Origin of the sequence: Micromonospora sp. NPDC047738 (assembly GCF_040642675.1) — a bacterium.
Taxonomy (GTDB): Bacteria; Actinomycetota; Actinomycetes; order Mycobacteriales; family Micromonosporaceae; genus Micromonospora.
Map to the genome: position 1 here is coordinate 112,885 of NZ_JBEYSO010000013.1, position 55,740 is coordinate 168,624.

The window sequence follows — 55,740 nt, forward strand, 5'->3', positions numbered from 1 at the left end:
GACCAAGCCGGCCCTCGCGGTGCTCGGCATCGACGCCCCGGCCACCGGGGAGGCGCCGAACGCGCTGGTCCCGGCCGCCAAGGCCAAGCTGAGCGTACGGCTGGCGCCGGGCGACGACCCGAAGCAGGCGTACGCGGCGCTGATCGCCCACCTGGAGAAGCACGCGCCGTGGGGCGCGCAGGTGACGGTGACCTTCGAGCACGACGGCGCCCCCTGCGTCATCGACGCCACCGGGCCGATGTTCGAGGCGGCGCGGGCGGCCTTCCGGGGCGCCTGGGACGGCGTCGACCCGGTCGACATCGGCGTCGGCGGTTCGATCCCGTTCATCGCCACCTTCCAGGAGATGTTCCCCGAGGCGGCGATCCTGGTGACCGGCGTCGAGGACCCGCACGCCCGGGCCCACGGGCCGAACGAGAGCCTGCACCTGGGCGAGTTCGCCCGGGTCTGCCTGGCCGAGGCGATGCTGCTGGCGAAGGTCGCCGAGGCGGGCGCGAACCGGGGCTAGTTTCCGGCCCCGCCCGGTGTCGGAAGCGTAACTTCGCAGCCGATGTCGCAGTTTGCCGTGTGTCGGGCGCGGGGGTGTTATAGCCTCTCGAACATGCGTACGAACGACGAGATGGCGCGGCTCCAGGCCGCCGTGAGTGCTCTGGGGGACGTCGACGTCTCCGCGTGGCCCGAGGACACGCTCAAGGAACAGCTCGGCGAGCTCTCCGCCGCGCTGGTCGCGCTCGACACGCTGCTCACCCGGATCGCCGACGAGGTCCGCGCGCGTGGCCTGCGGATCGAGGAGCCGGTCTCGGCCTGACCGGGACCGGCTCCGCCGCGGCCGCCGCTTCCCGGCCGACCATCGATCGCCCGCCGCCCGATGAGGGCACTTTTACCGAAAGAGTGCCTATCCGACGCGGAATGGCCACACTTTCGGTGAACCTGCGCAGACAGGGTGCCGGGGCGGGGGGTGGTGTTGGGCGTCCCGGCCGGGTGGCGCGCGGGACCCGTCGCCCGGCCGGGATGCGCCATCCCGTCGGAGGTGGCTGGCAGGATGGGACACGTGCGGTTCCTCGACCTGGCGGCCACCTCCGCCGCGGTGGGCGCCACCAGCGGCCGGCGGGCCAAGGTGGAGCTGCTCGCCGCCGCGCTGCGGTCGCTCGACCCGGCCGAGGTCCCGGCGGGCGCCGGCTATCTCGCCGGTGAGCTGCGCCAACGGCAGACCGGCGTGGGCTGGGCCAGCCTGCGCGACCTGCCGCCGCCGGCCGCCGAGCCGACCCTGACCGTGGCCGGCGTCGACGCGGCGATCGACGAGCTCGCGGCGGTCCGCGGTGCCGGCTCGCAGGCCCGCCGGCGCGAGCTGCTCGGCCGGCTCTTCGCCGCGGCCACCGCCGACGAGCAGCGGCTGCTGGTCGGCCTGTTCAGCGGTGAGCTGCGCCAGGGCGCCCAGGCCGGCCTGCTCGCCGACGCGGTGGCGCGGGCCGCCGAGGTGCCGCTGGCGGCCGTCCGGCGGGCCCTGCTGCTCGCCGGCGACCTGCGCGAGGTGGCGGTCGCGGCGCTCTCCGGCGGCGCGGCGGCGCTGGCCGGCTTCGGGCTCCAGGTGGGCCGTCCGCTGGCCCCGATGCTGGCGCAGAGCGCCCCCTCGGTGGACGAGGCGCTCGCCGCCACCGGCACCCCGGCGGTGGTCGACGTGAAGCTCGACGGCATCCGGATCCAGGTGCACCGCTCCGGGCAGGACATCGCGGTCTTCACCCGCAGCCTGGACGACATCACCGCCCGGCTGCCCGAGGTGGTGGCCGCCGTCCGCGCCCTCCCGGCGCGGGAGTTGGTGCTCGACGGCGAGGCGATCGGGCTGGACGCCACCGGCCGCCCCGTGCCCTTCCAGGAGACCTCCAGCCGGGCCGCCCGGCGCACCACGCCCAGCACCACCGGCGGTACGGCGGTGGCCCCGGCCGTGCTCGCCGCCGCCGAGCGCACCGGCGACACGGTGCTTACCCCGTACTTCTTCGACCTGCTGCACCTCGACGGGGTGGACCTGATCGACCTGCCCGGCCGGGAACGCTGGGCCGCGCTGGCCGGTGCGGTCGACCCGTCACTGCTGGTCGGGCGGATGGAGGTGGACGGCCCGGAGCAGGCCGGTGCCGCCTTCGCGGCCGCGGTCGACGCCGGTCAGGAGGGGGTGGTGGTCAAGGACCCGGCCGCCCCCTACGATGCCGGCCGGCGCGGCTCGGCGTGGGTCAAGGTCAAGCCCCGGCACACCCTCGACCTCGTGGTGCTGGCTGTGGAGTGGGGCAGCGGGCGCCGGCAGGGCTGGCTCTCCAACCTGCACCTCGGCGCCCGGGACCCGCACACCGGCGAGTTCGTCATGCTCGGCAAGACGTTCAAGGGGCTCAGCGACGAGTTGCTGCGCTGGCAGACGGAGCGCTTCCTCGACCTGGCCGTGGAGAAGGGCGACTGGGTGGTCCGGGTCCGCCCCGAGCAGGTGGTCGAGATCGCGTTCGACGGGGTGCAGACCAGCAGCCGCTACCCGGGTGGCGTGGCGCTGCGGTTCGCCCGGGTGGTGCGCTACCGGGACGACAAGACCGCCGCCGAGGCCGACACCATCGACGCGGTCCGGGCCATCCACGCCGGGCGCCCCACCGGGTGAGTCGGCGCCGCCGGAGGCGGTACGCGGGCCGCCCGGCGCCGCGGTGTGCCCGCCGGCGGACCGCCCCGATCAGTGCGCGTCGGTCACGTGGCGGCGGGCTCGGCGGCCCGGTCGACCGGCTTACGCGGCTTGTCCAGGCCGGCCGCGTGCCGCGCCTCCCGGCGCGCCACCCAGCCGTAGCCGAAGAGGCTCATGGCGGCGAAGAGCCACCACTGCACCACGTATCCGAAGTTCTGCCAGTTGTTGGTGTGCCCGATCGGGACGGCCTGGAAGGCCGGGTCGGCGGCCGGCGTCTGCTGGTCGAGCAGGACGTAGCCGCCAGCCACCGGGTAGGGCAGCTGCCTGGCGAGGCGGGGGAGGCTGATCCGCCGGGTCTCCAGCTTGCCGTTGCGCCGGTCGACCGCGCCGCCACCGCTCTCACTGGCCACCACCCGGCCGGTGACCGTCACGTCGCCGCTGGGCGCGGCCGGCACCTGCGGCTGGGCGGTGGCGTCGCCGCCCGGGGCGGGCGGGATCCAGCCCCGGTTGACCAGCACGGCGGTGCCGTCTTCGAGGACGAGCGGGGTGAGCACCTCGAAGCCGACCTCCCGACCGATCGTGCGGCCGCGGACCAGGACCAGGTTCGTGGTGTCGTACCGGCCGGTGACGGTGACCTTGGACCAGGTGAGCTGGTCGGCCGGGGCCGGGCCGGTGGTGCCGGGCCCACCGGTCGGGGCGGGCAGGGCGTCGCGCAGCGGCGCGGGGGCCATGGTGGAGCCGGCGTCGATCCGCTCGTTGATCGCCGTACGGCCCCGGTAGCGGTCCAGCTGCCAGTTGCCGAGGAACACCATCACCGCGGCGGCGACCAGGGTGAGCGCGAGATAGCCCAGCCAGCGCGGGGTCAGCAGGAACCGGTACACGTCACAGAAGGCTACCCGTATGAGCCGGGCCACTGACCCGGACCGGGCCGGAACCGGTCGGCCGGCGGCCGTCGCCGGTCGGTCCAGGCGGGTATGGTCACGCGGGCGGAAATCACCGCGCACCGCCCACCGCGTACGTCCCGTCGCCTACGAGGAGTCGATGATGACCGTCGTGCCGCGCGTCGTGCTGAGCGCGCCCTCCTCGGGTCACGGCACCGGTGCCCTCTCCCTCGGTCTGCTGGCCGCCCTGGCCGAGCGGGGGCTGGACGTGGCGGGCTTCAAGATCGGGCCGGACCAGGTGGACGCGGCGTACCTGGGGTTGGCCGCCGGGCGGCCGGGGCGGAACCTGGACCCGCGGCTGGTCGGGCCGGAGCGGATCGCGCCGCTCTTCGCACACGGCAGCGCCGGGGCGGGCTTCGCGCTGGTGCAGGGCACCCTGGGGCTCTACGACTCGATCACCGGCCGGCCGGAGGCCGAGTCCACCGCCGCCGTCGCCACCGCCCTGCGCAGCCCGGTGGTGCTGGTGGTGGACGTGGCCGCGATGGGCCAGTCGGTGGCCGCCCTGGTGCACGGCTTCCGCGCCTACGACGAGCAGCTCTGGCTGGGCGGCGTGATCCTCAATCGGGTGGCGTCGCCCCGGCACGAGGCGATGCTGCGCCTGGCGCTCGACGACGTCGGGGTGCCGGTCTACGGGGCGCTGCGCCGCCACGAGCTGCCCCCGGTGCTCCCGGCCCGCCGGCACGGCATGGTCCCGGTGGTCCAGCGGGACGGCGAGGCGCTGCGGGCGGTGGGCCGACTGGGCGAGGCGGTGGCCACCATGGTCGACCTGGACCGGCTGCTGGTGCTGGCCCGCTCCGCGCCGGAGTTGGCGGTCGAGCCCTGGTCGCCCACGTCGGTGGGTGGCGCGCCGGCCGGGGAGCGGCCGGTGGTGGCGCTGGCCGGCGGCCCGGGCGGCAGCTACAGCCATCCGGAGACGGCCGAGTTGCTGTGCGCCGCCGGGGCCGAGGTGGTCACCGTCGACCCGCTGCGGGACGAGGCGCTGCCCGCCGGGACCCGCGCGCTGGTCGTCGGCGGCGGGCTCCCCGAGTCGTACGCGGAGCAGCTCTCCGCCAACCGCCGGCTCTGCATCGCCGTGGCCGAGCTGGCCCGCACCGGTCGACCGGTGATCGCCGAGGGCGCCGGGCTGCTCTGGCTGGCCCGGGAGCTGGACGGACTGCCCATGTGCGGAGTGCTCGACACGATCGGGTCGAGCCGGGACGGTCTGGTGATCGGCTACCGGGAGGCGACCGCCAGCACCGACAGCGTGCTGGCCCCGGCCGGCACCAAGGTGGTCGGGCACAAGCAGCACGCCGCCGTGCTCACCCCGCGGGCCGGCGAGCGGGCGGCGTGGAGCTGGCCGGCTGGTGCCCCGGAGGGCTTCGTCTGGCGGGGCGTGCACGCCTCACAGCTCGTGCCGCACTGGGCCGCGTACCCGGAGATCGCGGCCCGGCTGGTCGCGGCGGCCGTGGCGCCGGCGGAGGCCCCGGCGTGATCGGGCAGGTGGCGGTGCGCCGCTTCCCGGCGCTGACCGTCTCCACCCCGCGCACCGAGGTGCGCCCGCTCGTGGCGGCCGACGCCGAGGCGGCGGACGAGGTGTTCGGGGACCGGCAGACTCAGCGCTGGCTGCCGCTGGCCGAGTCGTCGGGGCGGATCGACGGGCGCGCCTGGTGCACCGAGCTGGCCCGGCAGCGCCGGGACAGCGGCGACGGCGACCACTACGGGGTGGTCCGGCGGGAGGACCAGCGGGTGGTCGGCTGCCTCTGGACCCGGCGCACCGACTGGGGCGCCCGACTGACCGAGGTGTCGTACGCGATCGCGCCGCACGCCCGGGGCTACGGCCTGGCGGCCGAGGCGGTGGACGCGGTGGCCATCGCGCTGATCCTGGAGCACGGCTTCCAGCGGGTCGAGCTGCGGGTGGCGCCGGGAAACGTGGCGTCCCGGCGGGTGGCCGAGAAGGCCGGTTTCAGCTACGAGGGCCTGCTCCGCAACGCCGGGTTCGTCCGCGGCGCCCGCGTCGACCTCGAAATCTGGTCCTTCGTCGCCGCCGACCTCCGCTGACCCTCCCAGCCCGGCAGGGCCCCCGGCCCCGGCACAGCGATCAAGAGGTTCGCGTCAAGATCCGGGCGATCCTGGACGCAAACCTCTTGATCAACTAACCCGGGCGCACCCCCGGGTCGTCGTCAGCCGACGATCTGGTCGGACGGTGGGGTGAACTGGCGGGTGGGCTGGCCCTTGAGCGCGTCGCGCAGCGTCATCGCCACCGCATCGACGGGCACCTGGGACAGCCCGTCACCCACCGCGTTGAACGGGTTGTCCGGGTCGGCGATGAAGCTCGCCGCGGCCAGCTCCGGGGTGTAGCCGGCGAACCAGGCGGACCGGGTGCTGTCGGTGGTACCGGTCTTGCCGGCGACCGGGCGGCCGACCGTGCCCCGGACGCTGTCGGCGGTGGACCAGCCGCCGCAGCCGCCCTTGGCCGGGGTGTCACCGGTCGGGCAGCGGGCGGCGTCGGTGGCGGCCCGGGCCGCGTCCGCGCTGACCACCTGCCGGCAGCGCGGCTTGGCGACCTCCCGCTCCACCCCGCCCGCAGTGGTGTACATGGCCGGCGTGCCGTCCCGGTTCAGGATCGAGTTGACCGGGATGGCCTCGCAGTACCGGCCGTCGGCGGCCACCGCGGCGTACGCGTTCGCCATCTCCAGCGGGGTGGCGTCGGAGACGCCCAGGGTGAACGCGCCCCACTTGTTTGCCTTGTCCGGCGAGGCGTGGTCACGGTCCACGTCGGTACGCCAGCGCAGCCCGAGCTGCTCGGCCAGGCGCACCCCCTTCTCCGCGCCGATCTTCTCCTCCAGCTGCACGAAGAAGGTGTTCACCGATTTGCCGAAGCCGGACCACATGGTCTGTACGCCGGTCATCGCGCCGCTGGCGTTGACCGGGGCCCACCCGTCGTAGATGGCCGACTGGTACTTGAACGGCGAGTTGATGGTGTCGGAGAGCTTCGTCCCGGAGTTGAGCGCGGCGAGCATCGTGAACATCTTGAACGTCGATCCGGCCTGGTAGCCGGGGAGTGTTCCCCCGCCGAGCAGCGGCGCGACGGTGTTCGGATAGTTCGCCTTGACGTTCGGGCCGGCCTCCGGGTTGGAGCTGTTCGGGTTCTCGCTCAGGTCGAGCGAGTAGGTCCGGTTCACCGCCATCGCCTTGATCCGTCCGGTGCCCGGCTCGGCGACCACGATTCCGTTGGCGAACGGGCTGCCGGTGCCGTCCTTGGCCCCCACGTTCTTCTCCGCCGCCTCCTGGATCTTCGGGTCGAGGGCGAGCACGATCCGATAGCCGCCGCGGCGCAGCTTGTCCATCCGTTCCAGGCGGTTGGCCCCGAACGCCGGCTGCGAACTCCACCAGTTCTTCAGGTAGTCGCAGTAGAAGCCCCAGGTCGCCCGGTACTTCTCGAGGAGCGCGGCGCAGTCGTTCGGCGGGTTGGTGAGCCGCAGCCGGATCGGCTCGGCCTTGGCCCGGGCGGCGGCGTCGGGCGACAGGTAGCCGAGGCGGGACATGTTGTCGAGCACGTAGTTGCGCCGGCCGGTGGCGTCCTTCTGGTCGGAGGTGATCGGGTCGTACTCCGACGGGGACTTCACCAGGCCGGCCAGGGTGGCCGCCTCGGTCGGGGTGAGGGTGGCCGGGGTCTTGGAGAAGAAGATCTGTGCGGCCGCGTAGATCCCGTACGCCCGGTGACCGAAGTAGGCCGAGTTGAGGTAGCGCTCGAGGATCTGTTCCTTGCTGAGGTGCTTCTCGATGTCGAGCGCCATGCGCATCTCCTTGACCTTGCGCAGGCTGGTCTGCTGGGTGGCTTCCTGGACCTCCTTCGGGGTCTTCGCGCTGTCCCGCAGGGCCATCCGGACGTACTGCATGGTCAGGGTCGAGGCGCCCTGGGAGACGCCGCCGGAGCGGGAGTTGGCGACGAAGGCGCGGGCCACGCCCTTCGGGTCGACGCCGCGGTGCTGGTAGAAGCGGTTGTCCTCGGCGGCGACGATCGCCTGCTGCACGTTCGGCGAGATGTCCTGGATCTTGGTGTACTGCCGGTACTCCTCGTAGAACATCGTCAGCACGGTCTTGCCGTCCGGCGCGTAGAGGTACGAGGTCTCGGCGGGTAGCGCGGTCTTGAGGATGTTCGTCTTCTGCTCCACTGCGTGTGCGGTGGCCTTGGCGCCGATGCCACTGAGGGCGGCCAGTGGAAACATCGCGGCGGAGACCACGATGCCGGCGATGAGCCCGGCGCGGAGGAGGAGAACGGCACGACCAGCGGAGGCACGGGGTCGGTTGCTCACGAGGTCAAGCTATGACATTTCCGATTCGGAAATGAGAAGAATTCATAAACGGGCGAGTGGGTCGAGCGGTGGTGACGCGTCCCACGCCGGGATCCGCTGTCCCGGGCGGCGGCTTCCCGGCAGGATCGCGGACATGCGTGCTCAGCTGACCGGGACGCCGGCCGCCGGCGGGCCGGGAGCGGACCGGCAGGACGAGCCCGACCTCGGGCACCACGGCGACGCCGAGGCGACCCCGGGGCTGGTCGACCTGGCCGTCAACGTCCGCCGCGCCCCGATGCCCGACTGGCTGGCCGACCCGCTCGTCGCGGCGCTGGGCGAGCTGGCCGCGTACCCCGATCCCGGTCCGGCCCGGGCCGCCGTCGCCGCCCGGCACGGGCGTACCCCGGAGGAGGTACTGCTCACCGCCGGCGCGGCGGAGGGCTTCGTGCTGATCGCCCGGGCGCTGCGCGACGCCCGGCGACCGGTCGTGGTGCACCCGCAGTTCACCGAGCCGGAGGCCGCGCTGCGGGCTGCCGGGCACGCCGTCGAGCGGGTCCTGCTCGACCCGGCCAACGGCTTCCGGCTCGACCCGGCCCGGGTACCCGCCGACGCCGACCTGGTGCTGGTCGGCAACCCCACCAACCCCACCTCGGTGCTGCACCCCGCCGCGCAGGTCGCCGCGCTCGCCCGCCCCGGCCGGGTGCTCGTGGTCGACGAGGCGTTCGCCGACACCACCGTCGCCCCTGGCGTGGCCGGCGAACCCGAGTCCCTGGCCGACCGCCGCGACCTGCCCGGCCTGGTGGTGGTCCGCAGCCTCACCAAGACCTGGGGGCTGGCCGGCCTGCGGATCGGCTACCTGCTCGGCGAGCCGGCGCTGCTCGCCCGGTTCGCCGCCGCCCAGCCGCTGTGGGCGGTCTCCACCCCCGCGCTCGCCGCCGCCATCGCCTGCGCGTCCCCGGCCGCCGTGGCGGCCGAGCGCGCCATCGCCGCCGGGCTCGCCGCCGACCGCGAGCACCTGGTGGCCCGCCTGTCCGGCCTCCCCGGGGTACGCGTCGCGGGCCGCCCGGCCAGCGCGTTCGTCCTGGTGCACCTGCCCGGCGCCGCCGGGGTGCGGGAGCGGCTGCGCGAGCGCGGCTGGGCGGTACGCCGGGGCGACACCTTCCCCGGGCTCGGCCCGGACTGGCTGCGGATCGCGGTGCGCGATCCGGCGACGACCGACGCGTTCACCGACGTGCTGGCGGAGATCCTGGAGGCATGATGCTGGAGTCCACCGTGGCGGCGATCCGGCCGCTCGACGAGACCGCCATGGCGGCGGCCCGCGAGCTGCAGGGCCGGCTGACCAAGCCCGCCGGCTCCCTCGGTGCGCTGGAGCCCCTCTCCGTACGGCTCGCCGGGCTGGCCGGGGCCTGCCCGCCGCCGCTGCCCGAGCCGGCCGCGGTGGCCATCTTCGCCGGCGACCACGGCGTGCACGCCCAGGGCGTGACCCCGTGGCCGCAGGAGGTCACCGCACAGATGATCGGCAACTTCCTGGCCGGCGGCGCGGTGGTCAACGCGTTCGCCCGGCAGGCCGGCGCCTCCGTCACCGTGGTCGACGTCGGCGTCGCCACCCCGCTCCCGGTCGACCCGGCGGACGCCGCCGACCCGGCCGGGCCCCGGCTGGTCGCCGCGGCCGTCCGCCCCGGCACCCGGGACATGACCGTGACCGCCGCGCTCACCAGGGACGAGGCGCGGGCGGCGGTGGAGACCGGCATCCGGATCGCCGGGGAACTGGTCGACGCCGGGGCGGGCATCCTGCTGACCGGTGACATGGGCATCGGCAACACCACCCCGGCCGCCGCGCTGGTCGCCGCGTTCACCGGGGCCGACCCGGCCGAGGTGACCGGGCGCGGCACCGGGGTGGACGACGGGACGTACGCGCGGAAGGTCGGCGTGGTGCGGGCGGCGCTCGACCGGCACGCGCCGGACCCGGCCGACCCGCTGGGCGTGCTGGCCGCGGTCGGCGGGCTGGAGCACGCCGCGCTGACCGGGCTGGTCCTGGGGGCCGTCGCGCGCCGGGTGCCCGTGCTGCTGGACGGGGTGATCGCGGTCAGCGCCGCGCTGGCGGCCGCCGCGTTCGCACCCGACGCGGTCGGGGCGATGGTCGCCGGGCACCGCTCCGCCGAGCCGGGCGCCACCGCCGCCCTGCGGCACCTCGGCCTCGACCCGCTGATCGACCTCGGGCTGCGCCTCGGTGAGGGCACCGGCGCGCTGCTCGCGCTCCCGGTCGTCACCGGCGCGGTCCGGGTGCTGCACGAGGTGGCCACCTTCGACTCGGCGGGCGTGGCGGAGAAGTGACTAGTCCTTACCCTCTTGGGCTGCGGCTGGCCGGCCGGCGGGTCGTCGTGGTGGGTGGGGGAGCGGTGGCCACCCGGCGGGTGCCCGCGCTGCTCGACGCCGGCGCGGACGTCCTGCTGGTCGCGCCGGAGCTCACCCCGGCGCTGCGGGCGCACGCCGACGCGGGCCGGCTGCACTGGGTGCCGCGCCGCTTCGCCCCCGCCGACCTGGACGGTGCCTGGCTGGTCCAGGTGGCCGTCGACGACCGGGCCGCCGCGGCCGCGGTCAGCGCTGTCGCCGCCGAGCGCCGGATCTTCTGTGTCCGCGCCGACGACCGGGCGGCGGCCACCGCGTGGACCCCGGCGGTGACCCGGCACGGCCCGGTCACCGTCGCCGTGCTCGGCGGCGGCGACCCGCGCCGCGCGATGGCCGTCCGGGACGCCGTCCGCGACCTGCTGAGCGTGCGTCCCCAACCGTCCGGTAGGACCGGCGGCGCACCCGGACGGGTGGCGCTGGTGGGCGCGGGGCCGGGTGATCCGGAGCTGATCACCGTGAAGGGTTGGCGGTTGCTCACCGGGGCGGACGTGGTGGTCGCCGACCGCCTCGTCCCCGGGCTGCTCCTCGACGAGCTGCGCCCCGACGTGGAGCTGGTCGACGCCTCGAAGATCCCGTACGGGCCGTCGCGCGCGCAGGAGGAGATCAACCGGATCCTGGTGGACCGGGCCCGGGCCGGGAAGTTCGTGGTCCGGCTCAAGGGCGGCGATCCGTACGTCTTCGGCCGGGGCGGGGAGGAGCTGCTGGCATGCGCCGAGGCGGGGGTACCGGTGACCGTGGTGCCCGGGGTGACCAGCGCCGTCGCCGTACCCGCGGTGGCCGGTGTGCCGGTCACCCACCGGGCGGTGGCGCACGAGTTCACCGTGGTCTCCGGCCACCTGGCCCCCGACTCGCCGGCGTCCCTCGTCCGCTGGGAGGCCCTCGCCGGCCTGCGCGGCACCCTGGTCGTCCTGATGGGCCTGAAGAACCTCGCCGCGATCAGCGCCACCCTGGTCGCCCACGGCCGCCCGGCGGAAACCCCGGTGGCCGTGGTCCAGGAGGGCACGACCAGCGGCCAGCGGACCCTCCGCTCGACGCTCGGCGCGGTGGCGGTCGACGTGCTCGAGGCAGGTGTCCGCCCGCCCGCCATCGTCGTCATCGGCGACGTGGTGGGGGTGCTCGACGTCTGACCCCTGGTCCGGGGCGTCGGGGTTTCCGGGGAGCCCGCTCGCTCCGGGCGGTCAGGCTTGATCCCTCCGCGAGCGGGCTCCCCGGAAACCCGGTCGTGGGTGGGGCCATCCGTCGCTGTGGAGGAACAGTAAGACGGCGGCCGGAGACTCCTCGTCTCCGGCCGCCGACCTCGCTGGTCAGGTCACTGCTTGAGCATGTTGTCCAGCAGCAGGGCGCAGCGGATCAGGCCGAGGTGGCTGTACGCCTGCGGGTGGTTGCCCAGGCCGCGCTCGGCGAGCGGGTCGTACTGCTCCGGGAGCAGCCCGGTCGGGCCCGCCGTGTCGATCATCTGGACGAACAGCTCCTCCGCGTCGGTGCGCCGGCCGGTGCGCAGGTACGCCTCGACCAACCACGCCGTGCAGATGTGGAAGCCGCCCTCCCGGCCGGGCAGGCCGTCGTCCCAGTGGTACCGGTAGACGACCGGGCCGCTGCGCAGGTCCGCCTCGATCTTGAGCACGGTGGACAGGAAGCGCGGGTCGTCGCCCGGGAGCAGCCCGGACAGGCCGATCCACAGTGACGAGGCGTCCATGTCCTCGTGCCCGTACGCGACGCTGTACGCCTCGGCCACCTCGTGCCAGCCGTACTCCAGCACGTTCGCGGCGATCCGGTCGCGCAGCTCCACCCACTCCGGCCGGTCCTCGTGGCCGTGCTGCCGGACCACGTGCAGTGCCCGATCGACGGTCATCCAGCACATGACCTTGGAGAAGATGTGGTGCCGCGGCGGGAGGCGGGCCTCCCAGATGCCGTGGTCGGGTTCGTGCCAGCGGCGGCGGACCGCCTCGACCATGTTGTCCAGCACCCGCCACTCGTCCTCGCGGACCGAGCCCCGCGCGTCGGCCACCGCGGCGATCAGGTCGGCGATCGGGCCGAAGACGTCGAGCTGCAGCTGGTGGTTGGCGAGGTTGCCGACCCGGACCGGTCGGGAGCCGGCATACCCGGGCAGGGTGTCGATGACCGCCTCGGCGCCCAGTTCGTACCCGTCGACGGTGTAGAGCGGGTGCAGTCGCTCCGGGTGCCCGCCGGTGCGCTCGACCACGCCGTCGATCCAGCGCAGCAGCGCCTCGGCCTCCTCGGTCGAGCCGAGGTCGACCAGGGCCCGCGCGGTCATCGACGCGTCCCGCAGCCAGCAGTAGCGGTAGTCCCAGTTCCGGACGCCGCCCAGCTCCTCGGGGAGCGAGGTGGTCGCCGCGGCGAGGATCGAGCCGCTGGGCTCGTGGCAGAGCGCGCGCAGGGTGAGCGCGCTGCGGGCGACCAGGTCCCGGGCGGTGCCGGGCAGCCGCAGCCCGGCCACCCAGTCCTTCCAGGGCTGCTCGGCGGCGGCCTGCCGCTCGTGGATCGGCACCGTGTGGTGTTCCAGGCTCTGCGTGCCGAAGCGCAGCTCCAGCACGACCTGCCCGCCGAGCGCGGACAGGTCGACCACGGCCTTTGCCGTCTCGTTCACCCCGTCGCTGGTGACGTCCCAGTTCAACCCGGGCGAGTAGAGCGCCATCGGCTCGTTGGAACCGAGCACCAGCAGGCCGTCGTCGATCGGCTGCAACTGCACCGCCACCTGGCCGAACTCGGGCCGAGGGGCGAAGTCCACCCGGGCCCGGCCGGTGCCGGTGAGCACCCGGACCAGCGTCGAGTCGCCGGTGACGACGGCCGGACCGTCCGGGGTGGTCTCCGCCGCCGGCACGTCCAGCCAGTCGGTGACGGTCAGCCCGGACCAGCGGGTCTCCACCGTCATGGTGCCGCTGCGGTAGCGCTGACCGAGCGGGATGCCGCCGCGTTCCGGCGAGATGCTGAAGTGCCCGGCCGGGCTGCCGCCGACCAGGTCGGCGAAGATTGCCGCCGAGTCCGGCTTCGGGTGGCACAGCCAGGTGATCTTGGCGTCCGGGGTGAGCAGCGCGACGGTCCGGCCGTTAGCCAGCATCGAGTGCCGCTCGATCGGCACCGCGCGTTCGCCGAAGAGCCAGTGCCGCCGGGTCTCCAGCAGCAGGCCCAGCGCCCGGGCCGCCTCGATCGGCTCGGCCACCCGGTAGTCGGCCTGGGTGTCGCCGGGGCCGATCTTGATGCCGACGTCCGGGCCGTGCAGGTTGCCGAAGGCGTTCTCGTCGGTGACGTCGTCGCCGATGAAGAGCACCGCGCTCGCCGCGAGCTGGGTGCGGAGCTGGTCGACGGCGGTGCCCTTGTGGGTGGCCACCACGGACAGCTCGATGACCTCCTTGCCCTGCGTGACGGTCACCTCGTCCCAGGTGGCCGGGCCGCTGCGCACCGCCTCGACGGCGGAGGCGGCCACCTGCGGGTCCACCCCGCGGGTGTGCATCGCGACGCTGGCCGGCTTGCGTTCCAGCCGTACGCCGGGGTGGTCGGCGGCGATCTGGCGCAGCGCGTCCCGCAGCCGGGTCCGCACCGCGATCAGCTCGGGGGAGAGCCGCTCGACGAAGCCGATGTCGAACTCCGAGCCGTGGCTGCCGACCAGGTGCACCTCGCTGGGCAGCCGGGAGAGCGTGGCCAGGTCGCGCAGCGCGCGCCCGGAGACCACCGCGACGGTGGTCTGCGGCAGCGAGGCCAGCGCGCGGACCGCGGCCACCGACTCGGGCAGCGGGACGGCCTTGCTCGGGTCCTCGACGATCGGCGCGAGCGTGCCGTCGTAGTCGCAGGCGACCAGGAGCTGCGGAACCCGGGCGATCCGGCCGATGGCGGCACGCAGCTCGGGATCCATGACGGGGTGGGTGGCGGTGCTGGGGGAGTTCACGCCGCCTCCGCATCGGGCACGCCGAGTTCGGTCAGGAACGACTTGGCCCAGTGCCCCACGTCGTGGGTGCGCAGGTGGCGTTGCATTATCCGCATCCGGCGGCGGGCCTCGGGTTTCTCGACGTGCACGGCGCGCAGCAGCGCGTCCTTGACCGCGTCGGGGTCGTGGGGGTTACACAGGAAGGCCTGGCGCAGCTCAGTGGCGGCGCCGGCGAACTCACTGAGCACGAGCGCGCCGCCCTGGTCGGCGCGCGATGCGACGTACTCCTTGGCCACCAGATTCATTCCGTCTCGCAGCGGGGTCACCATCATCACGTCTGCCGCGACGTACATCGCGGCAAGTTCGGAGCGACTGTACGACTGATGCAGATAATGCACCGCCGGCACGCCGACCCGTCCGAATTCACCATTAATCCGGCCGACCTCCCGCTCGACCTTCACTCGAAGTGCCTGGTAGTGCTCCACCCGTTCCCGGCTCGGCGTGGCCACCTGCACCATGACGGCGTCCGGAACTGTCAACTTTCCGTCAGCCAGGAGTTCGCGGAAGGCCTTGAGCCGCAGCTCGATGCCCTTGGTGTAGTCCAGCCGGTCGACGCCAAGGACGATCGTCTTCGGGTTGCCCAACTCCTCGCGGATCTGCTTGGCCCGGGCCTGGATCGCCGGGTCCTCGGCCAGCCGCTCCATCTCCCGGGTGTCGATGGAGATCGGGAAGGCGCCGGCCTTCACCTGCCGGCCGTCGACCTGGATCATCTGCCCCTCGTAGCGCAGCCCGAGCAGGTGCCGGGCGAGTCGGACGAAGTTCTGCGCGGCCAGCCGCTGCTGGAAGCCGACCAGGTCGGAGCCGAGCAGGCCGCGCAGGATCTCGGTCCGGAACGGCATCTGCATGAACAGCTCGATCGGCGGGAACGGGATGTGCAGGAAGAACCCGATCCGCAGGTCCGGCCGCAGCTCGCGGAGCATCGCCGGGACCAGCTGGAGCTGGTAGTCCTGCACCCAGACCGTCGCGCCCTCGGCCGCGACGTCCGCCGCGGCCTCCGCGAACCGGGCGTTGACCAGCCGGTACGTCTCGCGCCAGCGGCGCTTGTAGACCGGGGTCTCCACGGCGTCGTGGTAGAGCGGCCAGATCGTCGCGTTGGACTGGCCCTCGTAGTAGCGCTCCAACTCCTCGGCGCTCAGCGGCACCGGATGCAGCCGGATCCCCTCAAGGTCGAACGGCTCCGGCGCGGCCCCGGTGCCGCCGGCCCAGCCGACCCAGGTGCCCTGGTGGTCGGCGAGTACCGGATGCAGCGCGGTGACCAGCCCGCCCGGGCTCCGCCGCCACTGCCGTCCTTCGGGTGTGCTCACCTCGTCGACCGGCAGTCGGTTCGCCACTACGACAAAGGAGCTACGGACGGTCACGATCGGCCACCTCCGGGTGCTGACGGGTCCACCGCGATGAGCGTACTGAGCGTATCTGCGGCGTCTGTTCCCCCGTGCGGAGTCAGGTACCCGTCCCACCCCCACCGAACCACAGACGTGATCTTGTAGACAACCCCGACGAGCACCTCGACCAGTCGCTCGGGGCGGGGTGATGTGGGCGGAGCGGGCCGTACCTGTCAGGATTGACGGTGGCGTGCGCGTGGCCGGCCCCGGCCGGCGGCGGCGGGCGGAGATGCCGACCCGCGCCCGTGCCCGCGACCCAGACGCAACCGACGGAGGTAGCCCGCACCGTGGCCCAGTTCATCTACGTCCTGGAAAAGGCGCGCAAGGCGCACGGCGACAAGGTCGTGCTCGACAACGTGACGCTGAACTTCCTGCCGGGGGCCAAGATCGGTGTGGTCGGCCCGAACGGCGCCGGCAAGTCCAGCCTCCTCAAGATCATGGCAGGCTGGGACCAGCCGAGCAACGGCGAGGCCCGGCTGATGCCCGGCTACACCGTCGGCATGCTGGCACAGGAGCCGCCGCTGAACGACGCCAAGACCGTCCTCGGCAACGTCGAGGAGGCGGTCGCCGAGACCAAGGCCAAGCTGGAGCGGTTCAACAAGATCGCCGAGCAGATGGCCACGGACTACTCCGACGAGCTGATGGAGGAGATGGGCCGGCTCCAGGAGGAGTTGGACAACGCCGACGCCTGGGACATCGACTCCAAGCTCGAGCTGGCGATGGACGCGCTGCGCTGCCCGCCGCCGGACGCCGACGTGACCAAGCTGTCCGGCGGTGAGCGCCGCCGGGTGGCGCTGTGCAAGCTGCTGCTGGAGGCGCCCGACCTTTTGCTGCTCGACGAGCCCACCAACCACCTGGACGCGGAGAGCGTGCAGTGGCTGGAGCAGCACCTGGCCAAGTACGCCGGCACGGTCATCGCGATCACCCACGACCGGTACTTCCTCGACAACGTGGCCGGCTGGATCCTGGAGCTGGACCGCGGCCGGGCCATCGGCTACGAGGGCAACTACTCCACCTACCTGGAGAAGAAGGCCGCCCGGATGGCCGTCGAGGGGCGCCGCGACGCCAAGATGAAGAAGCGCCTCGACGAGGAGCTGGAGTGGGTCCGCTCCAACGCCAAGGCCCGGCAGACCAAGTCCAAGGCCCGGCTCGACCGGTACGAGGAGATGGCCACCGCGGCGGAGCAGACCCGCAAGCTGGACTTCGAGGAGATCCAGATCCCGCCGGGCCCGCGGCTGGGCAGCACGGTCATCGAGGTCAACAACCTCACCAAGGCGTTCGGCGACCGGGTGCTGATCGACGGCCTCAGCTTCTCGCTGCCGCGCAACGGCATCGTCGGCGTGATCGGCCCCAACGGCGTCGGCAAGACCACCCTGTTCAAGACCATTGTCGGGCTGGAGGAGCCGACCACCGGCTCGGTCAAGGTCGGCGACACGGTCTCGCTGTCGTACGTCGACCAGAGCCGGGCGGGTCTGGCCGGCGACAAGACGGTCTGGGAGACGGTCTCCGACGGGCTGGACCACCTCCTGGTCGGCAAGGTCGAGATGCCGTCGCGGGCGTACATCGCCGCGTTCGGGTTCAAGGGGCCGGACCAGCAGAAGCCGACCAAGGTGCTGTCCGGTGGCGAGCGGAACCGGCTCAACCTGGCGCTGACCCTGAAGATCGGTGGCAACGTCATCCTGCTCGACGAGCCGACCAACGACCTGGACGTGGAGACCCTCGGCAGCCTGGAGAACGCGCTGCTGGAGTTCCCGGGCTGCGCCGTGGTCATCTCCCACGACCGGATGTTCCTGGACCGGGTCGCCACGCACATCCTGGCCTGGGAGGGCGACGACCAGAACCCGGCCAAGTGGTTCTGGTTCGAGGGCAACTTCGAGGCGTACGAGAAGAACAAGATCGACCGGCTCGGCGCCGAGGCTGCCCGTCCGCACCGGGTGACCTACCGCAAGCTCACCCGTGACTGACCGCTTCGTCTACCACTGCACGCTGCGCTGGTCCGACCTGGACGCGTACGGGCACGTCAACAACTCGCGCTTCCTCACCCTCTACGAGGAGGCGCGGGTGGCGTTGATGTTCGCCGGCGGCCGGGCGTGGGGGGTGGGCTCGTTCGCCGACGGGGTGGTCATCCGCCGGCACGAGGTCGACTACCTGCGCCCGGTCGACTACGCGCTGGGCCGGGCCACCGCGGAGGCGGCGCCGACGGTCCGCATCGAGCTCTGGGTGGAGGAGCTGCGGGCCGCCTCGTTCACCGTCGCCTACGAGCTGTACGACGGCGAGGTGCTGGCCAGCCGAGCCCGGTCCGTCCTCGTCCCGTTCGACCTGGCGGCACAGCGGCCCCGCCGGATCTCCCCGGAGGAGCGGGCCTTCCTGCTCGGGTACGCGCCGGGGGTGGCGGAGTGAGCGCGCGGAGCGGCTCCGCGCGCCCCGCGGCCGGGAGCCGAGGGGGCGGCGTGAGCGTGCGGCGCGGGCCGGTCCGGGGAACGCCGGGAACCGAGGAGCTTGGGTGACCGGCCCGACGGCGGGGCACGGGCTCGACGGGGTGGCCGACGCGGGCGCCTTCCTGGCCCGGCTGGTCCGGCTGGACCCGGCCACCCTGGTCCGGCTCCGGCCGGTGCCCGGCGTCGGCCGTACCGCCCTCTGGGCCCGGTTGCCGTGGGGCGTCCTGGTGGTCCGCACGGTCACCGGAACGGCCCCGGGTGACGTCACCGTCGCCGCCGGGGAGCTGCTGGCCGAGCTGTCGGCCGGGGGTGCCGCGCTGCCCCGGCGTCGCGACGACGGCTGGCGCTGGCCGCTGCCGCCGCCGGCCAGTCGGGCGGTGGAGTCCCTGCCCGCCGAGGACGTACGCCGGATCGCCGCCGCAGCGGCCGGGACACTGCGCGAGGCGGCCAGGCACGGCGTGGCGGGCCGCGCGGTGGGGCAGCGCGCGCTGCGGGACGCGCTGCTGGACCACGTCGCCGTGGTGGTGACTCCGGACGACGCGCCGGACGCCCCGGTGGAGGTGCCGCAGCGGTTGGTGCAGGGGCTGGTCCGGATGGGCTTCGTCGGCACCGGCGACATCCGGGTACGCGTCGCCGGCCGATGGGTCGGTCTGGTCGGACCGTACGGAGCGGCCTGGTCGCGGAAGGTGGCGGAACTGAGCCTTACGCCCACAATCACTCATCCGAACGGATGACCCCGGATCATCCTTCCGGTTTGGTGCGCCCGTTGGGGGGATGCCTCAGCCCGGCTGTACGGGTACCGTCCATGCTCGGATCCAACGCACCGTAGGCGGCTGGATCCGCTGGGGAGTGAGGTGCGCGAGCGATGCCGTGGTGGTCATGGCGCCCAGGTCCCGCCAGTGGCGGCGATCCGGAAACTCGAACCGGGATCACAGTGGAGGAAACCGTCCGGGTCGGACCGCCGACCCCCCGCCAGCCGGGGGACGACACCCCGGCCGCCGAGCGGCCCGTGATCGCGGACATGCCGGCAACCGTCGCCCCGGTCACCCTCCGCCGGGTCTGCGACGCGCTCGACCTGCTCGACGTGCGTTACCTGGCCGACGGCGACGGCAACCTGCTGGCCATGTGGGAGCGGCACGCGGTGCTGGTCACGCTGGAGGGGCCGGACGACGAGATCCTGGTGATGCGGGCCCGTCCACACGCGACGGTGCCGCCGGACTGGGCCGACCGCGCCTACCGCGTGGTTAACGAGTGGAACCACACTCGACGGTTCTGCAAGGCGTACATCGGCGACCCGACCGAGCGCGGCCAGCTCCCGATCTACGCGGAGCTCCAGGTCCCGCTCGGCGCCGGCACCCACGACGCGCTGCTGGTCGAGATGCTCGACTGTGGCGCCGCGGTGGCCACCACCTTCGTGGACTGGCTGCACGACGAGGGCGCCCTGCTCTGACCGGTCGGCCGGGGCCCCCGGGCCCCGGCGCCGCGCGATCCGCTGCCGTCAGGCCCCGGCGGCCGGGTCCTCCATCACGTTGACCATGAAGTACGCGGCCCGCTCCAGGTAGTCCCAGAGCGCGTCGGCGATCTCCGGCGGCAGGTCCAGCCGGTCCACGGCGCGCCGCATGTGGCGCAGCCAGGCGTCCCGCTCGGCCGCCCCGATCCGGAACGGCGCGTGCCGCATCCGCAGCCGCGGGTGGCCACGCTGCTCCGAGTAGGTGTGCGGGCCGCCCCAGTACTGCATGAGGAACAGGGTCAGCCGGTCGGCCGCCGGGCCGAGGTCCTCCTCCGGGTACATTGGCCGCAGCAGCGGGTCATCGGCCACACCCGCGTAGAACTCGTCCACCAGCTTGCGGAAGGTGGGTTCGCCGCCGACCGCCTCGAAGAGGGTCATCGACTCGCCTGGGGAATTCACCCTTCCATCCTGCCAGGTGCCGATTGCGCAACCGCCGTGCCCACCGGCCGGCGGGAGTCAGGTCACCCCACCGCGTGCCGGCGCCGGCCCCGCTCACCGGAGCGGTTGCCGATCACGCCGGACGCGCCCGTCATGGCCGGGGTGTGCGGGTCTGGGCCGGCGGCGTCCCGGGCGACCGAGTCGGCCTCGGCCGCCGCGACGGTCGCGGCCACCGTCTCCGGGCGCGGCCAGGTGAGCACCGCCAGGAGCATCAGCCCCACCCCGGCGGCGCTCCACACGCCCACCACCGTGGGGATGCTGAACCGTTCGGCGAGCGCCCCGGTGACCAGCACGGCTCCACCCTGGGTGATCTGCGTCCCACTGGCCATCACGCCGAACGCCCGGGCCCGGTAGCCATCGGGCAGGGCGCGGACGAACAGGCCGTTGGCCACCGGCAGCAGCCCGCCCACCGCGAAGCCGCAGCCGGCGGCGAGGAGCGCCACCAGGAGCGGCGGCGGGTCGAGCAGGGCGGGAACGAGCGCCGCCGGGGCGAGGATCGCCAGCGGGCGGATCAACGCCACCCGGCGGCCCGGGGCGACGAGCCGGCTGATCAGCAGCCCGCCGAGGATGTAGCCGACCGGGTTGGCCGCCATGATCACCGCCTGGGCGGTGCCAGCGTCCATCGCGCCGTCGGTCCGGTCGGCGGCCCATGGGGCGGCCAGCCCCTCCGGCACGATCGAGAAGACCACCGCGCTGAACACCACCACGGCGATGGCCCGCAGGACCTGCTGACCGAAGACGATGCGGAAGCCCTCACCGGTCTCCCGCAGCAGGTGGCTGCGGTGCGCGGCGGTCATCGCGGGCGGCCGGTCCCGGAGGCCGAACCGGCACAGGGCGGCCGACAGGCCGAAGGTGGCCGCGTTGATCAGCAGGGCGACGTTGGGGTCGATCGCGGCGATCGCCGCGCCGAGCAGGTAGCCGACGACCTGGGCGGCCTGGGCGGTGCTCGCGGTGACCGACAGGCCCAGCACCAGCCGGTCGCCAGTGAGGATGTGCGGCGTCAGCGCGGACCGGGCGGCCTGGCTCGGCGGGTTGGCCAGGGTGGCGGCGAAGATCAGGGCGAGGATCGCCCAGGGGGGCATCACCGGCACGGCCACCAGTGCCATCAACGCCATCCGGATGACGTCACAGATCACCATGACCTGCCGGTACCGGTGCCGTTCGGCCAGCGCGGAGAGCAGTGGACCGCCGATCAGCCAGGGCAGGTAGCTGGCCGCGAACGCGGCGGCGGAGAGCGCCACCGAGTCGGTCTCCCGGTAGACCAGGACCGTGACGGCGGCTTTGGCCAGGTAGTCGCCGACCCAGGAGAGGGTGCTGGCGGTGAAGAGGGCGCGGAACTCCGACTGGCTGAACACGTCGCGGAAGGTGGCCGAGCCCTCCTGGGCGGGTCGCTCGTCGGACACCGTCGCCTCCATCGTCCCCGGGCCGACCACTCGTGGTGGGACCGACCGGGAACCGTCGTCAGGTTTACGGATCAGCGAGGACACGAGCACGCTCCGACCGGAGCGTGCTTACCGGATTCTGCCCGATCGTCTGACAACTGGCTAGGGTGAACGGATTGATCGTCGCATCTCCGACTGAACGATCGGACGATACCCGAGGGGCCGCTCGGCGCGCGACCCCCGCCAACCGCCGGCCCCGCAAGGGCCGGGTGGCGGCCGATCTCAGGTCGCGCCGCCGGTGCCCGTCTCCCCGGGAGTCGGGACGTTGGGCGGCAGGCCCGGGTAGAGCCGGGCCGCCGCGATCCGGGCGGTGATGCCGGAGTTCTCCAGCGCCTCGGCCAGCCGGCGGCGCAGCTCGCGGCCGACGGCGAACTGCCCGTCGGCGGTCGTCTTGACCACCGTGCGGATCACCGCCCCGTCCACCGTCATCTGTTCGACGCCGAGCACCTCCGGCGCCTCGACGATCTGGGATGCCAGCTCCGGGTCCATCGCCACCGACGCGGCCGCCGTACGCAGCACCGCGCTGGCCTCCTCGGTGCCGGCGAAGCCGATCGGCAGGTCCACCACCACCAGGGCCCACCCCTGGCTCTTGTTGCCGACCCGGACGATCTCGCCGTTCCGGATGTACCAGAGCACGCCCCGGCCGTCCCGGACCGTGGTGACCCGCAGGCCCACCGCCTCCACCACGCCGGTCGCCTCGCCGAGGTCGACGGTGTCGCCGACGCCGTACTGGTCCTCGATCAGCATGAACAGGCCGGCGATCAGGTCCTTGACCAGGCTCTGCGCGCCGAAGCCGAGGGCGACGCCGGCGATGCCGGCGCTGGCCAGCAGCGGGGCCAGGTCGAAGCTGAACTCCTTCAGCACCATCAGCAGCGCGATACCGAAGATGAAGGCGGTGACCATGCTGCGCAGCACCGAGCCGATCGCCTCGGCGCGCTGCCGCCGCCGCTCCGGCACGAAGTCCTCCGGGTTCGCCCCGGCGCTGGGGATCCGCTCGCGCAGCGGCTTGAGCAGGGTGGGCACCGCGGTCTCGCTGGTCGTCCGGACGAGCCGGTTGATCGCCCGGTGCAACGCCCAGCGGGCGACGAAGGCCAGCAGCAGGATCAGGATGATCCGCAGCGGCTTCAGCACGATCCAGTAGCTGCCCTCGGCGAACCAGACTGAGCCGGTCAGCTCCAGTACCTGCTTGCACAGGGGGTCGGTCCGGCAGTCGACGGACGGACTCGGGCCGGGGTCGGGCGCGGCGGCCAGAACGCGGAGCATCAGGTCGGCGGTACTCACCCTGCTTTCGTACCGCACGGCTCCTGGGCGCCCGCTGCTGACCCACCAGGACGGGGGCCCGGTCACGACCTCCCGGTGAACCGGTCATCGTGGCACAGCCACGAAAGGTTCATGAGGGTACCCCGGATTAGTACGTGCAATCGCGGGTCCGATCAGGGACGATGGGCGCAGCGGACGTCGGTGATCCGGCCGGCGTCGGTGCGGCTCCCCGCTGCCTGCGGGGCACCCCCCGGCGCAAACAGCGGCAGGAGCGGCTGGACCGGGAGGGTGAGCACGATGCCTGACATACGACCCACGGCGGGCTCCGGTGCACTCGTTCTCAACGCCACCTACGAGCCGCTGTGTGTCGTGTCGGTGCGTCGCGCCGCGATCCTCGTGCTCTCCGCCAAGGCCGTCTGCGTCGCGGACGGCGACGGCGTCCTGCACAGCGCCCGCAACGCGCTCCCGGTCCCCTCGGTGGTCCGGCTGACCCGCTACGTCCGGGTGCCCTACCGCACCCATGTCGGGCTCTCCCGCCGGGCCATCTTCGCCCGGGACGGCTGGCGGTGCGCCTACTGCCGCGGCCCGGCCGAGACCATCGACCACGTCTTCCCGCGCAGCCGGGGCGGCCGGCACGCCTGGGAGAACGTGGTCGCCGCCTGCGCCCGGTGCAACCACACCAAAGGGGACAAGACGCCGGCGGAGCTGGGCTGGCGGTTGCACAGCCTGCCGGCGGCCCCGAAAGGGACGGCCTGGCGGGTTCTCGGGCACCGGGCGCCGGACCCGCGCTGGGCGGACTGGCTGGACCTGCGCGAGCCCGAGCCCGAGGCCGCCTGAGCCCGCTCACCGCCCGCCCTGAGCCCGGGCTCACGGGCCACGCGCCTCGACCAGTGACGCGTAGACCACCAGGTTGTCGGCGTATCCGGTCGCGCCGCCCACCCATCGGCCGCCGCAGGTGATCAGGCGTAGGTTCGGCTGGCTGAAGTCGCCAAAGATCTCGTTCACCGGCAACCGCTCCTTGCCGTACCGCTGCACGGAGGTGACCGCGAAGACGGCCACCGAGTGGTCCTCCCGGGTCACCTCGACCCGGTCGCCGTCGTCCAGTTTCTTGAGATCGTGGAAGACGGCGGGGCCGGTGGTGGTGTCGACGTGCCCGACGATCACCGCCGGGCCGTTCTGCCCCGGGGTCGGTCCCTGGTCGTACCAGCCGGCCTCGCCGGCCCGCTCCAGCGCGGGTACGGCGATGCTGCCGTCGGCGGCGATGCCGACCCGGTGCACCGGGGCACGCAGGCCGAGCTTGCCGATCGCGATGTCGGTCGGCGGGCTCGCCGCCAGCACCGGGAACTTCTTCGGCGGCGGCCGTATCCCGGCGAAGAGCCGGTCCGGCAGCACGGTGACACCGGTCACTCGCTCCACGCCGAGCATCGCGATGATCAGCACCATCAGCGTGCCGATCACCAGCACCGGGGCGCCGGGGCCGCGCCGCGCCGCGTACCGCCAGCGGGCGGCGGTCCGGGTGGGCCGGACCGGCGCGGTGCGGGCGCGCGGGTCGGCGGTGGCGACGCTGGCCGTGGCGGCCTGGCCGGCGGTGCGGGCGAACCGACGGGTCGCCCGGGTCACCAGCCGGAGCGAGGTCCGCAGCCTGCGGCCGGCCGTGCCGGGCCGGGTCCTGTGGGCGTCCCGGTTCGCCTGCGGCCGGACGTTCCGCACGTGGCCCACGCCCCGGGCGGGCCGGCCGCGGCCGCCGCCGATCCGCCGGGTGCGGCCGTCGCCCTGGATGCGCGGGCTGCCGTCGAGGCGGGCCGGCCGGCCGCCGATCCGCCGGGTGCGGCCGTCGCCGTGGATGCGGGTGCCGCGGCGACCGGGGGCCGGCGGCATGCGGCCGTCCCGACGGGCGGCCCGGCCGTCGCCCTGGATCCGCAGGCCGCGGCCCCTGCCGTCGATCCGCGTGGGGCGTCCGCCGGGGCCGGCCGGCACGGGCGCGCCGGTCAGGGCGGCGACACCGCCGGCTCCATCCCGCGTCGCCGGGGTGCGGCCGTCGCCGCGGATCCGCGGGCTACGACCGTCGTCCCGGGCGTCCGGCTGCCGGCCGGGTCGGGTCCGTGGGCCTGCCATGGCCGCACCTCGTCAGAAGCGCGACCCGGTCCTGCGGCGGGCGCCGACGCCGGCCACCACCGCCACCGCGACCAGTCCGCCGACCAGCAGCAGCGAGCCGGCGCCCCGGCCGCCCGCCGTGCCGCCCCCGCCGGTGGCCGGGCCCTTGCTGGGCTGGGCCATGTTCAGCACGGTCAGCACGGTCTGTGCGGTGTTCCCGTTGGAGCAGCGCAGGTCGACCGGGAAGTCACCGGCCTGCTTGTTGGCCGGGATGGTCACCGCCCCGGTGAGGAAGCCGTTGTCCGGTCGGAGCATCACCCGCCCGAAGGCGTCCGAGTTCACCTCGGCCTGCCGGTTGTTCGCGTTGTCGCAACTGGCCCGGATGTTCACCCGGGTGCCGGCCTGCGCGGGATTCGGCGTGACCTCGACGAAGACGTTCTCCCCGGCGCGGGCCGGCGTGGCGGTGATCAGGATGAACGCCCCGACCAGGGCGAGCACGCCCAGTACGGCGGACAGGGCGCGGTGTGACACGAGCCCTCGCATGGTTCCCCCCTCCCGGTGCGGCGCACCGGAATCCTGCTGACGGGCAGTGCCGGCTGCTTTCCCGCTGGCGCCGCGGCAAACCGGTGCGGGACCGCCGACCGGGGGATCACGCTCAGCGGCGGCGACCGGCCGACGATGATCCGGTGCGGGGCAGCGGGGTGACCGGGTGCCAGTCCAGCGGGGTGGAGAGCACCATCGTGCTGGACGGCTGGCCGTACGGGGCGAGCCGGTCGATGACCCGCTCGAACTCGTCGATCGAGCCCGCCGCGACCTTGAGCATGCTGCACGCGTCCCCGGTGATCCGGTGGATCTCCATGATCTCCGGCCAGCCCGCCACGTCCGGGTCGTTGAGGATGCACCGGGACCCGTAGCAGGACATCCGGATCAGGGCGACCACGGTACGGCCCGCCCGGGTCAGGTCCACGTGCGCGTGGTAGCCGGTGATCACCCCGGACTCCTCCAGCCGGCGGACCCGTTCGGCCACCGCCGGCGGCGACAGGTGCACCCGGCGGGACAACTCGCTGAACGAGAGCCGGGCGTCGGCCTGGAGCTCGCGCAGCAGGGCCCAGTCCATGTCGTCCACTGCGTGACCTTTCCTTCGTGAACCCGGGAGCCGTGCGGCCTTCAACACGACAGGTCAAACCACCGTACCGCCGTTGAACAGGCATTCCATTCGCGGATCCAGGAGCGGGATCATGTCGTCTACCCCGCGTACCGAGGGAGATGACGGTGGAACAGACGACGGCGGTTCGTCCGGCCACCCCGCAGCAGCGGGCGGCCCGGGCGGCGCGTAACGGTGGCGAGCCGACGCTGGAGTTCGCCGACCGGGTGCCCTACGACGCCTACGTGCGGGCGAGCACGCTGCACCGGTTGCAGGAGCCGCTCAGCGACGATCCGGGCGAGATGTCCTTCCTGATGGTCAGCCAGATCATGGAGCTGTACTTCGGGCTGACCTGCCACGAGCTGCGGCACGCCCAGCGGGAGCTGCGGGCCAACCGGATCTGGGAGGCGCTGCCCCCGCTGCGCCGCGCCGCCCTGCACCTGGAAGGGCTCAACGCCGCCTGGCAGGGGCTGCGCTGGATGACCCCGGCCGACTTCAACCGCTTCCGCGACCGGCTCGGCGAGGGCTCCGGCTTCCAGTCCGCCATGTACCGGCAGCTGGAGTTCCTGCTCGGCCTGCGCGACCCGGCCCTGATCCGCCCGTTCCGCCGGCAGACCGAGGTGCACGCGGAGCTGACCGCCGCCCTCGCCACGCCGAGCCTCTGGGACGACGTGATCGCCCTGCTCGCCCGGCGCGGCTTCGACCTCCCCGGCGAACTGCTCGACCGGGACGTGGCGACCGAGCACGACCCGCACCCCACGGTCGAGGCGGCCTGGGTGCGCATCTACGCCGACGGCGGCCCGGACAACCACCTGCGCCTGCTGGGTGAGGCGCTGACCGAGGTGGCCGAGCGGTTCGGCGACTGGCGCTGGCAGCACATCAAGGCGGTGCAGCGGACCATGGGCGCCAAGGTCGGCAGCGGCGGCTCGGCCGGGCTGGCCTGGTTGCAGCGCAGCATGGCCCGGGTGGTGTTCCCCGAGCTGTGGTCGGCCCGGACCGCGATGTGACCGGAGAGAAGGACATGCCCACCCCCGAAGAAGAAGCCCGCCGGCTCGACGCCGCCGACCCGGGCCACCGGCACCTGTTCCACGTGCCCCCCGCCGAGGGCGGGCGGTACCCCGAGGTGGCGTACCTGGCCGGCAACTCGCTGGGCCTGCAACCCCGGGCCACCCGGGACGAACTCCTCGCCGACCTGGACGCCTGGCGCCGGCTGGGCGTGGAGGGGCACCTGGAGGCGAAGCGGCCCTGGCTGCCGTACCACGAGCTGCTGACCGCGCCGGCCGCGCGCCTGGTCGGCGCGCTCCCGGCGGAGACCGTGGTGATGAACTCCCTCACGGTCAACCTGCACCTGCTGATGGTGAGCTTCTACCGGCCGGCCGGCGAGCGGACCCGGATCGTCATCGAGGACAGCGCCTTCCCGTCGGACAGCTACGCGGTGCGCAGCCAGGCCCGGTTCCACGGCCTGGACCCGGACGCCACCGTGGTCCGGTTGGCGCCGCGCCCGGGCGAGGACACCCTGCGCACCCAGGACGTCCTCGACTTCCTGGCCGCCGAGGGGCACACCGTGGCGTTGCTGCTGCTCGGCGGGGTCAACTACCTGACCGGCGAGCTGATGGACGTCCCGGCGATCACCTCTGCCGGGCGGGCCGCCGGTGCGGTGGTCGGCTGGGACCTGGCGCACGCGGTCGGCAACGTCCCGCTGGCGCTGCACGACTGGGACGTCGACTTCGCCGCCTGGTGCTCGTACAAGTACCTCAACTCGGGGCCGGGCGCGCTGGCCGGTGTCTTCGTTCACGAACGACACCTGGGCGACCCCGGCCTGCCCCGGTTCGAGGGCTGGTGGAGCACCGAGGCCGCCACCCGGTTCGAGATGACCCCGGTCTCCCGGCCGCCGGCCACCGTCGAGGCGTGGCAGATCTCCAACCCGCCGATCTTCGCGATGGGCCCGGTGCGTACCTCGCTGGAACTCTTCGACTCGGTCGGCATGCCGGCGCTGCGGGAGCGCAGCCTCCGGCTCACCGGCTACCTGGAGCGGCTGCTGGACGAGGTGACCGTCGGCCGGCCGCTGACCGTGGTCACCCCCCGCGACCCGGCCCGCCGGGGCTGCCAACTCTCCGTGCGGATCGGGGTGAGCGCGAGGAGAGAGCCGGGTTTGCGAGCCCCGCAGTCGCGAACGGAAGGGAGCAGGGTGAGCGCGAGGAGTGAGCCGGGTTTGCGAGCCCCGCAGTCGCGAACGGAAGGAAGCCGGGTGGGCAGTGCGAACGAGCTGACCAAGCGGCTGCGGCACGAGCACGGCGTGATCGCCGACGCGCGGGAGCCGGACATCGTCCGGTTCGCCCCGGTGCCGCTCTACTCGACGTACCACGACTGCTGGCGGGTCGCCGACGCGCTGGCCGCGACCGTGGAGGCCACCGCATGAGTAGGGAACGCGACGAGATCGCCGTCGTCGGGGCGGGGCTGGCCGGCTGCCTGCTGGCCTGCTACCTGGCCCGGCGCGGCTACCCGGTGGCCCTCTACGAGCGGCGGCCGGACCCGCGCAGCGGGCAGGTCGAGCGGGGCCGCTCGATCAACCTGGCGCTGTCCGAGCGCGGCCTTGACGCATTGCGCCGGATCGGGCTGGAGCGGCAGGTGATGGCGGACGCGCTGCCGATGCGTGGCCGGATGATCCACCCCGTCGAGGGGGAGCCGCAGTTCCAGTCGTACAGCGGCTCCGGCGACCGGGCGATCAACTCGATCAGCCGGGGCGCGCTGAACAACGCCCTGCTCACCGCCGCCGCCGCGCGGCCCGGTGTGCGGGTCGCGTTCGACCACCGGCTGGTCGGGCTCGACCCGACGACCGGGGAAATGACCTTCGAGACCCCGCAGGGCAAGGTCACCGCCACCGCGTCGGTCATCCTCGGCGCCGACGGCGCCGGCTCCGCCGTGCGCGGGCAGCTCCTCGGGTACGGCGCGCTGACCGAGAGCCTGGACTTCCTCGACTACGGCTACAAGGAACTCAGCATCCCGCCGATCGGCGGCGAGTTCGCCCTGGATCCGGGCGCCCTGCACATCTGGCCGCGGGGCACCTCGATGATGATCGCCCTGCCCAACCCGGACCGCTCCTTCACCTGCACCCTGTTCTGGCCCACCCACGGCACCGCGAGCTTCGCCTCGCTGGGCAGCCCGGCCGCCATCGAGCGGTACTTCCACACCCACTACCCGGACCTGATCCCGCTCGCCCCGAACCTGGTGGACGACTACCAGCACAACCCGGTCGGGGTGCTGGGCACGGTCCGCTGCACCCCGTGGCAGGTGGACGGCAGGGTGGGCCTGCTCGGCGACGCGGCGCACGCCATCGTGCCGTTCTACGGCCAGGGCGCGAACTGCGCGTTCGAGGATGTGGTCGAGCTGGACCGCTGCCTGGACGAGTGCGGCGACCAGTGGTCCGTGGCGCTGCCGCTGTTCGAGCAGCGGCGGCAGGCCAACGCCGAGGCGATCGCCCGGATGGCGCTGGCCAACTTCGTGGAGATGCGGGACAAGGTCGCCTCGCCGGTGTTCCAGACCCGCAAGCGGATCGAGCACGCCCTGGAGCGGGCGCTGCCCGGCCGGTACGTGTCGCAGTACGAGCTGGTCTCCTTCTCCACCACCCCGTACGCCGAGGTGCGCCGCCGGGTGCGCCGGCAGTACCAGGTGCTCGGTGCGGTCGCGGTCGGCGCGGTGGCGGCGCTGGCCGGCGCGGCGATGGTGCTCGGGCGAGGGAGGCGGCGATGAGGCTCTGGGATCCGCGGCTGATGGCCGGGCACGCGCCGGACGGCCCGGGCCTGCTGCGCAACTTCGTCGGTGGCGAGTTCGTCGCCGCCGGGCGGCGGTTCACCAAGCGCAGCCCGGTGACCGGCGAGCCGGTCTTCGAGGTGGTCGAGGCCGACTCGTCCACGGTGGACGACGCGGTGGCGGCGGCCCGGGCGGCGCTGCGTGGCCCGTGGGGCCGGATGGGCGAGCGGGAGCGCGCCGAGGTGCTGCGGCGGATCGCCGACGAGTTGGAACGCCGCTTCGACGATCTGGTCGCCGCCGAGGTGGCCGACACCGGCAAGGCCATCTCCCAGGCCCGTACGCTGGACATCCCGCGCGGCGCGGCCAACTTCCGGGCGTTCGCCGAGATCGTGGCGACCGCGCCGACTGAGTCGTTCACCACGGTCACCCCGGCCGGCGGCCGGGCGCTCAACTACGCGGTCCGCAAGCCGGTCGGTGTGGTCGCGGTGATCGTGCCGTGGAACCTGCCGCTGCTGCTGCTCACCTGGAAGGTCGCCCCGGCCCTGGCCTGCGGCAACGCTGTGGTGGTCAAGCCCAGCGAGGAGACCCCGGCGTCGGCCACCCTGCTCGCCGAGGTGATGGCCGCGGCGGGCGTACCGGAGGGCGTGTTCAACCTGGTGCACGGCTTCGGCCCCGACTCGGCCGGGGAGTTCCTCACCCGGCACCCGGGCGTGGACGCGATCACCTTCACCGGGGAGTCCGCCACCGGCAGCGCCATCATGCGGGCCGCCGCGGACGGGGTGAAGGCGGTCAGCTTCGAGTTGGGCGGCAAGAACGCCGGCCTGGTCTTCGCCGACGCCGACCTGGACGCGGCGGTCGCCGGGTCGGTCCGGTCCAGTTTCACCAACGGCGGCCAGGTGTGCCTCTGCACCGAGCGGATCTACGTGCAGCGGCCGGTCTTCGAGGAGTTCACCGCGCGGCTCGCCAAGCGCGCCGACGAACTGGCGTACGGCTGGCCGGCCGACGAGGCGACGGCGAACATGCCGCTGATCTCGCACGGCCACCGCGACAAGGTGCTCGGCCACTACGACCTGGCCCGGGCCGAAGGCGCCGAGGTGTGCGCCGGGGGCGGGGTGCCGCGCTTCGGCGACGCTCGGGACGGCGGCGCGTACGTGCAGCCGACCGTGCTGACCGGGCTCGGGCCGGACGCCCGCACCAACCGGGAGGAGATCTTCGGCCCGGTCGTCCACGTCGCACCCTTCGACGACGAGGACGAGGCGTACGCCCTGGCCAACGGCACCGACTACGGCCTGGCGGCGACGGTCTGGACCCGCGACGTGGGCCGGGCGCACCGGGCCGGGTCCCGGCTGGACGCCGGCATCGTCTGGGTGAACACCTGGTTCCTGCGCGACCTGCGCACCCCGTTCGGCGGGGTGAAGGCCTCCGGCGTCGGCCGGGAGGGCGGGGTGCACTCGCTCGACTTCTACTCTGAGCTCACCAACGTCTGTGTGGACCTCACATGAGCGCACGTTCCGGGCAGAATGCACGGGGTCGTCAGCGAGCGCAGCGAGGAGCGGGGATGACCACCGTCGACATCGAGGCCGCCAACCGGGAACTGGCCGTCGCCCGGCAGGACGAGAAGCCGTGCCCGCCCCTGCGGGGCCGGCTGCTGCCGGAGGGCGACATCGAGTCGGCCTACCAGGTGCAGCAGGTGTACACCCGGCAGCGGCTCGGCAAGGGCCACCGCCGGGTGGGGGCGAAGATCGGGCTGACCTCGCGGGCGGTGCAGGAGAGCTTCGGCGTGTTCCAGCCCGACTTCGGGGTGCTCTTCGACGATATGGCGGTCGGTGACGGCGTCGAGGTGCCGATGGGCCGGCTGCTCCAGCCCCGGGTGGAGGCGGAGATCGCCTTCGTGCTGGGCGCGGACCTGCCCGACGAGCGGGTCACCACCGTCGACCTGATCCGGGCCGTGGACCACGTGCTGCCGGCCATCGAGATCGTCGACTCGCGGATCGCCGGGTGGGACATCTCCATCGTGGACACCGTGGCGGACAACGCCTCCAGCGGGCTCTTCGTGCTCGGCACCGCGCCCCGCCGGCTCGCCGATGTGGACCTGCGCCTGTGCGGCATGGTGCTGGAGCAGGCCGGTGAGCCGGTCTCGGTGGGGGCGGGGGCGGCCTGCCTCGGCAACCCGCTGCACGCGCTGGAGTGGCTGGCCGGCACGATGGCCCGCGCCGGCGATCCGCTGCGCGCCGGGGACGTGGTGCTCTCCGGGGCGCTCGGCCCGATGGTGCCGGTCACCCCCGGGGCGGCGTACGAGGCGCGGATCTCCGGGCTCGGCTCGGTGCGGACCTGTTTCTCCAAGGAGGCGTCGTGAGCGCGAGGAGTGAGCTTGCGAGCCCCGCAGTCGTGAACGAAGAGGGCTCGGCGATGACAGTTGGAGTGGCGGTGCTGGGGTCGGGCAACATCGGCACCGACCTGATGATCAAGGTGCTGCGGCTGAGTGACCGCCTGCGCATGGTGGCGATGGCCGGCATCGACCCGGCGTCGGACGGCCTGGCCCGGGCCCGGCGGCTGGGCGTGGCGACCACCGCCGAGGGCGTGGACGGGCTCGTGGCGCTGCCCGAGTTCGCCGACGTCGAGCTGGTCTTCGACGCCACCTCGGCCGGCGCGCACCGCCGCCACGACGCGGTGCTGCGGGCGCACGGCCGGACCGTGGTCGACCTGACTCCGGCCGCCATCGGCCCGTACGTGGTGCCGCCGGTCAACCTCGACGAGCACCTGCATGAGGCGAACGTCAACATGGTCACCTGCGGTGGGCAGGCGACCGTGCCGATCGTCGCCGCCGTCGGCCGGGTCACCCCGGTGGCGTACGGGGAGATCGTCGCTTCGATCGCCTCGAAGTCGGCGGGGCCGGGCACCCGGGCCAACATCGACGAGTTCACCGAGACCACCGCTCGGGCCATCGAGGTGGTCGGCGGCGCCGAGCGCGGCAAGGCGATCATCGTGCTGAACCCGGCCGATCCGCCGCTGCTGATGCGCGACACCGTCTACTGCCTCTGCTCGGACGTCGACGCCGACCGGTCCGCCATCGCCGCCTCGGTGGCCGAGATGGTGGCCGCCGTGCAGGAGTACGTTCCGGGCTACCGGCTCAAGCAGGACGTGCAGTTCGACCGGGTCGACACCTACGTGCCGTCGCTGGGGCGGCAGCTGGCCGGGCTGCAGGTCTCCGTCTTCCTGGAGGTCTCCGGCGCCGGGCATTACCTGCCCGCGTACGCCGGCAACCTGGACATCATGACCTCGGCCGCGCTGCGCACCGCGGAGCGGCTGGTGGCTCTGCGCTCGGCCGGGCACGGCCCCGCGCCGGCGCGGCACGCGGAGGTGACCGTCCGATGACTGATCTCTACATCCAGGACGTGACGCTGCGGGACGGCATGCACGCCATCGCGCACCGGTACACCGTGGACCAGGTGCGGACCATCGCCGCCGCGCTGGACGCCGCCGGGGTGGCCGCCATCGAGGTGGCCCACGGCGACGGCCTGGCCGGGTCCAGCGTCAACTACGGCCACGGCGCGGCCAGCGACGCCGACTGGATCTCCGCCGCCGCCGAGGTGCTGACCGGCGCGAAGCTCACCACGCTGCTGCTGCCCGGGATCGGCACCATCGCCGACCTGAAGGCCGCGAAGGCGCTCGGGGTGACCAGCGTCCGGATCGCCACCCACTGCACCGAGGCGGACATCTCCGCCCAGCACATCTCCTGGGCCCGGGAGAACGGCATGGACGTCGCCGGGTTCCTGATGATGTCGCACATGAACGACCCGGCCGGGCTGGCCGCCCAGGCCAAGCTGATGGAGTCCTACGGGGCGCACTGTGTCTACGTGACCGACTCCGGCGGCCGGCTGCTGATGTCCGACGTGGCCGAGCGGATCGACGCGTACCGGCAGGTGCTCGAGCCGGAGACGCAGATCGGCATCCACGCCCACCACAACCTGTCGCTCGGGGTGGCGAACAGTGTGGTCGCGGTCGAGCACGGCCGGATCCTCGGGGACGGGCCACTCGGTTCCCCGTCCGGGCGGACTGTCCGGGTGGACGCCTCACTGGCGGGCATGGGCGCGGGCGCGGGGAACGCTCCGCTGGAGGTCTTCGTCGCGGTCGCCGAGCTGCACGGCTGGAAGCACGGCTGCGACGTGTTCGCGCTGATGGACGCGGCCGACGACGTGGTCCGCCCGCTCCAGGACCGGCCGGTCCAGGTGGACCGGGAGACCCTCTCCCTGGGGTACGCGGGCGTCTACTCCAGCTTCCTCCGGCACGCCGAACGCGCCTCCGCGAAGTACGGGGTGGACGTCCGCTCGATCCTGGTCGAGCTGGGCCGGCGGCGGATGGTCGGCGGCCAGGAGGACATGATCGTGGACGTGGCGCTGGACCTCGCGGGCAAGGAGAACTCATGATCGGGCCGGACATCGCGGGGATAGCCGAGAAGCTGGGCGCGGCCGCCGACAGGGCCACCGCCATCCCGCAGCTCGCGGCCGAGACCGGCCTCGACGTCGACACCGCGTACGCGGTGCAGACCGCGCTGCTCCAGCGGCGCCTCGACCGGGGCGAGCGGCTGGTCGGGCTGAAGATGGGGTTGACCAGCAAGGCGAAGATGGCCCAGGTCGGCGTGGACGAGGTGATCTGGGGCCGGCTCACCGACATGATGCGGGTCCCCGACGGCGGGACCGTCGACGTGGCCGCCTTCATCCACCCCCGGGTTGAGCCGGAGGTGGCGTTCCTGCTGGACCGCCTGCCCGAACCCGGCGAGCCGGTCGGCGCGTTCACCGACGCGGTGCGCGCGGTCGCCCCGGCCATCGAGCTGATCGACTCCCGGTACGCCAACTTCACCTTCTCCCTGCCGGACGTCATCGCCGACAACACCTCGGCCGCCGCGTTCGTCGTCGGGCCCTGGTCGCCGGTGCCGGAGGGGCTGGACAACCTCGGCGTGCTGCTGGAAATCGACGGCCGGGTGGCGCAGGTCGGCTCGACCGCGGCGATCCTCGGCGACCCGCGCCGGGCCCTGGACGAGGGGCTCCGGCTGGCCGGCCGGCAGGGCGTGCGGCTGCGCGAGGGCTGGCTCTTCCTGGCCGGCGCCGCGACGGCCGCGGTGCCACTGCGCCCGGGCGCCCACGTCCGTGCCGTGGTCGAGAAGCTCGGTACCGCCTCCTTGCGGGCGTCGTCATGATCGGCGTGGAGGCTGCCGGGCAGCCCGGCCGGCTCCGGGCGGTCAGGCTTGATCCCTCCGCCGGCCGGGCTGCCCGGCACCCCGTCGGGGCCGGCGTCCGCGGGTCGGTGCCGACAGGTGGTCTGTCGTGAGTGGCGAGGCGCGGGTGGTGGCCGGGAAGGCCGTGCCACGGGGCGCGTTCCCGCACGTCAAGGTGGCGGGCGGGTTCGTGTTCGTCTCGGGTACGTCGTCCCGGCGGCCGGACAACACCTTCGCGGGCGTGTCGGTGGACGAGTTCGGCACGACCAACCTGGACATCCGGGTGCAGACGCGGGCCGTGATCGAGAACATCCGGGATCTGCTGCGGTCGGTCGGCGCCGACCTGTCCGACCTGGTCCAGGTCACCAGCTACCTGGCCAACATGAATGATTTCGGTGGATACAACCAGGTGTGGGCGGAGTTCTTCGACGCCACCGGGCCGACCCGGACCACGGTGGCGGTGCACCAGCTGCCGCATCCGCACCTGCTGATCGAGATGCAGGCCGTGGCCCTACTTCCGTCGGGAGGTCAGTCGTGAGTGAGATCGCCGAGCCGTTCAGCTTCCAGGGCTGGATCGGGGAGAACCAGCACCTGCTCAAGCCGCCGGTGGGCAACAAGGAGATGCTGCCGGGCAGCGATGACTTTATCGTCATGGTGGTGGGCGGCCCCAACCAGCGGACCGACTTCCACGTCGACCCGTACGAGGAGTTCTTCTATCAGGTCAAGGGCAACATGCACGTCAACCTGATGCTCCCCGAGGGCCCGCGTACGGTGCACGTCCGCGAGGGTCAGATGTGGATGCTGCCGCGCAACACCCCGCACTCGCCGCAGCGGCCCGAGGCCGGCTCGATCGGCATGGTGATCGAGCGGGTCCGCGAGGAGGGCACGCTGGAGAAGTTCCAGTGGTACTGCCCCGAATGCAGCCACAAGGTGCACGAGGTGGAACTCCAGGTCCGCGACATCGCGGCCGACCTGCCCCCGGTCTTCTCGGCGTTCTACGCCGACGAGAAGGCCCGTACCTGCACCAACTGCGGCGCGCTGCACCCGGGCAAGGGCTGATGCCGGGACGTGTCGTGGACGTGCACACGCACGTCGTACCCAAGGGGTGGCCGGACCTCGCCGCGGCGTGCGGCGGGTCCGGTTGGCCCTGGCTGCGGGTGGACTCCGAGCGCGCCGCCATGATCATGGTCGGCGAGACGGAGTTCCGGCCGGTCGGCGCGGAGTGCTGGGACGCGGCGACCCGGCTGGCCGACATGGCCGCCGACGGCGTCGACGTGCAGGTGGTCTCGCCCACCCCGGTCTTCTTCAGCTACGACCGCCCGGCCGAGCAGGCCGTCCGGGTGGCCCGGATCTTCAACGACCTCACCTTGGCGGTGACCGCTGCCGGGGGCGACCGGCTGGTGCCGTTCTGCCAGGTGCCGTTGCAGGACCCGGACCTGGCCTGTGCGGAGTTGGACCGCTGCCTGGCGGCCGGTCACGTCGGCGTGGAGATCGGCAACCACGTGGGCGACCGCGACCTCGACGACGCCGGCATCGTGCAGTTCCTGACCCACTGCGCGCAGGTGGGCGCCCCGGTCTTCGTGCACCCCTGGGACATGCCGGGCGGCCCGCGGCTGGACCGCTGGATGGCCCGCTGGCTGACCGGGATGCCGGCCGAGACGCACCTCTCGGTGCTGGCGCTCATCCTCGGCGGGGTCTTCGACCGGGTGCCGGAGACGCTGCGGATCTGCTTCGCGCACGGCGGCGGCAGCTTCCCGTTCTGGCTGGGCCGCGCCGACAACGCCTGGCACCGCCGGGGCGACCTGGTACGCGGCGCCTCCACCGCCCCGCCGAGCTCCTACGTCGACCGGTTCTGCGTCGACTCGGTGGTCTTCGACCCGGCCGCGCTGCGGCTGCTGGTCGACACCATGGGGGAGGACCGGGTGCTGGTGGGCAGCGACTACCCGTATCCGCTGGGGGAGCGGCCGGTCGGTCAGGTGGTCCGGAAGGCAGACTTCCTCACCGCCGACCAGCGCGACAAGCTCTTCTCCCGCAACGCCCTGCGCTTCCTGCACGGCTGACGGCGGCCGGGCCTCGGCTGCGACACCACCCGGCGTCTCAACACATCCCGATGCCGGCCGTGGCGCGCAGGCACGCGGCGGGTGATGAGTGCGAGGGGCGTGGCCACCAGGCAGGATGTCGGTATGGCCGAGCCGCACGAGCTGACCGCGCTGGAGCAGGCCGCCGCGATCCGCCGGGGTGAGCTGTCCAGCGTGGAGCTGGTCGAGCACCACCTGCACCGGGTCGAGGCGCTCGGTGACACCGTGGGCGCGTTCGTCACCGTCACCCCCGAGCGGGCCCGGGAGGCGGCCCGGGCCGCCGACGCGGTGCCGGTGGACCGGCGCGGGCCGCTGCACGGCGTACCGACCGCGATCAAGGACCTCACGCTGACCGCCGGGGTACGGACCACCTTCGGTTCGGCCGCCTTCGCCGACCTCGTGCCGCCGGTCGACGCCGACGTGGTTCGGTTCATGACCGCCGCCGGGCTGGTCAGCCTCGGTAAGACCACCACCTCCGAGCTGGGCTGCTCGCTCTACTCGGAAGGGTTGGTGGCGCCACCGGCGCGGAACCCGTGGCGCCTCGCGTACACCGCGGGCGGGTCCAGTGGCGGCGCGGCGGCCGCGGTGGCGGCCGGGCTGGTGCCGGTGGCCCAGGGGTCCGACGGCGGCGGCTCGCTGCGCATCCCGGCGTCGCTCTGCGGTCTGGTCGGATACAAGCCGAGCCGGGGCTTGGTCTCCGGCGGCCCGCTCGGGTTCGGCGGGTTCGGGCTGCCGGTGAACGGCCCGCTCGGACGGACCGTCCCCGACGTGGCCGCGCTGCTCGACGTCATGGGCCAACCGGTGCCCGGCGAGCCGTACCTGCCGCCGGCCGCGCCCGCCGGCGGTTACCTGCGCGTCGCCCGCGACGCGGCGCCCGGGCGGCTGCGGATCGGCCGCTTCACCACGCCGATGCTCGCCGACGAGCCCGTCCACCCCGACTGCGTGGCCGCCGTCGACCGGGCCGCCGCGCTGCTCACCGCGGCCGGCCACGAGGTGGTCGAGGTGCCCGCACCGCTCGGCCCGGCGGCGTGGCCGCTCTTCGAGACCCTCTGGTACGTGCTTGCGCTCTCCCCGGTGCCGCCGGAGCGGGAGAGCGAGCTGCTGCCGCTGACCCGGTTCCTCCGCTCCCGGGGCGCGGCCGTCGGCGCCGGTCCGCTGCTGGCCGCGCTCGGCGAACTGCAGGCCCAGGTACGCCTCGGCGTCCGCCGGACCGCCGGCTGCGACCTGCTGCTCTGCCCGACCCTGGCGGCGCCGCAGGCGCCGGTGGGCGCGTTCGCCGCCCTCGATCCGGCCGAGGATTTCGACCGGCAGCGCCGATTTTCGCCGTACTGCGCCATCTTCAACGTGACCGGCGATCCGTCCGTTTCCCTGCCGCTCGGCCGGACCGGTGACGGCCTGCCGGTCGGGGTGCTGCTCACCGGCCGGTACGGCGCGGACGCCACATTGATCGGCACGGCCGCGCAGTTGGAGCACGGCTGTGGCGGGTGGGATCAGCACCCCGCAATCTGGCGGGCGGTCGGCTCCGCTAACGTGAACATCACAAGCGGGGTCGGGGACCCGTCGTAATGATCGTCCACCCGACCCGGAAATTCCTGGTCTCTCTTTCCGCCTGGGGGCGTTGGGATTGTCTGTTACCGAGACGTTGCTGGTCTTCGCTGGCATCCCGGCGGCCGCGGTGCTGGTGATCGCCGGACTGGCGTTCGTCGGTGGCCGTGGCGGCGGTGGCGGCGCCAAGCGCTACCGGCCGGGCCGGCCCTTCGACTTCACTCCGGTCTGGTTCCTGGGCCGTCCGGAGCAGCTGGCCGACTCGGCCGGCACGGCACTGGCCGCCGGGGCGCAGGCGCCGGCGCTGAGCAGCCGCAAGCAGGAACTGGCCGGCCGCGAGGCGCCGGCCGCGGGTACCGGAGGCGCAAGTGACCGTTGGTGAGATGTCGGCCGCGACCGGGACGGGCAACCCGCCCCAGGTGCTGGACGGGCCCTTCTCGACCCGTCAGCTGCTCCGCATCGACGAGGCGCTCCGCCTGGCCGACCAGGGCACCGGGCTGGTCTTCTCGGTCTATGTGGGCCACCTGGACGAGCCGATCCGGGAGCACGCCGAGCGGCTGCACCGGCAGCTCGCCGAGCCGGACAAGTCGGTGCTGATCGCCGTGTCGCCCAACCAGCGGCAGCTGGAGATCGTCACCGGCCGGTACGCCCGCAAGCGCATCCCGGACACGTACGCCAAGCTGGCCGCGCTCTCCATGGTGGCGTCCTTCGGCGGCGGCGACCTGGCCGGCGGCATCATCCAGGGCCTCGACCAGCTCGCCAGCCACGCCGGCAAGGGCTGAGCCTTCCCCTTACGACGAAGCCCGGCCCGCGAGTCTGCGGGCCGGGCTTTTCGTCGGGCTGTCAACGGGGCCAGACGGACGGGTCGAGCCGCATCGGCCACGGCTCGGTCACCTCGATTGGGTCGTCCGGCCCGACCGTGCCCACCAGGTTGTAGTGGACGCCCTTGACGAGCGTGTACCGGTAGACGATCGGTCCGAAGTCGCCGCGCTCCACGCGCCAGTAGGCCGGGATGCCCGCCTCCGCGTAGGGCGCGGGCTTGGTCAACCGGTCTTGCCGTCGGCTGTTCGGCGACTCGACCTCGACGACGAGTGCCACGTCCTCAGCCTGCGTCCACATGCCGTCCGGGGGGGGGCTCGGCCTCAGCACCGTGATGTCCGGTATCAGGTTGGCCCCCGGTGCTCGCAGCCCGGCCTCCCGGATGACCCACCAGCCGGTCGGTGCCGCCGCCTGAATCGCTGACCGGATCTCGTCCGCCAGCAACTGGTGTCCGTATCCGGGCGGTGGGGTGACGTGCAGGCTTCCGTCGATGATCTCGTAGCGGTTCCCGTCTTCTGGCAGGTCGAAGAGGTCCTGCTCCCGCCAGCCACGCTCGGGTGGGCGCCACTCGTAGGTCGGTTGTGCCATCACGTCCACCTCCATCCGTAACCATAACGGCCGGGGCCGGCATGAGCGGTCGCCCACGTCGGCCCCGGCCAGGTACTCCGCGCGTCAGGCGCTCCGGGCGTCCTTGGCCCGGGCCTTCAGGGCGCGGACCACGCCGTCGCGGCCCTCGGCGACCAGCCGGCGCAGCGGAGCCGGATGCCCGTCGCCCGCCAGCCACCCGTCGGTCGCCGCCACCGTGTCGTCCTCCACCAGGTAGGCCGGGTAGGCGAGCTGGGCGAACTCCTGCGCCGGCTCGCTGTCCCGGCTGCCCCAGACCTGGTCCACCGTGGCGAAGTACTTCTCCCGGTACGGCGCCACGAGGTCGACCTGCGCCGGGTGCGTGAAGCCCTGCAGCAGCGCCCGGTTGCGCCAGTTCGGCAGCGCCTCCGGGCCGGTGAGCGCCGCCCACACCGCCGCCTTGTTCTCCGCGGTCGGCACCAGGGCGTGCGCGTACGCGGCCTCCCGCTCGCCGCTGGCGGTGCGGTCCCGGGCCAGCTCGGCCTCCACCTCGGCGGCCCCGGCCGCACCGTTGGCCACCAGCGACTGGAGCACCCCCCAGCGCAGCTCGGTGTCCACCGACAGCCCGGCCGGCACCTCGACGCCGTCCAGCCAGCCGCGCAGCGCCGCCAGGTCCTCGGCGGAGCGGGCCGCGGAGGTGTACGCCCGGGCCCAGGCGAGCTGGAACCCGCTGCCCGGCTCGGCCGCGGCCAGCGCCGCGCGGGCGGTACGGGCCACCTCGGCCCAGCCGGTCGGCGCCCACGCCGGGTCGGCGTAGAAGGTGAGCGCGGTGGTGGCCTGCCGCAGGGTGGCGGTGACCAGGTTGATGTCGCTCTCGGCGGGCAGGCCGGCCAGCACCAGCGCGACGTAGTCCCGGGCGGACAGCTCGGCGTCCCGGACCATGTCCCAGGCGGCCGTCCAGCACAGCGCCCGCGCCAGCGACGAATCGAAGCCGGCGATGTGCTGCACCACGTTCGCCATGGACCGCTCGTCCAGCCGCAGCTTGGTGTAGGTGAGGTCGTCGTCGTTGAGCAGCAGCACGTCGGCGGCGGGCGTGCCGTGCAGCGCGGACAGCTCCGTCGTCTCGCCGGTCACGTCCACCTCGATCCGCTCCCGGCGGACCAGCCGCCCGTCGGCCAGGTCGTAGAGGCCCACGCCGATCCGGTGGGTACGCAGCGTCGGGTGCCCGGCCGGCGCCTCCTGGCGGACCAGCACCCGCTCGTAGCTGCCGTCGGCGCCGATGGTGAGCTCCGGGCGCAGCGTGTTGACCTGCGCGGTCTCCAGCCACTGGGCGGCGAACTTGCGCAGCTCCCGGCCGGAGGCGGCCTCCAGCTCGGCGAGCAGGTCGTCGAAGGTGGCGTTGCCCCAGGCGTGCTTGCCGAAGTAGGCCCGCAGGCCGGCCAGGAACGGCTCCTCACCGACGTACGCGACGAGCTGCTTGAGCACGCTGGCGCCCTTGGCGTACGTGATGCCGTCGAAGTTGACCTCGACCGCCTCCAGGTCCGGCATCTCACAGTAGACCGGGTGGGTGGAGGAGAGCTGGTCCTGCCGGTAACCCCAGTTCTTGCGGATCGACAGGAAGGTCGTCCAGGCGTCCTGGAACCGGGTGGCGTGGGTGTTGCACCAGTGGCTGGCCCACTCGGCGAACGACTCGTTCAACCACAGGTCGTTCCACCAGCGCATGGTGACCAGGTCGCCGAACCACATGTGGGCCAGCTCGTGCAGGATCGTGTTGGCGCGCTGCTCGTACTCGAAGTCGGTGACCTGCGAGCGGAAGATGTAGTGCGACTCGGCGTGCGTGACGCAGCCGAAGTTCTCCATCGCGCCGGCGTTGAAGTCCGGCACCCAGAGCTGGTCGTACTTGGCCAGCGGGTACCGCACGCCGAACTTCTCGTGGAAGAAGTCGAAGCCCTGCTTGGTGATCAGGAACAGGTCGTCCGAGTCCAGGTACTGCGCCATCGAGGCCCGGCAGAAGACGCCCAGGTCGATGCCGTCGTGGCTGTCGCGCACCTCGTGGTAGGGGCCGGCACAGAGCGCGGTGATGTAGGTGCTCATCCGCGCCGACTCGACGAAGTGGACGGTCTTGAGCGCCTCCCCGGCCGGCTCCTCCCGCTCCACGGGCATGTTGGACACCACCCGCCAGTGGTCCGGCACGGTGGCGTGCCAGGTGTAGACGCTCTTCAGGTCGGGCTGGTCGAAGCAGGCGTACACCTTCTGCGCGTCCGCCGTCTCGAACTGGCTGTAGAGGTAGGTCTCGCCGTCGACCGGGTCGACCGTGCGGTGCAAACCCTGGCCGCTGTTCGAGTACGCGAAGTCCGCGTCCACCACGAGGACGTTCTCCGCCGCCAGGCCGGCCAGGGTGAGGCCCTTCTCCGCCGCCCATCCGGAGGTGTCCACCGGCGCGCCGTTGAGCGTGGCGGACCGGACCGAGTCGGCGGCCACCTCGATGAACGTGCTCGCCCCCGGCTCGGCGCAGCGGAACCGGACCTCCGTCACCGAGCGGAACGTGCGGCCGGTGGCGGCCTGCACGGCGGTGGACAGGTCAAGGCTGATGTCGTACCCGGTCACGTCGAGCAGGCGGGCCCGCTCGGTGGCCTCGACCTGGGTCAGGTTACGCACTCCCGGCACTGTTCGTCTCCATCCCACTGTTGTCGCCGCGGCCCGCGGCACCGGCCTCGCCGGCCCGCTCGTGACGGCCGGTCCGCACCGAGTCTTCCATGCAATGACACCCTTCGGTGGCCGAGGTCACGCTCTCATTCCGGCACCGGTCGATGCCGCCCGGGGTGAGGATCGGGGGAGGGCGCCGGAGTTCCGGCGTGCGAAGTCGTGAAGGGATATCACCGTGACCGAACGTGCCGCCGTGGACATGTGGTTCGACCCGCTGTGCCCGTGGGCCTGGATCACCTCCCGCTGGCTGCTGGAGGTCGAGCAGGTCCGGGAGGTGGACATCCAGTTCCACGTGATGAGCCTCTCCGTGCTCAACGAGGGCCGGGACCTGCCCGAGCAGTACCAGGACCTGATGAAGCAGGGCTGGGGCCCGGTGCGGGTCTGCATCGCCGTCGAGCAGGCCCACGGCGGGGAGACGCTGGCGAAGCTCTACACGGCCATGGGCACCCGGATCCACCTCGGCAAGGAGCCGCTCGGCCGGGAGATGCTGGTCGGCGCGCTGACCGACGTCGGGCTGGACCCGGCGCTCGCCGACGCCGCCGAGACGACCGCGTACGATGAGGCGCTGCGGGCCAGCCACGAGGCGGGCATGCGGCCGGTCGGCACCGAGGTCGGCACCCCGGTGATCCACGCCCCCGGCCCGGACGGCGGTCAGGTCGCCTTCTTCGGCCCGGTGATCACCCCGGCCCCGAAGGGCGAGGCGGCCGGCCGGCTCTGGGACGGCGTGCTGCTGGTCGCCGGCACTCCCGGCTTCTACGAGCTCAAGCGGACCCGGCAGCTCGGCCCGATCTTCGACTGAGTGTGGACGGGCCTCCGGTCGACGCTTCGGCGGAGCGGGGCCCCTTCCGGACAGCGCGCGACCCCGCGGCGCCGGCGTCACCCCGGCGGCGCGGGGTTCGTTTCATCAGGTGTCCCAGCCGGCGGCCCGCGGGGCCGCACCCCGGCAGCTCCTGGAGGCGTTCCATGGCTAAGCACCGCCACCTGTCCGACGACGCGCCGGTGCCGGCGACCGAGGACTCCGGTGCGACGTACTGGTCCGTGGCCGAAGGCGACTGGCCGGCCGTCCGGCCGACCCTGCCGCCCGAGATGGTGGACCTGCTGGCCCCGCCGATCGTGGTCGGCGTCGCCCGGGTGGTGGCCACCTCCCGGATGACCCCGCCCGCCGACGCCGCCCTGCCGCCCGGGCCCGCCCGCCCGGTCCGGTCCGGCGCGGCGGCCGGCCGGCCCGCGCCGGGCGCGACGACGGTACGCCTCGCCTCCTCCGCCGCGTCCCGGCCGGCCACCCCGGCACCGGGCCGTCGGCCGGCCCCCGGCCGGCACCGCAGCGCCGGCGCCGACCGCACCGCCTGACGGCTGTCAAGAAGGGGCCGCCTGCGCCACTCCTTTCACCTGATGGAAGCGGCGAGGGTCCGGCACGGCGCGGTGGGTGGCGCGGGTAGCGTCAGCGGGCATGACGGTCGTGCATCCGATCGCCCGGGCCTGGATCACCACTGGCGGCACCGGCGCGCAGAACTACGACGAGTTCGCCGACGACGCGGAGATCACCGCCATCGTCGAGGCGAATCCGCACAGTGCTCTCGGCATCGAGATGCCCCACCGGGCACCGGACAGCGTCGGGAAGCCCTTCCTCGACGCGCTCCCCGACGCGGTGGCCCGCCTCGCCGAGGCCAAGGCGGACGGCAGCTACACCCCGGCCGAGCAGGTCGTGGTGCTCTACCGGATCAGCGCACCCGGCGAGGAGCCCGCGTACGGGCTGTTCGCCATGGTCGACACCGACCAGATCTCCACCCGGGCCGACGAGCCCGGTCTGGTGATCCGCAACGAGGACGTCTTCATCGCCAAGGTGCGGGAGCGGGTGGCCCTGGCCGAGGCACTGGGCCACCTGCTCTCGCCCGTACTCCTGCTGCAGACCGGGCGGGGTGACGAGCTGCACGCCGCGCTCGCGGCGGCGACCGAGTCGGCGGGCGCGCCCGCCGCGACCGACGTCGACCAGGCCGGGCGGACGCACGCCATCTGGCTGGTCGGCCCCGGCCCCGAGCAGGACGAGCTGACCGCCCTCGCCGGCGGCGGGGAACTGGTGGTCGCGGACGGCAACCACCGCAGCCTGGCCGCGCAGACCGGTGGCCTGACCCGCTTCCTCTCGGTGATCACCACGCCCGCCTCGGTCGCCATCCAGCCCTATAACCGGCTGGTCAGCGAGCTGACCAGCACCCCGGCGGAACTGCTCGACCGGCTGCGCGCCGCCGGCGCCGAGGTCAGCCCGATCGACGGCCCGGTCGAGGTCCCGGCGGCCGGCGGCACCGTCCGCCTCTATCTCGCCGGCCAGGGGTACGCGGTCAGCCTGCCGCAGGTCGGGGGCGGCCGGCTGGAGAACCTGGACCACGCGCTGGTCGAACGGCTGCTGCTGCGCGACGCGCTCGGCCTCGACCCGGGCGACAAGCGGATCACCTACGTGGGCGGCGACTACCCGGCGAGCTGGCTCACCGGCGAGGTGGACGCCGGCCGGGCCGAGCTGGCCGTCCTGATCGCCCCGGTGACCGTGGACGACTTCGTCGCGGTGAACCTGGCCCGGGAGAAGATGCCGCGCAAGAGCACCTGGTTCACCCCGAAGGCGCGCGCCGGCCTGGTCGTGGCCGAGCTGCCGCGCTGATGCTGTGACGAATTCGCCTCCGTGCCGCCGCCCGCGCGGCGGCACGGAGGCCGGCCTGACAGACTGCGCGGTATGCGCGTCTACCTGGGATCCGATCACGCCGGCTTCGAGCTGAAGGGGCACCTGGCCAACCACCTGGCCAAGCAGGGGTACGAGGTCGTCGACGTGGGCCCGCACGGCTACGACCCGGACGACGACTACCCCGCGTTCTGCCTGCACACCGGCGACCGGGTGGTCAACGACCCGGGCAGCCTCGGGGTGGTCATCGGTGGCTCCGGCAACGGCGAGCAGATCGCCGCCAACAAGATCGCCGGCGTCCGGGCCGCCCTCGCCTGGAGCATCGACACCGCCCAGCTGGCGCGGGAGCACAACGACGCCAACATCATCGCCGTCGGGGCCCGCCAGCACACCCTGGACGAGGCGACCGCCCTGGTCGAGGCGTTCCTGACCACGCCGTTCTCGGGCAACCCGCGGCACGCCCGCCGGATCACCCAGGTGGCCGCGTACGAGCAGACCCGCGAACTGCCCGACCTGCCCGCCTGACGGCTAGCGGTTCGCGCGGGGGAGTTCCTCGCGGGGCACCCAGTTGCGCCGGACGATCACGACGCGGGCCTCCGCCTCGGCCAGGTCCGCGTCGGTCGGCCGGGCGGCGTCCCGCGCCCGCAGCGCGGCGGTCACGCTCACCTGCGAGGAGCCCGAGCCGACCAGGCCGCGCAACCCCCGCTCACCCTCCTCGGCGGGGCCGCCGCGGCGCCCCCGCGGCTCCGCCAAATCCAGCTCGGCGGGTCTGGCGGCACGCCGCGACCTGGAGCCGTCGTCGTGCACCGCGGCCGTGGTGGCGGTCGGCCCGTCTGCGAAGGTGCCGGCGGGCTCATGCCTGCCGGCCCGCCCGGCGGCGCCTTCGCCGTCCGGCGCCCCGGCCTCGCCGTGGTGCCGCAACCGGCGGCGTCGCCGCTCCGCATCACCCATCACCCGACCGTACCGTCCCACCGCTGATCGCGCCCGCCCACGCCCGGCAAGCCCGAGCCGGCGATCATGGAGTTGGCGGTGGCGAAACCACCGGGCGAATCGCGCGGCCAACCTCATGATCGACGTGGGCGGCGGGCTCAGCGGCGGAGACTCAGAAGACCTCCATCGGGGCCGGGGCACGGTGCCAGCCGAAGGCCGGGGCCACCTCGGCCACGGTGCCCGGCACCAGTTCGCGGACCCGGCCGGCGGCGGCGAGCGCCCCGAGCCCGGACCCGCCCAGGTACAGCTCGCCGAGGACGCGGACGTCGCAGCCGAGCCGGGCGGGTGCGTCGCTCGCCGCGCACTGGGCCCCGGTCGGACCGCCGACCAGCCGCCAGCGGCCGGTGTTCTCCGGCAGCAGGTCGTCGGTCACCTCGAACACCACGTCCACGTCGACGGCGTACCGGCGGGCGGCCAGCGCGGCCGGGACGTCCACGACGCGTAGCCACAGGGCGTCGGAGACGTGGGCGCCGAGCTGCCGAGGCTCGTTCACCAGCCACAGCAGCGGCTCGTCCACGGCGGCCCGGTCGAACGACAGGCGCCGGGTCAGGTCGATCGACAGCAGTAGCCGCCACAGCGCCTGGTACGCCGCCGGGTTCCCGGCCACCACCTCGTCGACCCGGACCTCGCCGCGCGGGCCGGTCCGGTCCCACTCCTCCTTCGTCCGGTACAGCGCGTACCCGTCCAGGCCGTCGCGCCCCTCGTGCAGCAGCACCCGACGCTCGGTGGCGCCGCCCCGCAGGCCCGTCACGTCGGCGAGCACGTACGCCCACCAGCGCTCGTCCCGCCGCGACCAGCCGGGGCGGTCGACGCGGACCCGCTCGTACAGCCGGGCCAGCTCGGCCTGGTGCGCGGCCGGCCGGTCCAGGCGGAGCGTGCCCGCGACGGACGCCGGTTCCGGCAGCCGCAGTTCGCTGGTGTCGCAGCTCAGCGTGTACCGCTGCGCGGCCAGGCCGTAGCCGAAGCGGGGATAGATGCGACCCTCGCTGGCCCAGAGCACCGCGACCGGCTCGCGGCCGGCGTCGCGGATCTCGCGGAGCTGCCGGCGCATCAGCCCGGTGAGCAGGCCCCGGCGGCGGTGGGTCGGGGCGACCGAGACCATCGTCACGTGCGCCGCCGGCACGGTCGCGCCCGGCACGGTCAGCTCGCGGCTGAACGCGCCGGCGTGCGCCACGGCGGCGCCGCCGTCGCGGACCAGCAGGGCGCGCTCCGGCTCGAAGATGGGCCGCTCGATTTCCCGCAGCTCGGGGTCCACGCCGCCATGGAAGGCGAGGGCCAGCAGCCCAGCGATCTCATCGAAGTCCTCGGCCCGGGGCACCACAGCGTCGATCATCGGAACTGTCTAACCCATCACCTTCGGGGTCGGCGACCGATTTGCCGGCTCGCTACCCTCGGAACCGTGGCCGGCGTCGGTCGAGGGGGAGGACACGAGATGGCGGACCAGACACAGCCGTGGGCCGAGCGCACCGTGGAGGTGCCGCCGCAGCCCGGTGTCGGGGTGGTGCCACCGCAGCGGGACGCGTTCCGACGCGGGGTGGCCGCGGTGGGGCAGCCGAGCAGGCCGCGGACCGAGCAGTTCTCCACCGTCGACCCGACGGCGGGCTGGTCCGGTGACTCCGCCCCGCGCCGCCCCCTGAGCTGGCATCTGGCCCAGCTGCGCCGGGGCGGCGAGTGGAGCGCGGCCGGCGCCCTGTTCGCCTTCGTCTGCTGGGGGATCTGGGCGATCTCCGGCCGGGGCGATCTCGGTGCCCCGCTGCTCACCTTCGTGCTCAGCCTGCTCACGGCCGTCGGCCTCTTCGCGCTCGCCCGCCTGCTCGGCCGGGTGGTCTGGGAGCGGCAGCTGGGCCGGGTACGCCGCAGCGCACGCGGAGCCCACCTGGTGACGGCGATCTTCCTGGCCGGTGTCGGGGTCGCCTACCTGCAGCAGACCGAGTGGGTGGTGGCCGCCTGGAACTGGGTCAGCGGCAACTGATCCGCCGTGACCGCGGGCGGGTCGGCGTTCCGCCGCCCGCCCGCAGGCCCGGTCGCGGGATGCCGCGACGCCGGTCGTCACTCCACCAGGACGTGGTCGCCTTACCCCGCTTTGCCCGGTTCATCCGTCGCCCGGTGGGCTGAGCCGTCCGTCCGGGCGGGTCAGTCCGCGAACCGGTACAGCACGAAGTCCTCCTCGGCACCGCAGGCGAGCACCTCGGCGTTCCACGAGCAGGACTCGCTGCGCACCCCCTTGAGCAGCCCCATCTCGACCGGGTCGGCGGCGCTCACCGACATCCCGGCCACGCTGCGGTCGTCCGCCACGCTGCTCGGCGTCTTCGCGAAGAGCAGCACGTTCCCGGCGTCGATCCGCCCGGCCACCCCGTCCCGGTCCTGCAGCACCGCCGTGCCCTCCGGGTCGAAGAGGGTGACCGCGTCCTGCGGGGAGTCGCGCCGGACGAGCAGGTGCTCGCCGAGCGGTACCAGTCCGTCGGCCTCCGGGGCCGACCAGTGGCGGGTGCTCTTCCCCTCGGTGACCGTCACCACTTCCGTCCCTTCCGCGCCGGAGTCCGGCACCTCCAGCAGGCAGGCCCGGTGCTCGCCGCAGGTGACCAGCGCCTTCGCCCGGCGCCGCTCGTCCGGGGCGGTGTAGAGCACCACCGGCTCGCCGAGGCTGCCCAGGTCGTAGGCGAGCAGCCGGTAGCCGCGGGTGTCCTCGATGACGTACAGCCGGTCGTCGCGCGCCGCCACCAGGTCGTCGACGTCGGCGACGTTGCCCCGGTTGCGCATCTCCCCGCTGTCCATGTCGACCACCCGCACCGACCGGTCCGCCCCCACCTGGACGAGCCGGGTCGCGTCCCCGAGCCACGGCGCCCGCGGCGATCCGTCGAGGTACGCGGGCCCGCCGAGCGCCTCGCCCGTGCCGACCGGCACCACTGCGGTGCGGGCGTCGCCGTATTCGTTGCGCGGGTTGTCGTGCTTCCACTTCTCCTGGCCGTTGTCGAGCCGCAGCCCGACCAGCCGGCCACCGGTCCGGTCCAGCCAGACCGCCGTCTCCTTCGTGAAGTACAGGGCGTCGTCGCCCCGGATGGTCAACCGCCAGCGCTGGTTGCCCGAGCCGGCGTCGAGCACCACCAGGTCGCGGGGGGTGCTGGCACCGGAGGCGTCGGCGAGCACGGCGACCGCGCCGGGCAGCGCCTGCACGGCCTGCCAACGGTCCGCCGCCACCGGGGTCGGCTTGCGCCACCGCTCGTCGCCGGTGGCCGCGTCGACCGCCACCACCTCCAGCCGGTTGTCCGCGCCCGGATACGCCAGGTAGGCCCGGTCGGCCAGCACCGAGGTGAACATCGCGGCCGGTCGCTCGCTGCCCGCCGCGGGCCGGGCGATCAACTTCGGGGTGTGGAACTCCAGCGCCGGGTAGGGGTCCCGAAACGCCCACAGCACCGCCGCGGCCACCACGCCGACCACCACGAGGCCGGCACCGACCGCGATCCAGAGAGCCCGCCGGCCCCGTCCCGGCCGGGCCGCCCCGACCCCCGGCGCCGGCGAGACCGGCGGCTCCCCGCCGGGTGTCCCCGGCAGCCCCCGGCCGCCGGGAGGGAAACCGCCCTGACCGGGGACGGCCGGGGGTTGCCCGGCACCGGCGTACCCGGACGGAGCCAGGGCGCCCGCGTACCCGGGCAGCGTCGGCGCGTCGTCGACCAGGGTGCCGTGCGGGGCGGGGACCGGCACCGTGGTCGCCGGGAGCGCGCCCCCGGGCGCCGCGCCCTCCGGCAGCGTGCCGTGCGGTCCGGCGGCCGGCGGCGTGCTCTGGGGCAGCGTGTCGGGCGGCCCGGCGGGCGCGGGCACGGTGGGGACCGTTGGTGCGCTCTCCGGTCGGGTGCCGGGCGGGCCGGCGGGTGCGGGCCCGGCCGGAACCGGAGCGCTCTGGGGCAGCGCACCGTGCGGGCCGGCGGGCACCGCCGGTGGCGCCCCGGCTGCGGCCCGGCGGGGCAACGGAAGGTCCGTCAGCGCGCCCTCGGCGACCGGCAGCTCGGGCTGTTCCAGGACGGTCGGGGCGACCCCCAGGTCGGCGTGCAGCATCCGGGCCACCAGCGGCACCCGGGACGACCCGCCGACCAGGAAGAGGCCGGCGAGCTGCCCGGGAACCAGCCCCGCGGCGGCGATCACGTCCCGGGTCTCGGCCACCGCCCGGGCCAGCAGGGGAGTGGCGAGCAGTTCCAGGTCCTCCCGGGTCAGTTGGGCGGCCGCCTCCACCCCGGGTACGGCCACCGGCGCGACCATGGCCCGGGAGAGCATCTCCTTCGCGCCACGCACGTGGTCCCAGAGCTGATGCCGGTCCCGCCACTCCGCGGTGGTCGTCGCGCTGGTCAGGCGCGCCCACGCGGCCGGGTGCACCGCGCCGACCAACTCGCCGAGCCGGCCGACCAGGGCGCCGTCCAGGTCCAGACCGCCGAGGTCGGCGACGCCGCCGCTGGCGACCAGGGCGAATCCCGAGTCGCCCCAGGGGTCGGCGCCCTCGTTACGCAGCACCGCCACGTCGAGGGTGCCGCCGCCGAAGTCGAACACCGCGACGGCTCCCCCGACCGGCACCGGCCGTCGCAGCACCTGGGCGTAGTAGCGGGCGGCGGCCACCGGCTCGCGCAGCAGGCGGGTGCCGGGCGTGATCGGACCGGCCAGGGTGTGCTCGGCGGCCGGTGGCCAGCCGGCCAGCGCGAGCGCGTCGTGCAGCACCTGCCGGCGGGGCGCCGCCCAGGCCGCCGGGTGGGTGACCACCGCGGGCGGGAGGAAACCCACCGCGGCCACGGCGGCGTCCGCCACCGTCCGCAACGTCGCCGCCAGCAGCTCCGCCGGCCGGTACGCCCGCCCGCCCAGCTCGACCGTCTCCTCGTCCACCCGGCGCTTGGGGTTCGGCTCGTACCCGGCCGGGTCGGCCTGGGCCAGCCGTTGCGCGTCCCGTCCCACGTGGAACCGTCCGCCGGAGTCGACGTAGACGCCGGAGGGGAGGATCGGGTGTCCGTCCACGAGCAACGGGCGGCTCCGCCCGTCCGGCCAGCGCAGCACCGCCACCGTGTTCGAGGTGCCGAGGTCGACGCCGAGGGCGAACCCGTCCTGCTGGCCTGACATCCGTGGCTACCTCCACCCGACGCGGGGATGTCCGGCCCCGCATCGTACGCAGCCCCCGCCGCCCGGCTCATCCGCCGGTCGGGACGGTCGAACCGGGTCCTGGCCGATCACGGTGGGCAGCCGGTACGCCGTACCGGGCCGCTCAACTGCCGAGGCCGGCCTCCCGGGCCCGGACGATCGCCTCGGGGCGGTCGGCCACCTGCAGCTTTGCGAACACGTTCGAGACGTTGTTGCGTACCGTCTTGGGGGACAGGTACAGCGCGGCGGCGATCTGCGCGTTGGAACGCCCGGCGGCCAGCAGCTCCAGGATCTCCCGCTCGCGCGCCGTGAGCTGCGGAAACGGCACCTGCGCGGGGGTCGCGCCGGCGGTGAAGAACTCGGCGATCCGGCGGGCCAGCGATTCAGCTCGGCCTGTTCGCGTTGGTGCACACCCAGCTGCGTACCTCGGCCACGGGCACCTCCCGCGCTGCCCGCGGCCTGCTTCGAGTGGAGTTCGTGCTGCTGACCCTGGCCACCTTGTGGAGCATCCTGCACGGTGCCGTGCCGGCCTGGCGGGACAGTGCCCCGGTGGCGATCCTGGATGTGTTCTGGCCGCTCTCGATGCTCGGCATGGCGATCATCGGCATCAAGATCGCCTTCGCCGCTCGCTGGCGAGGCGCCGCCCGTGTCTGGCCGGCGGTCGCGGAGAGTTGGGCGCTGGTGACGGTGCCGGCTTTCGGGATCTTCGGCTCGCCCATCGCCGACTGGGTCGGCGCGGGCCACCTGCTCATCGGCTACACGATGCTCGGCCTGATCCTGGCGCTGCGGCCGCAGCTGGCCGGCTCCCAGGATTGAGCGTGGACCTGTCGTCGGGTCGGCCCGGCGCGTGACGGGTCGGCCCGACGACCGGAGCCTGCCGAGGCTCCGCTCCGGACGTCGGCGAACAGGCATCACTCACGGGTCGTCAGCTCTTGTGGGTGAGGACGTTGATGACCCTGCCGTTGGGGTCACGCATGAAGAAGCGTCGGACTCCCCATGGTTCGTCGGTGAGCGGGTGCACGATCTCAGCGCCGGCGTTCCGGGCGGCCTGATGCGCGGCATCGACATCATCGACCTCCACAGACACGTCGGGGATGACCGGTGCGGTGGCGTCGTGGGTCATGAGGCTCAGCTGAGCTCCCGGGTTGGCGCGATCGCTCAGGGTGACGATCCAGCCCATGTCCATGACGACCTCGAAGCCAAGTACCTCGACGTAGAAGGCGGTGGCCGCCGCGATGTCCTCGGTTGCCAGGTCGGGCATTGTGCGCTTTATGGCCATGACGGCCATGCTGCCGCACGGCAGCCTCGTCAACCAGGAGTGCCCCGTCGTTTGCGGCTGGCGCTGCCGGAAGCACGGGCCACCCGGGCTGCGGCTGGGCCACAAGGCCCGGTGCCGCCCCGAGCCCGGATGTGGCACTGAATGCCGCGCAAGATCAAAGCTGGGGAAGATGTGGAAGGCCCAGTGCCGCGGTTGTGCGGTCCACCTGGGCCTTCATGCGTGGAGCGGGCGACGGGAATCGAACCGCACCGTCAGTCTGGAAGAGCGCGATCAACTGGTCGTGATGCCCGAAACGCCTGCGGGTGGCCCTCAGATTCGGGTGCGTTTCGTAACCGCTCGTGACCGCTATGCGCCCCGGCTACTGGCCCATGGATGGCCCGCGACGGTCCGGGTGCAAGCGAGCCCCGGCCGCTACTGCGATGCCAACAGATGCCGGAACTGCGGTTCGGCCTGGCGCCAGGTGCTGATGAACTCTGACCGAGCGACGCTCAGCCGCATCTTCCTACCAACCGGCGGTGCCCACGGTGGCGGCCCACCACACTCAGGTCGAGTGGTAAAGGTGAACAGCACGTCAACCTGGCTCATCTCCACGTACATGTCCAGGTGGTCGAAGGTGTCCCCAAGATGCAACCGGCTCCGCTTCCGCTCGCTGCGATGTTCGGCGATGGCGCACAGGCGGGAAAGGTTCGCAATGTGCGGGTACAGCGCAGTTGTGCTGGCGTCTCCGATCGGGATGCCCTCGATGTAGAGCTGGAACACGCCGAACCTCTTGTCGCGGCTAGTCGGCGTGAACTCCACCCGAAACGTGTCAGCGATGCCTACGCCCAGCTTTGGAAATGGTGATCCGCGGTCCTCGTCGTTCGTTCGAGCCATCGGGCGGATGTTACGGGTTGCGTCGTCCACCTGCAGGTGGGCCACGGCTCGCCGCTCTTGGATGGCATGCCGTCGAGCTAGAGCCAGCGGATCTCCTCGTCGGGCTGGTAGCCCTTGTGGTGCCCGGCGAGGTGATCCGCCCCGGCCGATCTCTGAGGAGGGCCGGGGTTCGGGGCAGCGCCCCGAGGTCTTCAAGGTCTTGCAGTCCGCCAGTGTGGCCGGCCGGCCCGGCCGATGCCGGCCGGAGGTCGCCAGCAGGCCGGGGCCGGGCCGGCGCGGCCCGCTTGCGGGCCGCCTTGATCCTTAAGAGGTCAATTCGACAGTGGTACGCCGTCACCGCCTGTCCTTCAGGTTCTCCATGGACGCCTGGCAGACTCTGCGAATGCGAGTCGTGCGCTGGCGGTGGATCATCGGGGTTACGGCGGTGGTCGCCGTGGTTGTACCGGCCGTGCTCGTCGTCGGACTGCCGCTCGTCGTCGGACTGCAGCAGGTCATCCGCTCAGGGTGCTCCTTTGACCGCGCGGCATTCGACCAGGTGGTGGCGAAGCTACCGGCACCGCCGACTGACTCAGAGGCGTACGACCCGGTCGACGCACCTAGCAAGATCGGCTCGTGTCGCATTCTCGGGTCGTACGGTGTGACGGGCGGCTACATCTTCTACGGCGAGAACCCTGGCTTCGACGATTCCGGGTGGGGTTACTTCCCTGCTGGTCCGAACGATGACCTTGGAAACAGTGCCTGGGAGGCACCACAGTTCGAACAGATCGAGGGAAGCTGGTACACCTGGACGGCAAGCTGGTAGGCAGCCACCCGCTTACTGCTTGTCCGGCCGGCTGGTTGCCGCGAGGTCGCCTGCTAGGTCGGGACTAAACGGCGTGGCCCGGCGCAGTGGCCGCACAGCGGACGTGCCTAGTTTTGGAGGTCCTGGGCGGCCCGGACGATCAGTCGGCGGGCGTCTTCGCCGGTAACGGCTTCCTCCCAGAGTCGTTCGATGGCCCTGGTGTAGGTGGCTGCTTCGTCGTCGCGGTAGGTGGTCTCGCCGACGAAGGTCTCTACGATGGCGACATCGTCGTACATCTGGAAGGAGTTCTGCGGGGTGGTGGCGAGCGGGACGCCGAGCGGCAGGATGCCGAACCGGATGTTCGGTACGCCGACGACGGTTTGCAGCCGGTCGAGCTGGCCGCGCATGACCTCGGGCGAAACGAGCAGCCACCGCAGCACAGGCTCGGCGAGTAGGAATTCGAACCGCTTGGTGGTGTCGTAGAGGAACTGCTGGCGCTGCATCCGGGTGGCGACGGCGGTGTCCACGTCTGCGATGTCGAGGTTGTGCAGCTCGACCATCTCGGTCAGGGCGCGGCGGGCGTAGTCGGCGGTCTGGAGCAGCCCGGGTACCCACACGGTCTCGAAGTGCCGAATGAGGGGCGACTCGGCGACAAGCTGGTTGTAGCTGTCCTGGACAGCGGCCTGGCCTTGGCGCATTTGGCGGCGCCAGCTGCGGTGCGCGGCCTGGACCTCGCCGAGCATCCGCAACAGGTCCTCAGCGGGCGGTGTCGTCGGCACCGCAGGCGCGTGCCCACGCGTACAGGTCGGCGGGGGCCGGCATCTGGCGGCCGTTCTCCAGTCGGGAGACCTTCGACGGTGCCCAACCGTTCGCCCAGCGAATGGGGCACGCGAGCATGCGCGCGGCGTTGATTTACCAGCACGCAACCAGCGAGCGGGACCGCGAAATCGCCTCGGCCATGGACCGGCGGATCGCCCGGCAGGCCCGACGCAAGGGCGGCCAGAGCAGCTAATGGCCCACGGATGGCCCACAAGACCAGAGGGGGGAGTGGCCGACCGGCCAGGATCTGGGGATGCAGCCTCTGACCTGGGCCGGAGGCCGTTGGAGCGGGCGACGGGAATCGAACCCGCACCGTCAGTTTGGAAGACTGAAGCTCTGCCATTGAGCTACGCCCGCATGCACCCCGCTGCGGCGGGGCGCGCCCGACAGCCTACCGAATCCCCGAACCGGACGCGCAGCCCCGTACCGCGCGTCGCTGGTCGCTCGGCTTCAAGGTCCTCACTACTTCCCCGAAAGCGGCCCCTCGCCGCCCCGAGAGACCACTCTTTCCCCGAAGCTGCTGCCTCCCCGCGAACCCGGCGCGTCGCCCGGCGCGGGGGCCTGGCGCGGCCCCGGTGCGGGTCCGGGGGGCGCGGACGGCATACACTTCTCG

At 73.4% G+C, this 55,740-nt stretch carries 55 protein-coding genes and 1 tRNA gene (1 of these 56 only partly in view); 35 read left to right on the plus strand and 21 right to left on the minus strand.

Annotated elements, in window-relative coordinates; all coding sequences use genetic code 11:
• The 3 genes from ABZ783_RS21425 to ABZ783_RS21435 all read left to right on the plus strand — a co-directional run.
• On the plus strand, positions 1-505 hold the 3' end of the coding sequence (locus ABZ783_RS21425; protein WP_357441100.1) for a dipeptidase. Its footprint begins 848 nt before the window's first position; only the last 505 of its 1,353 coding nucleotides appear in the window; the start codon falls outside the window, past its left edge; the stop codon is at positions 503-505.
• Between the two features lie 93 nt (positions 506-598).
• Positions 599-805 carry a hypothetical protein gene (locus ABZ783_RS21430; protein ID WP_357440937.1) on the plus strand — a complete coding sequence of 69 codons (207 nt, stop codon included), beginning with the start codon at positions 599-601 and terminating at the stop codon, positions 803-805.
• Between the two features lie 234 nt (positions 806-1,039).
• Positions 1,040-2,632 (plus strand): ATP-dependent DNA ligase, encoded by a 1,593-nt coding sequence (locus ABZ783_RS21435; protein WP_357440942.1) that lies wholly within the window; start codon positions 1,040-1,042, stop codon positions 2,630-2,632.
• A gap of 83 nt (positions 2,633-2,715) precedes the next feature.
• Here ABZ783_RS21435 and ABZ783_RS21440 read toward each other — a convergent pair whose 3' ends face one another.
• Positions 2,716-3,531, minus strand: coding sequence for an SURF1 family protein (locus ABZ783_RS21440; RefSeq protein ID WP_357440945.1), 816 nt, complete (start codon positions 3,529-3,531; stop codon positions 2,716-2,718).
• Positions 3,532-3,694: 163 nt separating this feature from the next.
• Here ABZ783_RS21440 and ABZ783_RS21445 point away from each other — a divergent pair, with 163 nt between their 5' ends.
• Positions 3,695-5,062: a cobyrinate a,c-diamide synthase gene (locus tag ABZ783_RS21445; protein WP_357440947.1), complete on the plus strand. Its 1,368-nt coding sequence runs from the start codon at positions 3,695-3,697 to the stop codon at positions 5,060-5,062.
• Complete coding sequence (locus ABZ783_RS21450; RefSeq protein ID WP_357440950.1) at positions 5,059-5,628, plus strand: GNAT family protein; 570 nt, start codon at positions 5,059-5,061, stop codon at positions 5,626-5,628. Before ABZ783_RS21445 ends, ABZ783_RS21450 begins: the two co-directional genes overlap by 4 nt.
• 122 nt (positions 5,629-5,750) lie before the next feature.
• Here ABZ783_RS21450 and ABZ783_RS21455 read toward each other — a convergent pair whose 3' ends face one another.
• Positions 5,751-7,886, minus strand: coding sequence for a transglycosylase domain-containing protein (locus ABZ783_RS21455; protein ID WP_357440953.1), 2,136 nt, complete (start codon positions 7,884-7,886; stop codon positions 5,751-5,753).
• Between the two features lie 133 nt (positions 7,887-8,019).
• Here ABZ783_RS21455 and cobC point away from each other — a divergent pair, with 133 nt between their 5' ends.
• Genes cobC through cobA form a run of 3 tightly spaced genes read left to right on the plus strand, consistent with a single transcriptional unit; the run spans position 8,020 to position 11,401 of the window.
• Positions 8,020-9,123: an Rv2231c family pyridoxal phosphate-dependent protein CobC gene (cobC, locus tag ABZ783_RS21460; RefSeq protein WP_357440956.1), complete on the plus strand. Its 1,104-nt coding sequence runs from the start codon at positions 8,020-8,022 to the stop codon at positions 9,121-9,123.
• Positions 9,123-10,199: a nicotinate-nucleotide--dimethylbenzimidazole phosphoribosyltransferase gene (gene cobT / locus ABZ783_RS21465; protein WP_357441103.1), complete on the plus strand. Its 1,077-nt coding sequence runs from the start codon at positions 9,123-9,125 to the stop codon at positions 10,197-10,199. The genes cobC and cobT overlap by 1 nt, the downstream gene beginning before the upstream one ends.
• Positions 10,196-11,401, plus strand: coding sequence for a uroporphyrinogen-III C-methyltransferase (gene cobA / locus ABZ783_RS21470; RefSeq protein WP_357440959.1), 1,206 nt, complete (start codon positions 10,196-10,198; stop codon positions 11,399-11,401). The genes cobT and cobA overlap by 4 nt, the downstream gene beginning before the upstream one ends.
• Before the next feature lie 182 nt (positions 11,402-11,583).
• Here the strand turns inward: cobA and otsB are convergent, their stop codons facing one another.
• Positions 11,584-14,178, minus strand: coding sequence for a trehalose-phosphatase (otsB, locus tag ABZ783_RS21475; protein ID WP_357440962.1), 2,595 nt, complete (start codon positions 14,176-14,178; stop codon positions 11,584-11,586).
• Positions 14,175-15,575, minus strand: a complete 1,401-nt coding sequence (locus ABZ783_RS21480) for a trehalose-6-phosphate synthase (protein WP_073836622.1) — start codon at positions 15,573-15,575, stop codon at positions 14,175-14,177. The genes otsB and ABZ783_RS21480 overlap by 4 nt, the downstream gene beginning before the upstream one ends.
• A gap of 311 nt (positions 15,576-15,886) precedes the next feature.
• On the opposite strand from ABZ783_RS21480, the gene ettA reads away from it, so the two are divergent.
• The 4 genes from ettA (at position 15,887) to ABZ783_RS21500 (ending at position 19,487) form a co-directional block, all read left to right on the plus strand.
• Positions 15,887-17,563, plus strand: a complete 1,677-nt coding sequence (ettA, locus tag ABZ783_RS21485; protein ID WP_357440965.1) for an energy-dependent translational throttle protein EttA — start codon at positions 15,887-15,889, stop codon at positions 17,561-17,563.
• Positions 17,556-17,999: a thioesterase family protein gene (locus ABZ783_RS21490; RefSeq protein WP_357440968.1), complete on the plus strand. Its 444-nt coding sequence runs from the start codon at positions 17,556-17,558 to the stop codon at positions 17,997-17,999. The genes ettA and ABZ783_RS21490 overlap by 8 nt, the downstream gene beginning before the upstream one ends.
• A gap of 103 nt (positions 18,000-18,102) precedes the next feature.
• Positions 18,103-18,771, plus strand: a complete 669-nt coding sequence (locus ABZ783_RS21495) for a hypothetical protein (RefSeq protein WP_357440971.1) — start codon at positions 18,103-18,105, stop codon at positions 18,769-18,771.
• 131 nt (positions 18,772-18,902) lie between these two features.
• On the plus strand, positions 18,903-19,487 hold the full coding sequence (locus ABZ783_RS21500) for a YbjN domain-containing protein (RefSeq protein WP_357440974.1): 585 nt from the start codon (positions 18,903-18,905) through the stop codon (positions 19,485-19,487).
• Positions 19,488-19,535: 48 nt separating this feature from the next.
• Here the strand turns inward: ABZ783_RS21500 and ABZ783_RS21505 are convergent, their stop codons facing one another.
• From ABZ783_RS21505 to ABZ783_RS21515, 3 genes are all read right to left on the minus strand, one after another.
• Positions 19,536-19,925 (minus strand): globin, encoded by a 390-nt coding sequence (locus tag ABZ783_RS21505; RefSeq protein ID WP_357441106.1) that lies wholly within the window; start codon positions 19,923-19,925, stop codon positions 19,536-19,538.
• Between the two features lie 83 nt (positions 19,926-20,008).
• A complete protein-coding gene (locus ABZ783_RS21510) occupies positions 20,009-21,400 on the minus strand; it encodes an MFS transporter (protein WP_357441109.1) in 1,392 nt (463 codons plus the stop codon).
• A 249-nt stretch (positions 21,401-21,649) separates the two neighbouring features.
• Positions 21,650-22,690: a mechanosensitive ion channel family protein gene (locus tag ABZ783_RS21515; RefSeq protein WP_357441112.1), complete on the minus strand. Its 1,041-nt coding sequence runs from the start codon at positions 22,688-22,690 to the stop codon at positions 21,650-21,652.
• A gap of 179 nt (positions 22,691-22,869) precedes the next feature.
• Between ABZ783_RS21515 and ABZ783_RS21520 the strand changes: the two genes are divergently transcribed.
• Complete coding sequence (locus ABZ783_RS21520) at positions 22,870-22,992, plus strand: hypothetical protein (RefSeq protein ID WP_274534575.1); 123 nt, start codon at positions 22,870-22,872, stop codon at positions 22,990-22,992.
• Entirely contained in the window at positions 22,985-23,524 is a 540-nt protein-coding gene (locus ABZ783_RS21525) for an HNH endonuclease (RefSeq protein ID WP_073836615.1), read from the plus strand. Before ABZ783_RS21520 ends, ABZ783_RS21525 begins: the two co-directional genes overlap by 8 nt.
• Positions 23,525-23,554: 30 nt before the next feature.
• Here the strand turns inward: ABZ783_RS21525 and ABZ783_RS21530 are convergent, their stop codons facing one another.
• The 3 genes from ABZ783_RS21530 to ABZ783_RS21540 all read right to left on the minus strand — a co-directional run bounded on the left by ABZ783_RS21530 (position 23,555) and on the right by ABZ783_RS21540 (position 25,907).
• Positions 23,555-24,328 (minus strand): class F sortase, encoded by a 774-nt coding sequence (locus ABZ783_RS21530; protein WP_357441115.1) that lies wholly within the window; start codon positions 24,326-24,328, stop codon positions 23,555-23,557.
• 486 nt (positions 24,329-24,814) lie between these two features.
• On the minus strand, positions 24,815-25,324 hold the full coding sequence (locus tag ABZ783_RS21535; RefSeq protein WP_357440978.1) for a hypothetical protein: 510 nt from the start codon (positions 25,322-25,324) through the stop codon (positions 24,815-24,817).
• Between the two features lie 112 nt (positions 25,325-25,436).
• Positions 25,437-25,907, minus strand: coding sequence for an Lrp/AsnC family transcriptional regulator (locus ABZ783_RS21540; protein WP_357440982.1), 471 nt, complete (start codon positions 25,905-25,907; stop codon positions 25,437-25,439).
• 140 nt (positions 25,908-26,047) lie between these two features.
• On the opposite strand from ABZ783_RS21540, the gene ABZ783_RS21545 reads away from it, so the two are divergent.
• The 14 genes from ABZ783_RS21545 to ABZ783_RS21610 all read left to right on the plus strand — a co-directional run bounded on the left by ABZ783_RS21545 (position 26,048) and on the right by ABZ783_RS21610 (position 39,295).
• Positions 26,048-26,932: a tryptophan 2,3-dioxygenase family protein gene (locus tag ABZ783_RS21545; protein ID WP_357440985.1), complete on the plus strand. Its 885-nt coding sequence runs from the start codon at positions 26,048-26,050 to the stop codon at positions 26,930-26,932.
• A gap of 14 nt (positions 26,933-26,946) precedes the next feature.
• Positions 26,947-28,344, plus strand: a complete 1,398-nt coding sequence (gene kynU / locus ABZ783_RS21550; protein ID WP_357440988.1) for a kynureninase — start codon at positions 26,947-26,949, stop codon at positions 28,342-28,344.
• A complete protein-coding gene (locus ABZ783_RS21555; protein ID WP_357440991.1) occupies positions 28,341-29,675 on the plus strand; it encodes an NAD(P)/FAD-dependent oxidoreductase in 1,335 nt (444 codons plus the stop codon). Before kynU ends, ABZ783_RS21555 begins: the two co-directional genes overlap by 4 nt.
• Before the next feature lie 20 nt (positions 29,676-29,695).
• Positions 29,696-31,177: a 2-hydroxymuconic semialdehyde dehydrogenase gene (locus tag ABZ783_RS21560; protein WP_357441118.1), complete on the plus strand. Its 1,482-nt coding sequence runs from the start codon at positions 29,696-29,698 to the stop codon at positions 31,175-31,177.
• A gap of 56 nt (positions 31,178-31,233) precedes the next feature.
• On the plus strand, positions 31,234-32,031 hold the full coding sequence (locus ABZ783_RS21565; protein WP_357440994.1) for a fumarylacetoacetate hydrolase family protein: 798 nt from the start codon (positions 31,234-31,236) through the stop codon (positions 32,029-32,031).
• A 53-nt stretch (positions 32,032-32,084) separates the two neighbouring features.
• On the plus strand, positions 32,085-33,050 hold the full coding sequence (locus ABZ783_RS21570) for an acetaldehyde dehydrogenase (acetylating) (protein WP_357440996.1): 966 nt from the start codon (positions 32,085-32,087) through the stop codon (positions 33,048-33,050).
• Positions 33,047-34,102 (plus strand): 4-hydroxy-2-oxovalerate aldolase, encoded by a 1,056-nt coding sequence (dmpG, locus tag ABZ783_RS21575; RefSeq protein ID WP_073836608.1) that lies wholly within the window; start codon positions 33,047-33,049, stop codon positions 34,100-34,102. The genes ABZ783_RS21570 and dmpG overlap by 4 nt, the downstream gene beginning before the upstream one ends.
• The gene (locus tag ABZ783_RS21580) at positions 34,099-34,872 is read left to right on the plus strand and encodes a fumarylacetoacetate hydrolase family protein (RefSeq protein WP_357441001.1); all 774 of its coding nucleotides are present in this window, start codon (positions 34,099-34,101) and stop codon (positions 34,870-34,872) included. The genes dmpG and ABZ783_RS21580 overlap by 4 nt, the downstream gene beginning before the upstream one ends.
• Before the next feature lie 127 nt (positions 34,873-34,999).
• The gene (locus ABZ783_RS21585) at positions 35,000-35,428 is read left to right on the plus strand and encodes a RidA family protein (protein ID WP_357441004.1); all 429 of its coding nucleotides are present in this window, start codon (positions 35,000-35,002) and stop codon (positions 35,426-35,428) included.
• Positions 35,425-35,949 (plus strand): 3-hydroxyanthranilate 3,4-dioxygenase, encoded by a 525-nt coding sequence (locus ABZ783_RS21590; RefSeq protein ID WP_357441007.1) that lies wholly within the window; start codon positions 35,425-35,427, stop codon positions 35,947-35,949. The genes ABZ783_RS21585 and ABZ783_RS21590 overlap by 4 nt, the downstream gene beginning before the upstream one ends.
• On the plus strand, positions 35,949-36,950 hold the full coding sequence (locus ABZ783_RS21595; RefSeq protein ID WP_357441010.1) for an amidohydrolase family protein: 1,002 nt from the start codon (positions 35,949-35,951) through the stop codon (positions 36,948-36,950). The genes ABZ783_RS21590 and ABZ783_RS21595 overlap by 1 nt, the downstream gene beginning before the upstream one ends.
• Before the next feature lie 123 nt (positions 36,951-37,073).
• The gene (locus ABZ783_RS21600) at positions 37,074-38,534 is read left to right on the plus strand and encodes an amidase (protein ID WP_357441012.1); all 1,461 of its coding nucleotides are present in this window, start codon (positions 37,074-37,076) and stop codon (positions 38,532-38,534) included.
• A gap of 76 nt (positions 38,535-38,610) precedes the next feature.
• Positions 38,611-38,895, plus strand: a complete 285-nt coding sequence (locus tag ABZ783_RS21605; RefSeq protein WP_073836601.1) for a hypothetical protein — start codon at positions 38,611-38,613, stop codon at positions 38,893-38,895.
• Entirely contained in the window at positions 38,882-39,295 is a 414-nt protein-coding gene (locus ABZ783_RS21610) for a DUF5130 family protein (protein ID WP_357441014.1), read from the plus strand. The genes ABZ783_RS21605 and ABZ783_RS21610 overlap by 14 nt, the downstream gene beginning before the upstream one ends.
• Before the next feature lie 61 nt (positions 39,296-39,356).
• On the opposite strand, the gene ABZ783_RS21615 is transcribed toward ABZ783_RS21610, so the two are convergent.
• On the minus strand, positions 39,357-39,920 hold the full coding sequence (locus ABZ783_RS21615) for a Uma2 family endonuclease (protein ID WP_357441017.1): 564 nt from the start codon (positions 39,918-39,920) through the stop codon (positions 39,357-39,359).
• 84 nt (positions 39,921-40,004) lie between these two features.
• Positions 40,005-42,554, minus strand: a complete 2,550-nt coding sequence (pepN, locus tag ABZ783_RS21620) for an aminopeptidase N (protein WP_357441019.1) — start codon at positions 42,552-42,554, stop codon at positions 40,005-40,007.
• A 223-nt stretch (positions 42,555-42,777) separates the two neighbouring features.
• Here pepN and ABZ783_RS21625 point away from each other — a divergent pair, with 223 nt between their 5' ends.
• The 4 genes from ABZ783_RS21625 to ABZ783_RS21640 all read left to right on the plus strand — a co-directional run bounded on the left by ABZ783_RS21625 (position 42,778) and on the right by ABZ783_RS21640 (position 45,795).
• Complete coding sequence (locus tag ABZ783_RS21625) at positions 42,778-43,401, plus strand: disulfide bond formation protein DsbA (protein WP_357441021.1); 624 nt, start codon at positions 42,778-42,780, stop codon at positions 43,399-43,401.
• Positions 43,402-43,565: 164 nt separating this feature from the next.
• Positions 43,566-43,952, plus strand: a complete 387-nt coding sequence (locus ABZ783_RS21630) for a hypothetical protein (RefSeq protein WP_357441023.1) — start codon at positions 43,566-43,568, stop codon at positions 43,950-43,952.
• Between the two features lie 100 nt (positions 43,953-44,052).
• Entirely contained in the window at positions 44,053-45,252 is a 1,200-nt protein-coding gene (locus tag ABZ783_RS21635; RefSeq protein ID WP_357441025.1) for a DUF1015 family protein, read from the plus strand.
• Positions 45,253-45,324: 72 nt separating this feature from the next.
• Positions 45,325-45,795, plus strand: coding sequence for a ribose-5-phosphate isomerase (locus tag ABZ783_RS21640; RefSeq protein ID WP_357441028.1), 471 nt, complete (start codon positions 45,325-45,327; stop codon positions 45,793-45,795).
• Between the two features lie 3 nt (positions 45,796-45,798).
• On the opposite strand, the gene ABZ783_RS21645 is transcribed toward ABZ783_RS21640, so the two are convergent.
• Together ABZ783_RS21645 and ABZ783_RS21650 are read right to left on the minus strand one after the other, a co-directional pair.
• Positions 45,799-46,221, minus strand: a complete 423-nt coding sequence (locus tag ABZ783_RS21645; RefSeq protein WP_357441031.1) for a hypothetical protein — start codon at positions 46,219-46,221, stop codon at positions 45,799-45,801.
• Between the two features lie 151 nt (positions 46,222-46,372).
• Complete coding sequence (locus ABZ783_RS21650) at positions 46,373-47,593, minus strand: GNAT family N-acetyltransferase (protein WP_357441034.1); 1,221 nt, start codon at positions 47,591-47,593, stop codon at positions 46,373-46,375.
• A 99-nt stretch (positions 47,594-47,692) separates the two neighbouring features.
• On the opposite strand from ABZ783_RS21650, the gene ABZ783_RS21655 reads away from it, so the two are divergent.
• Positions 47,693-48,232: a hypothetical protein gene (locus ABZ783_RS21655; protein ID WP_357441037.1), complete on the plus strand. Its 540-nt coding sequence runs from the start codon at positions 47,693-47,695 to the stop codon at positions 48,230-48,232.
• A 161-nt stretch (positions 48,233-48,393) separates the two neighbouring features.
• Here ABZ783_RS21655 and ABZ783_RS21660 read toward each other — a convergent pair whose 3' ends face one another.
• Both ABZ783_RS21660 and ABZ783_RS21665 read right to left on the minus strand, forming a co-directional pair.
• Entirely contained in the window at positions 48,394-51,357 is a 2,964-nt protein-coding gene (locus tag ABZ783_RS21660; RefSeq protein ID WP_357441040.1) for an Hsp70 family protein, read from the minus strand.
• Positions 51,358-51,499: 142 nt separating this feature from the next.
• Positions 51,500-51,703 carry a response regulator transcription factor gene (locus tag ABZ783_RS21665; RefSeq protein WP_357441043.1) on the minus strand — a complete coding sequence of 68 codons (204 nt, stop codon included), beginning with the start codon at positions 51,701-51,703 and terminating at the stop codon, positions 51,500-51,502.
• Positions 51,704-51,777: 74 nt separating this feature from the next.
• On the opposite strand from ABZ783_RS21665, the gene ABZ783_RS21670 reads away from it, so the two are divergent.
• Positions 51,778-52,191, plus strand: a complete 414-nt coding sequence (locus ABZ783_RS21670) for a hypothetical protein (RefSeq protein WP_357441046.1) — start codon at positions 51,778-51,780, stop codon at positions 52,189-52,191.
• A gap of 109 nt (positions 52,192-52,300) precedes the next feature.
• Here ABZ783_RS21670 and ABZ783_RS21675 read toward each other — a convergent pair whose 3' ends face one another.
• Together ABZ783_RS21675 and ABZ783_RS21680 are read right to left on the minus strand one after the other, a co-directional pair.
• The gene (locus ABZ783_RS21675; protein WP_357441049.1) at positions 52,301-52,654 is read right to left on the minus strand and encodes a VOC family protein; all 354 of its coding nucleotides are present in this window, start codon (positions 52,652-52,654) and stop codon (positions 52,301-52,303) included.
• A gap of 411 nt (positions 52,655-53,065) precedes the next feature.
• Positions 53,066-53,527, minus strand: coding sequence for a hypothetical protein (locus tag ABZ783_RS21680; protein ID WP_357441052.1), 462 nt, complete (start codon positions 53,525-53,527; stop codon positions 53,066-53,068).
• Positions 53,528-53,909: 382 nt separating this feature from the next.
• Between ABZ783_RS21680 and ABZ783_RS21685 the strand changes: the two genes are divergently transcribed.
• Entirely contained in the window at positions 53,910-54,329 is a 420-nt protein-coding gene (locus ABZ783_RS21685) for a hypothetical protein (RefSeq protein WP_357441055.1), read from the plus strand.
• A gap of 107 nt (positions 54,330-54,436) precedes the next feature.
• On the opposite strand, the gene ABZ783_RS21690 is transcribed toward ABZ783_RS21685, so the two are convergent.
• The 3 genes from ABZ783_RS21690 to ABZ783_RS21700 all read right to left on the minus strand — a co-directional run bounded on the left by ABZ783_RS21690 (position 54,437) and on the right by ABZ783_RS21700 (position 55,484).
• Positions 54,437-55,087 (minus strand): DUF5753 domain-containing protein, encoded by a 651-nt coding sequence (locus ABZ783_RS21690; RefSeq protein ID WP_357441057.1) that lies wholly within the window; start codon positions 55,085-55,087, stop codon positions 54,437-54,439.
• Positions 55,065-55,205: a helix-turn-helix transcriptional regulator gene (locus tag ABZ783_RS21695; RefSeq protein ID WP_357441060.1), complete on the minus strand. Its 141-nt coding sequence runs from the start codon at positions 55,203-55,205 to the stop codon at positions 55,065-55,067. The genes ABZ783_RS21690 and ABZ783_RS21695 overlap by 23 nt, the downstream gene beginning before the upstream one ends.
• Before the next feature lie 205 nt (positions 55,206-55,410).
• Positions 55,411-55,484 (minus strand) — tRNA-Gly (locus ABZ783_RS21700).
• Between the last annotated feature and the right edge of the window lie 256 nt (positions 55,485-55,740).

Bases quoted from the DNA above. Each gene is read 5' to 3' on its own strand.
- ABZ783_RS21680 (WP_357441052.1), bottom strand. From the start codon at position 53,527: ATGGCTCGAACGAACGACGAGGACCGCGGATCACCATTTCCAAAGCTG.
- dmpG (WP_073836608.1), top strand. From the start codon at position 33,047: ATGACTGATCTCTACATCCAGGACGTGACGCTGCGGGACGGCATGCAC.
- ABZ783_RS21570 (WP_357440996.1), top strand. From the start codon at position 32,085: ATGACAGTTGGAGTGGCGGTGCTGGGGTCGGGCAACATCGGCACCGAC.
- ABZ783_RS21650 (WP_357441034.1), bottom strand. From the start codon at position 47,593: ATGATCGACGCTGTGGTGCCCCGGGCCGAGGACTTCGATGAGATCGCT.
- cobT (WP_357441103.1), top strand. From the start codon at position 9,123: ATGCTGGAGTCCACCGTGGCGGCGATCCGGCCGCTCGACGAGACCGCC.
- ABZ783_RS21435 (WP_357440942.1), top strand. From the start codon at position 1,040: ATGGGACACGTGCGGTTCCTCGACCTGGCGGCCACCTCCGCCGCGGTG.
- ABZ783_RS21660 (WP_357441040.1), bottom strand. From the start codon at position 51,357: ATGTCAGGCCAGCAGGACGGGTTCGCCCTCGGCGTCGACCTCGGCACC.
- ABZ783_RS21510 (WP_357441109.1), bottom strand. From the start codon at position 21,400: ATGGAGGCGACGGTGTCCGACGAGCGACCCGCCCAGGAGGGCTCGGCC.
- ABZ783_RS21545 (WP_357440985.1), top strand. From the start codon at position 26,048: ATGACGGTGGAACAGACGACGGCGGTTCGTCCGGCCACCCCGCAGCAG.
- ABZ783_RS21595 (WP_357441010.1), top strand. From the start codon at position 35,949: ATGCCGGGACGTGTCGTGGACGTGCACACGCACGTCGTACCCAAGGGG.
- ABZ783_RS21600 (WP_357441012.1), top strand. From the start codon at position 37,074: ATGGCCGAGCCGCACGAGCTGACCGCGCTGGAGCAGGCCGCCGCGATC.
- ABZ783_RS21445 (WP_357440947.1), top strand. From the start codon at position 3,695: ATGACCGTCGTGCCGCGCGTCGTGCTGAGCGCGCCCTCCTCGGGTCAC.
- ABZ783_RS21630 (WP_357441023.1), top strand. From the start codon at position 43,566: ATGGCTAAGCACCGCCACCTGTCCGACGACGCGCCGGTGCCGGCGACC.
- cobC (WP_357440956.1), top strand. From the start codon at position 8,020: ATGCGTGCTCAGCTGACCGGGACGCCGGCCGCCGGCGGGCCGGGAGCG.
- ABZ783_RS21500 (WP_357440974.1), top strand. From the start codon at position 18,903: ATGCCGTGGTGGTCATGGCGCCCAGGTCCCGCCAGTGGCGGCGATCCG.
- ABZ783_RS21645 (WP_357441031.1), bottom strand. From the start codon at position 46,221: ATGGGTGATGCGGAGCGGCGACGCCGCCGGTTGCGGCACCACGGCGAG.
- ABZ783_RS21535 (WP_357440978.1), bottom strand. From the start codon at position 25,324: ATGCGAGGGCTCGTGTCACACCGCGCCCTGTCCGCCGTACTGGGCGTG.
- ABZ783_RS21580 (WP_357441001.1), top strand. From the start codon at position 34,099: ATGATCGGGCCGGACATCGCGGGGATAGCCGAGAAGCTGGGCGCGGCC.
- ABZ783_RS21565 (WP_357440994.1), top strand. From the start codon at position 31,234: ATGACCACCGTCGACATCGAGGCCGCCAACCGGGAACTGGCCGTCGCC.
- ABZ783_RS21655 (WP_357441037.1), top strand. From the start codon at position 47,693: ATGGCGGACCAGACACAGCCGTGGGCCGAGCGCACCGTGGAGGTGCCG.
- ABZ783_RS21615 (WP_357441017.1), bottom strand. From the start codon at position 39,920: ATGGCACAACCGACCTACGAGTGGCGCCCACCCGAGCGTGGCTGGCGG.
- ABZ783_RS21675 (WP_357441049.1), bottom strand. From the start codon at position 52,654: ATGGCCATAAAGCGCACAATGCCCGACCTGGCAACCGAGGACATCGCG.
- ABZ783_RS21515 (WP_357441112.1), bottom strand. From the start codon at position 22,690: ATGCTCCGCGTTCTGGCCGCCGCGCCCGACCCCGGCCCGAGTCCGTCC.
- ABZ783_RS21635 (WP_357441025.1), top strand. From the start codon at position 44,053: ATGACGGTCGTGCATCCGATCGCCCGGGCCTGGATCACCACTGGCGGC.
- ABZ783_RS21525 (WP_073836615.1), top strand. From the start codon at position 22,985: ATGCCTGACATACGACCCACGGCGGGCTCCGGTGCACTCGTTCTCAAC.
- ABZ783_RS21560 (WP_357441118.1), top strand. From the start codon at position 29,696: ATGGCCGGGCACGCGCCGGACGGCCCGGGCCTGCTGCGCAACTTCGTC.
- ABZ783_RS21430 (WP_357440937.1), top strand. From the start codon at position 599: ATGCGTACGAACGACGAGATGGCGCGGCTCCAGGCCGCCGTGAGTGCT.
- kynU (WP_357440988.1), top strand. From the start codon at position 26,947: ATGCCCACCCCCGAAGAAGAAGCCCGCCGGCTCGACGCCGCCGACCCG.
- ABZ783_RS21640 (WP_357441028.1), top strand. From the start codon at position 45,325: ATGCGCGTCTACCTGGGATCCGATCACGCCGGCTTCGAGCTGAAGGGG.
- ABZ783_RS21505 (WP_357441106.1), bottom strand. From the start codon at position 19,925: ATGACCCTCTTCGAGGCGGTCGGCGGCGAACCCACCTTCCGCAAGCTG.
- ABZ783_RS21685 (WP_357441055.1), top strand. From the start codon at position 53,910: ATGCGAGTCGTGCGCTGGCGGTGGATCATCGGGGTTACGGCGGTGGTC.
- ABZ783_RS21695 (WP_357441060.1), bottom strand. From the start codon at position 55,205: ATGCTCGCGTGCCCCATTCGCTGGGCGAACGGTTGGGCACCGTCGAAG.
- ABZ783_RS21555 (WP_357440991.1), top strand. From the start codon at position 28,341: ATGAGTAGGGAACGCGACGAGATCGCCGTCGTCGGGGCGGGGCTGGCC.
- ABZ783_RS21520 (WP_274534575.1), top strand. From the start codon at position 22,870: ATGGGCGCAGCGGACGTCGGTGATCCGGCCGGCGTCGGTGCGGCTCCC.